This is a genomic window from Xanthomonas cassavae CFBP 4642, from assembly GCF_000454545.1.
GTDB lineage: Bacteria > Pseudomonadota > Gammaproteobacteria > Xanthomonadales > Xanthomonadaceae > Xanthomonas > Xanthomonas cassavae.
Genome location: NZ_CM002139.1, coordinates 643,048 through 688,604, shown reverse-complemented (window position 1 = coordinate 688,604; position 45,557 = coordinate 643,048). Strand labels below are relative to the sequence as shown.

39 protein-coding genes, 1 other RNA gene and 2 pseudogenes are annotated in these 45,557 nt (G+C 67.5%); 27 read left to right on the top strand and 15 right to left on the bottom strand.

The window, feature by feature from the left end:
• Positions 1-191: 191 nt before the first annotated feature.
• The 6 genes from purU to XCSCFBP4642_RS0102975 all read right to left on the bottom strand — a co-directional run bounded on the left by purU (position 192) and on the right by XCSCFBP4642_RS0102975 (position 6,697).
• Positions 192-1,043 carry a formyltetrahydrofolate deformylase gene (purU, locus tag XCSCFBP4642_RS0103000; protein WP_029218480.1) on the bottom strand — a complete coding sequence of 284 codons (852 nt, stop codon included), beginning with the start codon at positions 1,041-1,043 and terminating at the stop codon, positions 192-194.
• 214 nt (positions 1,044-1,257) lie between these two features.
• A complete protein-coding gene (locus XCSCFBP4642_RS0102995) occupies positions 1,258-1,650 on the bottom strand; it encodes an XVIPCD domain-containing protein (protein WP_029218479.1) in 393 nt (130 codons plus the stop codon).
• Between the two features lie 713 nt (positions 1,651-2,363).
• Positions 2,364-3,239, bottom strand: a complete 876-nt coding sequence (locus XCSCFBP4642_RS0102990) for an NAD(P)-dependent oxidoreductase (RefSeq protein WP_029218478.1) — start codon at positions 3,237-3,239, stop codon at positions 2,364-2,366.
• 35 nt (positions 3,240-3,274) lie between these two features.
• The gene (locus XCSCFBP4642_RS0102985) at positions 3,275-4,405 is read right to left on the bottom strand and encodes an NADH:flavin oxidoreductase/NADH oxidase (protein ID WP_029218477.1); all 1,131 of its coding nucleotides are present in this window, start codon (positions 4,403-4,405) and stop codon (positions 3,275-3,277) included.
• Between the two features lie 48 nt (positions 4,406-4,453).
• Positions 4,454-5,335 carry an NAD-dependent protein deacetylase gene (locus XCSCFBP4642_RS0102980; RefSeq protein WP_029218476.1) on the bottom strand — a complete coding sequence of 294 codons (882 nt, stop codon included), beginning with the start codon at positions 5,333-5,335 and terminating at the stop codon, positions 4,454-4,456.
• A 426-nt stretch (positions 5,336-5,761) separates the two neighbouring features.
• A complete protein-coding gene (locus XCSCFBP4642_RS0102975) occupies positions 5,762-6,697 on the bottom strand; it encodes an alpha/beta fold hydrolase (protein WP_029218475.1) in 936 nt (311 codons plus the stop codon).
• A 90-nt stretch (positions 6,698-6,787) separates the two neighbouring features.
• Between XCSCFBP4642_RS0102975 and XCSCFBP4642_RS0102970 the strand changes: the two genes are divergently transcribed.
• Positions 6,788-7,216 (top strand): MerR family transcriptional regulator, encoded by a 429-nt coding sequence (locus tag XCSCFBP4642_RS0102970; RefSeq protein ID WP_033897930.1) that lies wholly within the window; start codon positions 6,788-6,790, stop codon positions 7,214-7,216.
• A gap of 72 nt (positions 7,217-7,288) precedes the next feature.
• Here XCSCFBP4642_RS0102970 and XCSCFBP4642_RS0102965 read toward each other — a convergent pair whose 3' ends face one another.
• Entirely contained in the window at positions 7,289-8,557 is a 1,269-nt protein-coding gene (locus tag XCSCFBP4642_RS0102965) for an MFS transporter (protein WP_029218473.1), read from the bottom strand.
• A 97-nt stretch (positions 8,558-8,654) separates the two neighbouring features.
• On the opposite strand from XCSCFBP4642_RS0102965, the gene XCSCFBP4642_RS0102960 reads away from it, so the two are divergent.
• Complete coding sequence (locus tag XCSCFBP4642_RS0102960) at positions 8,655-9,542, top strand: LysR family transcriptional regulator (RefSeq protein WP_029218472.1); 888 nt, start codon at positions 8,655-8,657, stop codon at positions 9,540-9,542.
• Between the two features lie 125 nt (positions 9,543-9,667).
• On the top strand, positions 9,668-9,928 hold the full coding sequence (locus XCSCFBP4642_RS26350; protein ID WP_084624377.1) for a hypothetical protein: 261 nt from the start codon (positions 9,668-9,670) through the stop codon (positions 9,926-9,928).
• 1 nt (position 9,929) lies between these two features.
• Here the strand turns inward: XCSCFBP4642_RS26350 and XCSCFBP4642_RS0102955 are convergent, their stop codons facing one another.
• From XCSCFBP4642_RS0102955 to XCSCFBP4642_RS0102945, 3 genes and pseudogenes are all read right to left on the bottom strand, one after another.
• On the bottom strand, positions 9,930-10,736 hold the full coding sequence (locus tag XCSCFBP4642_RS0102955; protein ID WP_029218471.1) for a TatD family hydrolase: 807 nt from the start codon (positions 10,734-10,736) through the stop codon (positions 9,930-9,932).
• 323 nt (positions 10,737-11,059) lie between these two features.
• Positions 11,060-11,182: pseudogene (locus XCSCFBP4642_RS28160) on the bottom strand (LysR family transcriptional regulator); the annotation flags it as partial.
• Positions 11,183-11,254: 72 nt separating this feature from the next.
• Positions 11,255-12,172, bottom strand: coding sequence for a LysR family transcriptional regulator (locus XCSCFBP4642_RS0102945; protein WP_029218470.1), 918 nt, complete (start codon positions 12,170-12,172; stop codon positions 11,255-11,257).
• A 127-nt stretch (positions 12,173-12,299) separates the two neighbouring features.
• Between XCSCFBP4642_RS0102945 and XCSCFBP4642_RS0102940 the strand changes: the two genes are divergently transcribed.
• The 8 genes from XCSCFBP4642_RS0102940 to gvpU all read left to right on the top strand — a co-directional run bounded on the left by XCSCFBP4642_RS0102940 (position 12,300) and on the right by gvpU (position 23,166).
• Positions 12,300-13,352, top strand: a complete 1,053-nt coding sequence (locus XCSCFBP4642_RS0102940; protein ID WP_029218469.1) for an aromatic ring-hydroxylating oxygenase subunit alpha — start codon at positions 12,300-12,302, stop codon at positions 13,350-13,352.
• A 17-nt stretch (positions 13,353-13,369) separates the two neighbouring features.
• Positions 13,370-14,329: a PDR/VanB family oxidoreductase gene (locus tag XCSCFBP4642_RS0102935; RefSeq protein WP_029218468.1), complete on the top strand. Its 960-nt coding sequence runs from the start codon at positions 13,370-13,372 to the stop codon at positions 14,327-14,329.
• A gap of 258 nt (positions 14,330-14,587) precedes the next feature.
• A complete protein-coding gene (locus tag XCSCFBP4642_RS0102930; protein ID WP_029218467.1) occupies positions 14,588-15,901 on the top strand; it encodes an NCS2 family permease in 1,314 nt (437 codons plus the stop codon).
• 327 nt (positions 15,902-16,228) lie between these two features.
• Positions 16,229-17,803, top strand: coding sequence for an adenosine deaminase family protein (locus XCSCFBP4642_RS0102920; RefSeq protein ID WP_029218466.1), 1,575 nt, complete (start codon positions 16,229-16,231; stop codon positions 17,801-17,803).
• 86 nt (positions 17,804-17,889) lie between these two features.
• Complete coding sequence (locus XCSCFBP4642_RS0102915; protein ID WP_029218465.1) at positions 17,890-19,047, top strand: nucleoside hydrolase; 1,158 nt, start codon at positions 17,890-17,892, stop codon at positions 19,045-19,047.
• Positions 19,048-19,440: 393 nt separating this feature from the next.
• Positions 19,441-20,901, top strand: coding sequence for an AtzE family amidohydrolase (locus tag XCSCFBP4642_RS0102910; RefSeq protein WP_029218464.1), 1,461 nt, complete (start codon positions 19,441-19,443; stop codon positions 20,899-20,901).
• A complete protein-coding gene (locus XCSCFBP4642_RS0102905) occupies positions 20,901-22,481 on the top strand; it encodes a gamma-glutamyltransferase family protein (protein WP_029218463.1) in 1,581 nt (526 codons plus the stop codon). The genes XCSCFBP4642_RS0102910 and XCSCFBP4642_RS0102905 overlap by 1 nt, the downstream gene beginning before the upstream one ends.
• A gap of 226 nt (positions 22,482-22,707) precedes the next feature.
• Complete coding sequence (gvpU, locus tag XCSCFBP4642_RS0102900; protein ID WP_029218462.1) at positions 22,708-23,166, top strand: gas vesicle accessory protein GvpU; 459 nt, start codon at positions 22,708-22,710, stop codon at positions 23,164-23,166.
• Between the two features lie 168 nt (positions 23,167-23,334).
• Here gvpU and XCSCFBP4642_RS0102895 read toward each other — a convergent pair whose 3' ends face one another.
• On the bottom strand, positions 23,335-24,222 hold the full coding sequence (locus XCSCFBP4642_RS0102895) for an alpha/beta fold hydrolase (RefSeq protein ID WP_029218461.1): 888 nt from the start codon (positions 24,220-24,222) through the stop codon (positions 23,335-23,337).
• Between the two features lie 362 nt (positions 24,223-24,584).
• Here XCSCFBP4642_RS0102895 and XCSCFBP4642_RS0102890 point away from each other — a divergent pair, with 362 nt between their 5' ends.
• From XCSCFBP4642_RS0102890 to XCSCFBP4642_RS26340, 10 genes are all read left to right on the top strand, one after another.
• Positions 24,585-25,526, top strand: coding sequence for a LysR substrate-binding domain-containing protein (locus XCSCFBP4642_RS0102890; protein ID WP_029218460.1), 942 nt, complete (start codon positions 24,585-24,587; stop codon positions 25,524-25,526).
• 270 nt (positions 25,527-25,796) lie between these two features.
• Positions 25,797-27,017, top strand: a complete 1,221-nt coding sequence (locus tag XCSCFBP4642_RS0102885; RefSeq protein ID WP_029218459.1) for an allantoate amidohydrolase — start codon at positions 25,797-25,799, stop codon at positions 27,015-27,017.
• On the top strand, positions 27,007-28,263 hold the full coding sequence (locus XCSCFBP4642_RS0102880) for a pyridoxal-phosphate-dependent aminotransferase family protein (protein WP_029218458.1): 1,257 nt from the start codon (positions 27,007-27,009) through the stop codon (positions 28,261-28,263). Before XCSCFBP4642_RS0102885 ends, XCSCFBP4642_RS0102880 begins: the two co-directional genes overlap by 11 nt.
• Entirely contained in the window at positions 28,260-29,150 is an 891-nt protein-coding gene (gene puuE, locus XCSCFBP4642_RS0102875; RefSeq protein WP_029218457.1) for an allantoinase PuuE, read from the top strand. Before XCSCFBP4642_RS0102880 ends, puuE begins: the two co-directional genes overlap by 4 nt.
• Positions 29,147-29,542, top strand: coding sequence for an oxalurate catabolism protein HpxZ (hpxZ, locus tag XCSCFBP4642_RS0102870; RefSeq protein WP_029218456.1), 396 nt, complete (start codon positions 29,147-29,149; stop codon positions 29,540-29,542). Before puuE ends, hpxZ begins: the two co-directional genes overlap by 4 nt.
• Positions 29,539-30,030, top strand: a complete 492-nt coding sequence (gene uraD, locus XCSCFBP4642_RS0102865) for a 2-oxo-4-hydroxy-4-carboxy-5-ureidoimidazoline decarboxylase (protein ID WP_029218455.1) — start codon at positions 29,539-29,541, stop codon at positions 30,028-30,030. Before hpxZ ends, uraD begins: the two co-directional genes overlap by 4 nt.
• A complete protein-coding gene (gene hpyO / locus XCSCFBP4642_RS0102860; protein WP_029218454.1) occupies positions 30,027-31,448 on the top strand; it encodes an FAD-dependent urate hydroxylase HpyO in 1,422 nt (473 codons plus the stop codon). The genes uraD and hpyO overlap by 4 nt, the downstream gene beginning before the upstream one ends.
• The gene (gene uraH / locus XCSCFBP4642_RS0102855) at positions 31,445-31,777 is read left to right on the top strand and encodes a hydroxyisourate hydrolase (protein WP_033897928.1); all 333 of its coding nucleotides are present in this window, start codon (positions 31,445-31,447) and stop codon (positions 31,775-31,777) included. Before hpyO ends, uraH begins: the two co-directional genes overlap by 4 nt.
• A gap of 115 nt (positions 31,778-31,892) precedes the next feature.
• Entirely contained in the window at positions 31,893-32,366 is a 474-nt protein-coding gene (locus tag XCSCFBP4642_RS0102850) for a YehS family protein (protein ID WP_029218452.1), read from the top strand.
• A 520-nt stretch (positions 32,367-32,886) separates the two neighbouring features.
• A non-coding RNA gene (locus XCSCFBP4642_RS26340) (sX9 sRNA) lies at positions 32,887-32,961 on the top strand.
• 316 nt (positions 32,962-33,277) lie between these two features.
• Here the strand turns inward: XCSCFBP4642_RS26340 and XCSCFBP4642_RS0102845 are convergent.
• On the bottom strand, positions 33,278-35,395 hold the full coding sequence (locus XCSCFBP4642_RS0102845) for a methyl-accepting chemotaxis protein (RefSeq protein ID WP_029218451.1): 2,118 nt from the start codon (positions 35,393-35,395) through the stop codon (positions 33,278-33,280).
• A 182-nt stretch (positions 35,396-35,577) separates the two neighbouring features.
• On the opposite strand from XCSCFBP4642_RS0102845, the gene hrpB reads away from it, so the two are divergent.
• Complete coding sequence (gene hrpB / locus XCSCFBP4642_RS0102840) at positions 35,578-38,079, top strand: ATP-dependent helicase HrpB (protein ID WP_029218450.1); 2,502 nt, start codon at positions 35,578-35,580, stop codon at positions 38,077-38,079.
• A gap of 218 nt (positions 38,080-38,297) precedes the next feature.
• Complete coding sequence (locus XCSCFBP4642_RS0102835; protein ID WP_029218449.1) at positions 38,298-38,729, top strand: hypothetical protein; 432 nt, start codon at positions 38,298-38,300, stop codon at positions 38,727-38,729.
• A gap of 217 nt (positions 38,730-38,946) precedes the next feature.
• Here XCSCFBP4642_RS0102835 and XCSCFBP4642_RS0102830 read toward each other — a convergent pair whose 3' ends face one another.
• Positions 38,947-39,522, bottom strand: coding sequence for a pseudouridine synthase (locus tag XCSCFBP4642_RS0102830; protein WP_029218448.1), 576 nt, complete (start codon positions 39,520-39,522; stop codon positions 38,947-38,949).
• 384 nt (positions 39,523-39,906) lie between these two features.
• Positions 39,907-40,761 (bottom strand): class I SAM-dependent methyltransferase, encoded by an 855-nt coding sequence (locus XCSCFBP4642_RS0102820; RefSeq protein ID WP_029218447.1) that lies wholly within the window; start codon positions 40,759-40,761, stop codon positions 39,907-39,909.
• 232 nt (positions 40,762-40,993) lie between these two features.
• Between XCSCFBP4642_RS0102820 and XCSCFBP4642_RS0102815 the strand changes: the two genes are divergently transcribed.
• The 4 genes and pseudogenes from XCSCFBP4642_RS0102815 to XCSCFBP4642_RS23910 all read left to right on the top strand — a co-directional run bounded on the left by XCSCFBP4642_RS0102815 (position 40,994) and on the right by XCSCFBP4642_RS23910 (position 44,387).
• Positions 40,994-41,971 (top strand): aldo/keto reductase, encoded by a 978-nt coding sequence (locus XCSCFBP4642_RS0102815; protein WP_029218446.1) that lies wholly within the window; start codon positions 40,994-40,996, stop codon positions 41,969-41,971.
• 93 nt (positions 41,972-42,064) lie between these two features.
• A complete protein-coding gene (locus XCSCFBP4642_RS0102810; RefSeq protein ID WP_029218445.1) occupies positions 42,065-43,093 on the top strand; it encodes an NADP-dependent oxidoreductase in 1,029 nt (342 codons plus the stop codon).
• Between the two features lie 75 nt (positions 43,094-43,168).
• Positions 43,169-43,972: a 2,5-didehydrogluconate reductase DkgB gene (dkgB, locus tag XCSCFBP4642_RS0102805; protein ID WP_029218444.1), complete on the top strand. Its 804-nt coding sequence runs from the start codon at positions 43,169-43,171 to the stop codon at positions 43,970-43,972.
• Positions 43,973-44,118: 146 nt separating this feature from the next.
• Positions 44,119-44,387, top strand: a pseudogene (locus tag XCSCFBP4642_RS23910) (hypothetical protein).
• Between the two features lie 326 nt (positions 44,388-44,713).
• Here XCSCFBP4642_RS23910 and XCSCFBP4642_RS0102795 read toward each other — a convergent pair.
• The gene (locus tag XCSCFBP4642_RS0102795; protein WP_029218443.1) at positions 44,714-45,130 is read right to left on the bottom strand and encodes a hypothetical protein; all 417 of its coding nucleotides are present in this window, start codon (positions 45,128-45,130) and stop codon (positions 44,714-44,716) included.
• Positions 45,131-45,557: the final 427 nt, after the last annotated feature.

Below are 45,557 nucleotides of genomic sequence, written 5' to 3'. Positions count from 1 at the left end.
CGCCGAGGCCGGCGTATCAGCCGTAACCAAGGCAAGCGCCAACATCCATGCGGCAGGGAAATTCATGTGCATCTGAGCCCGTATTGATGGCGGCAATGTTCGACGCTGTGTGAGTAGGGATGCATCTCTTGGCCCGCCTTGAACATGAGGCCGAGAGGGTACCCACCCTTCTGCAGGCGGCGGGCACGTCGTCAGCGAAACACCACCGTGCGATGTCCGTTGAGCACGATGCGATGCTCGACGTGGCGGCGCACGGCACGGGCCAGCACCAGCGATTCGGTGTCGCTGCCCAGGCGTACCAGGTCGCGCGGGGTCATGGCGTGATCCACGCGGGCGACGTCCTGCTCGATGATCGGGCCTTCGTCCAGGTCCTCGGTAACGTAATGGGCGGTGGCGCCGATGATCTTGACCCCGCGCGCGTGCGCCTGGTGATACGGTTGGGCGCCCTTGAAGCTGGGCAGGAAGCTGTGGTGGATGTTGATCGCGCGCCCGGCCAATGCGCGGCACAGCGCAGGCGAGAGAATCTGCATGTAGCGCGCCAGCACCACCAGGTCGATGTGCAGCTCCTGGACCAGCGCAAGCAGCTGGGCTTCCTGCGCGGCACGCGTGTCTGCACTGACCGGCAGGTGGTGGAAATCAATCCCATAGGACGCGGCCAGCGGCGCGAAGTCGGCATGGTTGGAGACCACGGCCACGATGTCCACCGGCAGTTGCCGGCTGTGCATGCGAAACAACAGGTCGTTGAGACAATGCCCCTGCTTGCTCACCAACACCAGCAACCGCGCGCGGCGGCGCGCATCGTGCAATTGCCAGGCCATCTGGAACTCGTTGGCGAGCAGAGCGAACCGCTGTTCCAGGGTGGCGATCCCGGTGCCGGGCGGTTTGTTGAAATGCACCCGCAGGAAGAAGCGGCCGCTTTCGTCGTCGCCGAATTGCTGCGCGTCGAGGATGTTGCAGGCCAGATCGAACAGCAGACCGGTCACGCGATAGACGATACCGGTGCGGTCAGGGCAGGAGAGCGTGAGGATGTAGTCGGAGCGCATCGGGCGATGATAGCCAATGCATGCGGCCACCGGCGCAGTGTTTGCGTCGGTAACTTTTGCGGCACGCAGGTTCGCGGCGTGCTGCGAAGCCGTGCTGCAGATGGGGCACGGTCGCGATCTGCGACGATGTAGTCGACCCCGATCACGGCGGTTGGTACTCTGCAGACCGCGTGCACAACGGCTTGCGACGGGGGTCACGCGTCGGTCGGATGCGTCAGCGCGGCGGCAGGCGCAGCATCAGGCGACGATTGATTTCATCCAGCTGCGCCAGCGAATCTTCCACGGAGGTCTCCATCGCATCCTGGGTGGTGATGTGCGCACGCAGGTGCGCCGGATCGGACAGCTCGCCACGCACCAGAAACACGTTCTCGCCTACTTCGCCGACATGCCGGCTGAGCACTACATGGTCCACCTGATCGAAGCCATGCTGCTTGGCCAGCGGCAGCAGGCGTGCGGCCATGCGTTCGCTGGCCTCGTCGGTGGGCTTGTTCAATTCGGCATCGAGCACGCTCACCGCCTCGCGGATCTGCGCGAACAGGTAATGATCCGGATGCTCGGGATGGTCCGGGCCGACCTGGCCTTTGTCGATGACTGGCGGGGTGGTCATGGTGCGTCACCGGCATAGGTCGCTCCGCGCGATGGGCACGCGGAGGAACCGGGCCCGATGTGCAGGTGTCGCATCGCATTCTCCCTGAAGGCGCTGGTGATGGCTGCAACGCCGTGCGCATCGCGCAGATCGTTACCGGACCGAATCGAGCAGGCACCTTAGCCGCTTGCGGAGATTGCCTCAAGCCAACCGGGGCCTGGAGAACGACATCAAGCTGCCACGGGCCTGCGATGTGCTGTGCGGCGGCGTTCGTTTATCTACTGCGCCTTGGGTGGTGGCTTGAGTGGCTGCTCAAGGGGACGCTGCACACAGGGCTTGTGATGGGTGGCAGCAGCGGATCTCGCTCCGGTTGTGAGGCAGGCCAGCGCAGGACCGGATCGCCATATGCCTGCCAGTGACTGCGCGCGGACTGCGCGCCTGTGCCTGTGGGTTTAGCTGTGCAGAAGGCTCGCCGCGGTCTGGTTGCCTGCCGCTCAACGCAACTGGTGGGCTGCGCTTCAGTTATGTCGGTTGACGTACCCTCACCCCAACCCCTCTCCCGCGGGGAGAGGGGCCTTATTCCACCAGCCGGGGTAGTGTTCTTCAATCGCGGGAGTGGAGTGTGCTTTGAACTAAAGGCGACCGTGCAGGAGCGCCTACTCTCTTCCAGCTACCGAACTCGCACCAGCCAAGACGCTTCAACGCAAAACACGCTAGCTCAGTCGCCATGCGGCTCACGCCTGCCCCGCGCGGCGCGCTGCCACTTCGGCCAGAACGGCCCAGTCGGCATTGCCGTCGCCGTGGGTGATCGCGTCGTCCAGGCTGGCGCGCAGCAGCTCACCCAACGGCATGGGAACCTGCTTCTCGGCGCCGGCCTGGATCGCCAGATCCACATCCTTGCGGCCCTGGGTGGCGGTGAAGCCGGCGGGGCTGTACTGGCGCTGCATGATCAGCTGGCCATAGCCCTGGTACGCCGGCGCGGCGAACAAGGTGCTGGTGAGCATGCCCAGGAACTGGGTGGCGTCCACGCCATGGCCGCGGGCCAGCGCGCTGGCTTCGGCCATGGCGCCGATGGCGCTGGCCAGGCAGAAGTTGGCCGCCAGCTTCACCGCATTGACCTGCTCGGGCGCGCGACCGATGTGCCAGGTCTTCTGCCCCAGCGCATCGAACATCGGCTGCACGCGTGCCAGCGCGGCATCGTCGCCGGCGGCCAGGATGTTGAGCTTGCCCGCTTCGGCCACATCGACACGGCCGAGCACCGGTGCCGCCACGTAGGCGATACCGCGCTCGGCATGCAGGGCGGTCAATTCATGCGCCAGCGCCACCGAGATGGTGGCCATGTTGACGTGCACGCTACCGGCCGGCAGCGCATCCAGCACGCCGCCTTCCAGCACGGTCTGGCGCAGCGCGTTATCGTCGGCGAGCATCGAAAACAGCAACGGGCCATGCGCAGCGGCCTGCGCGGCCTCCGCCACCATGGCACCTGCATCGCGCAGCGGCTGCGCGCGTTCCGGCGAGCGGTTCCACACGCTCAGCTCGAAGCCGGCGCGCAGCAGGTTCTGCGCCATTGGCAGGCCCATCGTGCCCAACCCCAGAAATCCTATCGGCATGCGTGTCCTCTTCTGTATGGCCTGCGTGTTGGGCGTCAGCTGGCGAATACGCCGCGCGCCTGGCGTGGCTCGCTGCGCAGATATTGCGGTGCCGGCGTGACGCTGGCACCCAGTGCGGCCGCGGCATGCCAGGGCCAGCGGGGGTCGTACAGGATGCCGCGCGCCAGGGCGATGGCGTCGGCCTGGCCATCCTGCAAAATTGCCTCGGCATGCGCCGGCTCGGTGATCAGGCCGACACCGATCACCGGCGTGCCCACCTGCGCGCGGATCGCCTGCGCAAACGGAATCTGGTACCCGTCCTGCAGCGCGATCTGCTGGCGCGGATCCAGCCCGCCGCTGGACACGTGGATGCAGTGGGCGCCGCGTACATCCAGTGCCTCGGACAGCGCGATGCTCTGCTCCAGATCCCAGCCGCCGTCCACCCAGTCGGTGGCCGAAATACGTACGCCCACCGCCATCCGTGCCGACACCGCCGCACGCACCGCATCGAAGATGCGCAGCGTCAGCCGCATACGGTTCTCCAGCAAGCCGCCATAGGCATCGCTGCGCTGGTTGCTCAGCGGCGAGAGGAACTGATGCATCAGATAGCCATGCGCGGCGTGCAGCTCGATCAGCTGCAGGCCCAGGCGTTCTGCACGGGTGGCCGATTCGACGAATGCGGCCACCACCGCGTCGATGCCGGCCTCATCCAGCGCTTGCGGCGAGGGCTGGCCGTCGCGGAACGGCAGCGCCGAGGCGGACACGGTCTGCCAGCCATTGGCGTGGTCGGGCGCGATCGCCTCGCCGCCTTTCCACGGCAGGTCGGTGGAGGCCTTGCGCCCGGCATGTGCCAGCTGGATGCCGATCGGCATCGGCGACCAGCCGCGCACCGATTGCAGCACATCGCGCAGCGCACGCTCGCTGGCATCGTCGTACAGCCCGAGATCGGCGTAGCTGATGCGCCCTTCCGGCAGCACCGCGGCCGCTTCCAGGATCAACAGGCCCGCGCCCGATTGCGACAGCGTGCCCAGATGGATGCGATGCCAATCGGTGGCGCAGCCGTCCTGTGCGGAGTACTGGCACATCGGTGCAATGACAATGCGGTTGGCGAGCGCAAGCGGACCGAACGCGATGGGAGTGAACAACTGGCTCAAGGCAACATCCAGGCGCAACGGGGGAACGCCCATTGCACTGTGTGCCGCGCCGCCGCACAACCGCGGCAATGGATCACTGCGTCATGCAGAGCGCGCACTGCCGTATCTGGCCGCTGTGGTGTGCAGTGGATCAGGCGGTGGTTGCAGAAAGGCCAGCGCATCGGCGCACGAGCGTTCCACCTTCAGGCTCAACAGCGCATCGGCGCGCGTGCGCCCGAAATTCAACGCCGCGATCGGCACGCCATTGCGTGCCGCGGCCTGCACGAAGCGAAAGCCCGAATACACCATCAGCGACGAGCCGACCACCAGCACCGCATCGGCCGCCTGCAGATGCGCGAACGCGCGCTCCACCCGCTCGCGCGGCACGTTCTCGCCGAAGAACACCACGTCCGGCTTGAGCACAGCGCCACACGCCGGACATGGCGGCACCACGAAGCTGTCGAATGCCACATCGTCCAGATCCGCATCGCCATCGGGCGCCTGGGTGGCCTCCAGGTCGGCCCAGCCGGGATTGGCCTGCTCGAGCAGCAGCTGGAACTCGGTGCGCAGCATGCGCCGTTCGCAGCCCATGCAGCGCACCACATCCAGCCGGCCGTGCAGGTCGATCACCGCCAGGCTGCCGGCAGCCTGGTGCAGGCGGTCCACGTTCTGGGTGAGCAGCAATTCCAGTTGGCCACGTGCTTCCAGCGCGGCGAGTGCGTGATGGGTGGCATTGGGGTTGGCCAGCCCGAACCGCGGCCAGCCCACCAGGCTGCGTGCCCAGTAGCGCTGGCGCGTGGACAACTCGCCCATGAAGGCCTGAAACGTCACCGGTTGCGGGCGCTTCCAGCCGCCCTGCAGGTCGCGGTAATCGGGAATGCCCGAATCGGTGCTGCACCCGGCGCCACTGAGCACGAACAGGCGTTGGTGGCGCTCGATGAACGCCTGCAGCGCGTCGTCGGCTTGGGCTAGGACAGCGGTCATCGAACACCTCCAATTGGCATGGGATCGCCTTGCAGACACACACTGCGCGCAACGCGCTGCAAGCTCTACCGGACCGGCTGCAGCGCACGCTTGCTCGATGATGCAGTGAACCGTGTGGATTGCAGTGCACAGCGTCATCGGCACGGCTCGGCATCTAGTACGCGCTGCCGAAGGCGCCGGATGCAGGCGGATGGCCCACGCGTGCCGCTGTGAGCGAGCTCATGACATTGGGCCGGAATGGTCGATTCCAAGCAACCGCCTGGAGGGTGGCGCGCCGTCACAGGAGGGGCCGCCACCCAGGATTGCAGCAGTCGGCAAGCGGGCCTTGCGCTTACCGACACGCCGGTTGTACGAGCGCGGCGCATCATTGCTTGTCATTGCACACGCGCACCCCTCACCACGCAATCCCGCCGCTGCCCATTGCGCTCACTGCGCAACGCCAGCCTGCTCCATGAACTGCGCAAGATCCCGATTGAAGCGTGCGCTTTCTTCGAGAAACGGGGCATGGCCTGCCTGCCGATACAGGCGGATCTGCGCGCGCGGCTGCAACTGACGTGCACGCGCCAGCGTCGGCGCGCTCCGCACCAGCGCATCGCGCGCGCCGTACAGCAGCAGCACCGGCAGCCGGGTGCGCTGCAGGCCGGCGGTATCGATCGACATGCCTTGCACTGCGCGTTGCATGTCCCACGAGGCCAGGGCTGCATTGGCCAGCAGGGTGTCGAACACCGGCGCAGGCGGTTGAGTGGCAAAGCACAGCCGCAGGAAGTTCTGGACCGCCTGCAGATGGGTGCGCAGGTCGTCGGACACCAGGTCGCGATAGATCGACGGGTGTGCCCCCAGTTGCTGCGCGCGCAGTTCGATCACGCCATCGACATACACCACGCCGCCCAGGCCGTCATCGCCATACCGGCTGAGATAATTGCTGATCACCGCTCCACCCAGCGACCACCCCACCAGCACGGCATCGTGGGCATCAGCGGCCTTCAGCACTGCCGCCAGGTCGTCGGCCCAGCGCGTGCCGTCCTGATAGGCCGATGCGGCAGTGGGCTTGCCGGACAGGCCATGCCCGCGCAGGTCGTAGGTGATCAACCGGTAACGTTGCAGTTGCGGGTCGGCCAGCTGCGCATCCCAGTTGATGCGGCTGCCCAGCAGGCCGTGCACCAAGACCAGTGCCGGGCCGTCGCTGGCGCCATGCTCCTGCACGGCCAGGGCCACGCCATCGGGAGCGGTGACACTATAGCTGCGCGAGCGCGTTGTTGCAGGCGGGTGCGCTGAGGCGATACCGCAGAAACAGAACAGCAGAGCGGCGAGCGCGAGCCGCCAACAACGGATACGCATCCGCGCAACAGGATCAATCCACATCCAGATGCACTCCAGAACCCGGGAGCGCGCATCTTCGACGCCTGACACCAATGTGAGGGTCAAGCGTGGCGTGCCACGTATGCTTGGCAGATGGTGACCTCTTCCACATCCACACCCACCCTGCGGATCGGTACGCTCGCGCAGCTGAGCGGTGTCAGCGTGCGCGCGCTCCGCCACTACGATGCACAGGGCCTGCTGACCTCTTCGCGCAGCGCCAATGGGTATCGGGTGTTTCCGGCCAGCTGCGTGACCCAGGTGCGTCAGATCCAGCGCCTGATCGGGACCGGCTTCAGCCTGGAGGACATCCGCCGCTTTCCCGATTGCATGCGGCTGGTGGAAGGCGCGCAGCTCTGCCCGGAAACCCTGCCGGCACATCGCCAGCGACTGCAACTGATCGAACGCCAGTTGGCCGATCTGCAGCGCAGACGCGCGCGTCTGCTGGCCACCCTTGCGCAGCAACCATCTGCGGTTTCCGCGCCGCAACGCGCGCGCGGCAAGCGCGTCACCTCGTCCGGCTAGTGCACGCCGCCAATCGTGCCGTAGGCGTCTTTTACCGCTGCTGCGATCGCTGCACGGCCCTGTCAGCCTGGCTCATTCGCCACGCGCTGGATGCGGCGCGAAGCGGCCATAGGGACGGGCATCGTTCGCGCGTTGGCGCAAGACATGCGCCGCAGCAAACGCCAGCGCCAGCAGCGTCAGGCACATGCCGACCAGCCCGGCCCATCCGCCGTGCTGCCAGAACCAGCCGCCCAGCGCCCCGATCACGCTGGAGCCGGCGTAATAGGCCAGCAGATACAGCGATGCGGCATGGCTGCGATGGGCCCCGCCCAGCCGGCTCACCCACGCGCTGGCGGCCGAATGCGCGATGAAAAACCCGATCGTCAGCAACACGATGCCGGCCACTACCAGCGCCAGCACATGCGCCAGGGTCAGCGCTACGCCGACCACGCAGCACACGATGCCGGCGCTGACCACCGGCCCGCGACCGAAACGATCCGATGCCGCGCCGGCCACCGACGAGCTGACGATGCCGAACACATACGCGCTGAAGATCAGGCCGATCTGGCTCTGGCTCAGCGCAAATTCCGCCCCACCCAGTCGAAACCCGGCGTAGTTGTAGAGGCTGACGAACACGCCCATCAACAGGAACGGCAGCGCGAACAGCCATGGCAGGTTGCGGTCGCGCAGATGCCCGGCCCAGGCATGCAGATGGAAGCGCAGGTTGACCCCATGCCGGCGCACGAAATGACGCGAAGGCGGCAGCAGCCACAGGAAGGCAAACGCGCACAGCAGATCGAACCCGCTCAGCAGCGCCAATGCGGTGCGCCAGTCGGTCTGGTCGGTCAGCACGCTCATCATGATGCGCCCGGTCATGCCACCGAAGGCATTGCCGGCCACATACAGGCCGGTGGCCGCGCCCAGCTTGCTGGCGGGCAGTTCTTCGCCCAGGTACACCATGGCCACCGCCGGCACCCCGCCCAGCGCGATACCGGACAAGGTGCGCACCACCACCAGCGCATGCCAGTCCGGCAGGAAGGCGGCCACCAGATTGAGCACCGCGGCCACTGCGATCGAGACGAACATCAGCCCGCGCCGGCCCAGGCTTTCCGACACCGCGCCCGCACAGAAGATCGCCAGTGCCAAGCCGCCGGTGGCCAGCGATAACGGCAGCGAGGCCACCGCCGCATCCACGCCGAAACTGCGCGCAAATTCCGGCAGCACCGGCTGCACGCTGTACAGCAGCGAGAAGGTGGCAAAGCCGGCCAGGAACAAGGCCAGCCGGATGCGGCCAGTGGCCGGCGCGGCGGTATCGACACGCGCGGCAGCGCTCGGCCATGGGCGGGGATCGGAAGAAGACACGCAGACTCGGTGGAGACGTCGGATGGCGAGTATTCGCCTGCCACGACCCCCTGTCCAATATATGATGCTCGCAGTTGCCATATATGAAACAGATGCCATGGAGCTGCGTCACCTGCGCTATTTCCTGGCGGTTGCCGAAGAAGGCAACTTCACCCGCGCCGCCACGCGGGTCGGCATCGGCCAGCCGCCGCTGAGCCAGCAGATCCAGAGCCTGGAGCGCGAACTGGGCACACCGCTGTTCCGCCGCACCCACAGTGGTGCCGAACTGACCCCCGCCGGTGAGGCATTCCTGGGCGAAGTGCGCCGGGTCCTGGCCGATGTGGAACGCGCCGCCGAAACGGCCCGTCGCGTGGCGCGCGGAGAATCGGGCCGGTTGCGCATGGGCTTTACCGCCTCGGCGGCCTTCAGCCCGGTGGTGCCGCGATTGATTCGCGATTTCCGCCGACAGTGGCCGCAGGTCGAACTGCTGCTGGAAGAGACCAACACCGCCAGTCTGCTGGTGGGTCTGGCCGAAGGCCGCCTGGATGCGGCCTTCGTGCGCTATGGGCTGAGCACCCCGCCGGATCTGCACCTGCTGCGCTTTGCCGATGAGCCGATGAAGATCGCGGTGCCGGCCGCGCACCCGCTGGCCGCGCGCGCCAGCGCACCGCTGGCCGCGCTGGTCGGCGAGCCCTTCATCCTGTTTCCGCGCAGCTTCGGCTCCAGCCTCTACGACGAAATCCTGGCCGCCTGCCGCGAATCCGGCGTGACCTTGCGCATCACCCAGGAAGCACCGCAGATGTCGTCGATCATCAATCTGGTTGCTGCCGAACTCGGTGTGTCGGTGGTTCCCGCCTCCACCGCACAACTGCAACGCCCGGGTGTGCGTTACCTGGATATCGACGGGCGCATGCCGTTGGCGCGGCTGGCGCTGGCGGTGGCACCCGGCGCGCTGGAAAGCGCGCCACTGGTGCGCCATCTATGGGCGTTGGCGGAGTTGATCTGAGCGCCTGCGGCGGCAACCACCCTTGCGCCGGTCCCGGGCATCGCCATGGAACACCGCACGATGGCGCATCGCGTTGCAGGAATCGCCACGCAGCGCTTGACCTCAACTGCGATTGAGGTTGTCCAATGCAGACTCTTCCCATCGACTTGAATGCCATGCATCTTCGTCACCTCGTCCTGCCCTGCCTGGATCCCGACCTCACACTGCGCGTCTATCGCGACGTGCGAAGGTTGGGAGCTGCTGGCGGCTTAGAGCGGCGAGCAAGACGACTGCGTTATCGTCAGACGGCGAACCGATGCACCGCGCACCAGTATCTTGATGGTCAGGACATCTCGATCCCGGCATTGCACTTGCGCGGTAACGCGGCCGCGGCGTGCAACCGCTGACTCAATCGGCCACAGCAGGCACCGGCAGACGGAAGAAACTGCGCGCCGCCGCCGTGCTGTTGGCAGCCGTCGCGGCCACGGCTTCGCCACGGTCGCGTGCCAGCTCCTCGACGATATGCGACAGGAACATCGGCTCGTTGCGACGGTCCTTGGGCATGGGCTTGAGCGTGCGTGGCAGCAGGTAAGGCGCGTCGGTTTCGATCATCAGCCGGTTGGCGGGGATGCTGTGCACCAGCTCGCGCAGGTGCGCGCCGCGGCGCTCGTCGCACAGCCAGCCGGTGATGCCGATGTAGTAATCGCGATCCAGATAGGCGAACAGTTCTTCGCGCGTGCCGGTGAAGCAATGCACCACGGCCGCACCCAGCTTGCCGTCGAAACTGCGCATGATGGACAGGAAGTCCTCGTGCGCATCGCGCTGGTGCAGGAACAGCGGCTTGCCGTTGTCGGCGGCCAGTTGCAGTTGACGCTCGAAGGCCTTGCGCTGGGCCGGGCGCGGTGCGAAATCGCGAAAGTAATCCAGCCCGCATTCACCCACTGCCACCACTTGCGGATGTGCCTGCAAGGTACGCATTTCCGCTTCGCATTCGGCGGTGAATTCCACCGCATGGTGCGGATGCACGCCGGCGGTGGCGTACAGGACGCCTGGATGCTGCTGCGCCAGTTGCAGCGCCAGCGGCGAATGCTCGCGACTGGCGCCGGTGATCACCAGCTGTGACACCCCTGCGTCTTGGGCGCGTTGCAGCACCGCATCGCGATCGCGGTCGAAGGAGTCGTGGGTCAGGTTGGCGCCGATATCGATCAACTGCATGGTGCGGGTGTGGTCTGAAAGAGCAGCTGCGAGTGTACTGGGTGAGCGTTGCCCTCATCCGCCCTGCGGGCACCTTCTCCCGCAGGCGGGAGAAGGGACAGCTGCTGCAGCATCTGCATGCTGTCGGTGGTATCCGCGCGCGGCGAGCAACGTCTGCATCCTTTCGTCCGCATCTACGCGCGCTCTACGGACCCGAATACAGCTGACAGCACTAGATGCCGCCAGCGGTACCTGCATACCAGCGCCCTGCAGCGAGTGCGTTGCCGTTCCCCTCTCCCGCCTGCGGGAGAGGGGCAGGGGTGAGGGCCGCTTGCGCAAGACACTCACCCCACCTCCGGCACCGTCATCGCATCGATCTTTGCCGCCAAGGCCTGGATCGCCAGTTGCGCCGAGCGCGACAGCTGCCGCTGTGGGGCCACGCACAGCGCCAGCGTCATCGGTTCGGAGCGAGTGCGTTGCCGTTCCCCTCTCCCGCCTGCGGGAGAGGGGCAGGGGTGAGGGCCGCTTGCGCAAGACACTCACCCCACCTCCGGCACCGTCATCGCATCGATCTTTGCCGCCAAGGCCTGGATCGCCAGTTGCGCCGAGCGCGACAGCTGCCGCTGTGGGGCCACGCACAGCGCCAGCGTCATCGGCTTGGTCAGATGCTGGCGGAACGGCACGAAGGCCAGGCGTCCATCGGCCACGTCGGGTGCGGCGTCCAGCCACGACATCAGCCCCACGCCGGCACCGGCACGCACCAGGCCGCGCAGCGTGCGTACATCATTGCAGTGGGTGAGCCGCTTCACATCGATATGCTGGCGCTGGTACAGCACCTTGGCATGCTCGCCCACGATCAGCGGCGCGGCCGGCAACAGCAGACGATGTTCCAGCGTCTCGCTGAGCTGCAACTCGGTGCGGGTGCTGAGCGGGTGGCCGACCGGCATCGCAATGCCCAGCGGGATATCGGCGAACGCACGCACCTCCAGGTCCACGCTGCTCACCGGGTCCAGCAGCAGGCCGATGTCCACGTCCGCCGAGGTCACCATCTCCATCACCCGCTGGTTGCGCGCGGTGGACAGATTGAAGGTGATGCCGGGGTACTCCTGCACCAGCGCGGCCACCGCCGCCGGCACCACGCCCTCGCTGAGCGCGTCGATCATGGCGATCTCCACGTGCCCGCGGCGCAGACCCTTGAGCTCGTCGAAGCGCTCCAGCGTGCGCGCGTAGGCCTTCTCCCAGCCGCGCACGTCCACCAGCAGCAGCTCGCCGGCGGCAGTGAGCCGCAGACGCCCGGGCAGGCGCTCGAACAGCTGCGCGCCCAGTTCCTCCTCGGCCTTGAGGATCTGCCGGTCGATCGCCGAGGCCGACACGTGCAACACCTCGGAGGCCTTGCGGATGCTGCCGCAGCGGGCCACTTCGATGAAGTATCGGGTGAAACGGGAGAAGGTCAGCATGGGGCGTAGCTCGGTTGGCGTTGCATTTTTTGCAATGGCTTTGCGGAAAAACGATGTTTGATCACACACCCCCGGCTTCCTAGAGTCAATCCGGCACCGCTCCCCGCCCTACGCCAGAGACCGCCCCATGGATGTCGCCGTCCCCGCCCTGCCGCTGCACTGCACCTTCGAGGCGGCCGACTGGCAGCGCCTGGCCCAGCACTGGCACGCGGTGGCGCTGAGCAGCGAGGTGGGGCAGGCGCCATTCAAGGCCACCCTGCTGGATGAGCCGCTGGTGCTGTATCGGCTGGACGAGGAGCTGGTGGCTGCGCGCGATGTCTGCCCGCACCGCGGCGTGCCGCTGAGCATGGGCACGGCCGATGGCGGCGGCGTGGTGTGCGCGTACCACGGCCTGCGCTTCGGCGCGGGCGGGCGTTGCAATCACATTCCGGCCAGTCCCACGCAGAACATCCCGGCCAAGATGCGCCTGCACACCTATGCGGTGGCCGAGCGCTACGGCCTGATCTGGGTGTGCCTGGCCAGACCCGCCGGGGTGAGCGAGGCCGAGGTGCAGATTCCGCCGATGCCGGGTTGGGACGAGGACGGCTTTCAGCAGATCGTCTGCCCTGCCTTCGACATCGGCGGCAGCGCGGCGCGGCAACTGGAAGGCTTCATCGACGTGGCGCATTTCGCCTTCGTGCACACCGCCACCTTTGCCCAACCGGACAAGCGCGACGTGCCGGCCTACACCACCACCGAGACGCCGACCGGTTTCAACGCCGATTACCTCAGCAGCGTGGCCAATTATTCGGTGGACATGCCGCTGCCGGACGTTGACCCCAGCTTCCAGTGGCTGCGCCATTTCGAGGTGCATCTGCCGTTCACCGCCACGCTCACCATCCACTTCCCGGTGCCGGGCAAGCGGCTGGTGATCATGAATGCCGCAAGCCCGGTGTCCAAGCACAAGACGCGGCTGCTGGTGCCGATCGCGCGCAACTTCGACACCCATCTGGCGGTGGAAGACGTGCATGCCTTCAACCTGCGCGTGTTCGAGGAAGACCGCGCCATGGTGGAAGCACAGCGCCCCGAATACCTGCCGCTGGACCCGCTGCTGGAGGTGCACATCCCGGCCGATCGCAGTTCGATCGCCTACCGCCGTGGCCTGCGCAGCCAGGGCTATAGCGACTTCTTCCTGCGTTGACCGCCAAGGAGCGCGCCATGAGCCTGCATGAAGTGCGTGTGGCCGCAGTGGCCGAGCAAGGCCCCCGCCAGCGTGCGATCCGGCTGGAGTCGATCGGCAGCGAGTTGCCCGCATTCGAGGCAGGCGCGCATGTGGACCTGCACTTGCCGGATGGCATGATCCGCCAGTATTCGATCGCCAGCGCGCCGCATGTGCGCGATCACTATGTGCTGTGCGTCAAATTGGCCGATGCCTCGCGCGGTGGCTCGCGGCACCTGTGCGAGCAGCTCAGCCCCGGCGACCGCCTGCAGATCTCCAGCCCGCGCAATCTGTTTCCGCTGCATCCGGGCGAACGGCATGTACTGCTGGCCGCCGGGATCGGCATCACCCCGCTGCTGTCGATGGCCGAAGCGCTGGAAGCGCGCGGCGAGCCGTTCGTGCTGCATTACTACGTGCGCCGGCATACCGATGTGGCCTTCGGGCAGCGGCTGCAGCAAGGCTTTCTGCACGGCCAGGTGCAACTGCACCTGAGCGATGGCGGGCAGAGCCCGCGCGTGCATGTGCCCGAGGAGCTCGGCCAGGCGCGCGCACGCGATCAATTGTACCTGTGCGGGCCGGCGGCCTTCATGGATCACTTCACGCAACTGGCGCTGGCGCGTGGCTGGAGGGCGGCGCAACTGCATCGCGAGCGTTTCGCCGCGGTCGATCCCGCCCACGATCACGGTGCGGAGCGCGCTTTCGAAGTGGAACTGGCCGCCAGCGGCCGCGTGCTGCAGGTACCGGCCGATGGCAGCATTGCCAGCGCCCTGCTGGATGCCGGGATCGAGGTGCCGCTCTCGTGCGAGCAGGGCATGTGCGGGGCCTGCCTGACCGGTGTGCTCGCCGGTGTCCCCGATCACCGCGACAGCGTGCTCAGCGACGCCGAGCGGGCCAGCAATACGCAGATCACCCTGTGCTGCTCGCGCAGCCGCTCGCCGCGCCTGGTGCTGGATCTTTGAGCCGGCAGCATCGTGCGCGCACCGCAGGCGTTGCGCAGCTCCCGGCAGGCCGCGCAGCGCTCCCCGGTACCGGCCATCCCGATGCGCCACGGCGATCACGCGCTGCAATGGACCACGGCGCTGGCAAATCTGCACGCACAAGGCAAGATGAGCAGCCCGCATCCACGGGCCGCGCTCTGGATGCCCTGTGTTGAAGAGAGCCTTGCCGATGCCTGCCTGCCGTGTGATTCCCTTGTTCCGCGGTGAGGACGCACGCTGATGCGCTGGCCCGGATTCGCGCTGGCCGCCAATGGCAGCACTGCGCGCACCGAGCTGCTGGCCGGTGCCACCACCTTCCTGACGATGGCGTACATCATCTTCGTCAACCCCGACATCCTGGCCACCACCGGCATGGACCATGGCGCGGTGTTCGTGGCGACCTGCCTGGCCGCGGCGCTGGGCTCGCTGCTGATGGGCGTGCTGGCCCACTACCCGATCGGCATGGCGCCGGGCATGGGCCTGAATGCGTTCTTCGCCTTCACGGTGGTGGGCACGCTGGGTTACAGCTGGCAACAGACGCTGGGGCTGGTGTTCGTCTCCGGCTGCCTGTTCCTGCTGCTGACCGTCACCGGCGCGCGGCGCTGGCTGGTGGATGGCATTCCGGCCACATTGCGCAGCGCGATCGCGGTCGGCATCGGCCTGTTCCTGGCCCTGATCGGCCTGCAGAAGGCCGGGCTGGTGGTGGCGCATCCGCAAACGCTGCTGACCCTGGGCGACCTGCATCGGCCCGAACCGCTGCTGGCATTGGCTGGCCTGCTGTTGATCGGCGTACTGGACGTGCGCCGCGTGCGGGGGGCGATGTTGCTCGGTATCCTGGCCGTCACCACCGCGGCGCTGGCGCTGGGTCTGGTGCGCTACCAGGGCGTGCTGTCGCTGCCGCCAAGCCTGGCGCCGACGCTGTTGCAGCTAGATATTGCCGGCGCGCTGCACGGCCACGGCGGCAGCGGTGCGCTTGCGGCGGTGCTGCATGTGGTGCTGGTGTTCGTGCTGGTGGAGATGTTCGATGCCACCGGCACCTTGATGGGTGTGGCGCAGCGCGCCGGCCTGCTGCGCACGCAGGCGCAACGCCGGCAGTTCGACCGCGCCCTGCTGGCCGACAGCACCGCCATCCTGGCCGGCTCGTTGCTCGGCACCTCCAGTACCACCGCCTACGTGGAAAGCGCTGCCGGCGTGCAGGTCGGCGGGCGCACCGGCCTGACCGCACTGGTGGTCGCCGCCTTGTTCCTGCTGGCGCTGCTGTTCTCGCCGTTGGCGGCCATGGTGCCGGCCTATGCCACCGCGCCGGCACTGATCTATCTGGCCTCGGTGATGCTGCGCGAGTGCACGCAGATCCAGTGGGACGATGTCAACGAAGCGTTACCGGCGGCGATCTGCATGCTCGCCATGCCGCTCACCTATTCCATCGCCACCGGTCTGGCACTGGGCTTCATCACCTACGCGGCGCTCAAGCTCGGCAGCGGCCGCTGGCGCGGCGTGCACCCGGCCACCTGGGCGATCGCCGGCTTGTTCGTGCTGCGCTATGCGCTGGAATGAGCCGATGCTGGCATGCGCAAATGCGTGCTCGCGCAGTCGCGCCGCATGTGGTCGTCACCGGCGCAGCCTGGCACGCGCGGCGGTGATTGCCTGGCGCGCGAGCGACGCTGCCGGCTGCATGGTGCGGCCGGTCAGGCACCGCCTGCGCAGAGCCGGTGATGTGGTGTCCGCCAGTCCTCCTGCTGGCATTGCGCACGCCATCGTGCTTGTGTGGCGGCAGCCTGCATCTGCCATGCCTGCCTTGGACGCCACCGCTTTCCTGCCTGGCATCCCTGTGCAGCCGCCCGCAGCCACCAGGCCCTACTGTCTTTAGCGAGTGTTTCCTGCATGTCGAGTCTGCATCGTTATCTGATCCTGAGCGTTTGCGTGCTGTTGCCCTGCATCGCCCAGGCACGCACGGCTCCCGTTGCTCCCGCGCAGCAGCGCGAGCAACAGGTGGCGCAGCTGTTCCACGCTGCCGCCGCGCACCCTGCACAGCTGCGCGCCTGGTTGCAGGCCATGCCCAAGGGCGGCGACCTGCACAACCACCTGTCCGGTTCGGTGTATGCCGAGGACTACCTGCAGTGGGCCAGCGAAGACGGCGCCTGCGTACAACTGGACGACCTGAGCCTGCGCGCGCCGCCATGCGGCACGGGGCAGGAGCCGGCCAGCGGCCTGGCCGCACGCAATGCAGCGTTGTACGGGCGGGTGGTGGATGCCTTGTCGATGCGCAGGTTCCTGCCCACTGCCGCGCAGCCCACCGGGCACGGCCAGTTCTTCGGCAGCTTCGGCAAGTTCGATGCGGTGGTGCGCACACGCGTGGCCGATACCGTGGCCGCGGTGCTCGACCAGGCCGCGCGCGACCGCGTGCCTTACGTGGAAATCATCGCCAACCCACCGCAGATGGATCAGGCCGCGCAGCGCATGCAAGCGCTGCCCTGGCGAGGCGATGACGACAGTGCCAACCTGGCCGCCCTGCAGCAGGCGTTGCCGCCGCTGGTGCAGGCCGCACAGGCGGCGCTGGCCGACATCGATGCGCAGGTGCGCCGCGTGCTGCGCTGCGACCAGGCCGATGCGCGCCCCGGCTGCCGGGTCACCTATCGCTACGTGCCCTATGTGCTGCGCGTGCTGCCGCAGCCGGTGGTGTTCGGGCAGATGGCGCTTGCCCATGCGCTGGTGGCCGCCGGTGGCAGCCGCGCGGTGGCGGTCAACATCGTCGCGCCCGAAGACAACCCGGTGGCGCTGGCCGACTACTCGCGGCATATGGCGATGTTCCGCTTCTTCGCCACGCGCTATCCAGGCGTGCCGCTGTCCCTGCATGCAGGCGAACTGACCCTGGGCCTGGTACCGCCGGCGCAGCTGCGTTCGCATATCCGCCAGGCCGTGGATGCCGGCGCACGCCGTATCGGCCATGGTGTGGACCTGCCCTACGAGGACGATGCCAGCGGGCTGCTGGAGCGCATGCGCAAGCAGCATGTGGCGGTGGAAATCAACCTGACCAGCAACGACGTGATTCTGGGCGTCAAGGGCGCGCAACACCCGCTGGCGATGTACCTGCGCGCAGGCGTGCCGGTGGTGCTGTCCACCGACGATGCCGGCGTGTCGCGTGCCGACATGACCCACGAGTACCAACGCGCCATGCAGGAACAGGGCATCGATTACCCCACACTCAAGCAGCTGGCCCGCAATGGGCTGACGTATGGCTTCCTGCCAGGTGCCAGCCTGTGGACTGCCGATGGCACTGGCGTCCAGGCCTGCCACGACGCATTGCAACGCGAGGCAGACGATGCCCACTGCCGCGCCTTTCGCCAGGCCAGTGAGAAGGCGCAGCTGCAATGGCGGCTGGAAATCGACCTGGCGCAGTACGAGCGCATGCTGTTGCAGGTAGGAGCGCGCTTGAGCGCGAACGGGCTTTACCGGTGACTCCCCGTCGCGCGCAGGCACGCTCCTACAAACGCTCTTGATCCATCGCCGCTGCAACGCACTCGACCTTCCACGACAAAAGCGCAATGACCGACCCGAACGCCACCGCATCCAGACGCCGCGTCATCCTCGAAGACGATATCGATGGCTTCACGCCTGCGCATGTCCTGCTGTTGCAATCGCCCGAGGTCGAGGTGCTCGGCATCAGCGCGGTGAGCGGCAACATCTGGCGCGACGAAGTGCTGGCGCATACCTGCCGCCTGCTGGAACTGGCCGGCCACCCGCAGATTCCGGTGCTGCCGGGCCCGGTGCATCCGCTGCTCAACAGCGAGGCCGCCACCGAGCGCTGGGAAGCGCTGTACGGCAAGCTGGTCTGGAAAGGTGCGTGGACGCGGCAGTGGGTGGATGGCGACACCGTGCAGAGCGCGCCGCGCTATCACGCGCACGACGTAGTGCCCGACCTGGCGCTGGGCAATCCCAGTGTGGTGCGCCCGGCCGACGAGCCGGCCGCGTTGTTCATGCTGCGCATGGTGCGCCAGTACCCGGGCGAGGTGAGCATCATCGCCACCGGCCCGCTGACCAATCTGGCGCTGGCGCAATCGCTGGACCCGGCGTTCGCCACGCTGGCACGCGAACTGGTCTACATGGGCGGCAGCCTCAATCCGCGGCAGCAACGCAACAGCGTGAGCGCACAGCAATTCGCGCGCGAGTTCGTCAATTCGCCGCGGCGCGAATTCAATATCCGCTGGGATCCGGAAGCGGCCCGCATCGTCATGCATGCCCCGTGGCGCAAGATCGCCATGGTGCCGGTGGACCCTTCCACCGCCACCGAACTCACCCCTCACCTGCTCGCGCGCATGAGTGCCGCCGACACGACGATCGGGCACGCACTGCGCCGGCGCGAGCCGGGCTTTCCGATGTGGGATGAGCTGGCCACGGCACTGTGGCTGCGGCCAGAACTCGCAACCCGCACCGACACGGTGTATGTGGATACCAACACTGCCTTCGAGGCGGGCTATGGCGACATCCTGTCATGGGCACCGGGCTACCAACCCGGCCTGGGCGAGCAGGCACAGACGGTGGTGCATGCGGTGGATGTGGAGGCGTTCGAACACCTCCTGGTGGACCGCCTCACCGCACCGCAGCCGCCGGCCGTGGGCAGGCCGTTGCCTCCACTGCCACGGGACCAAGCGGCACGCGGCACAGATGAGGGAGTTGATCACGACGTGTCGCGCGTTGCGTAGGTAGAACGCGATCCAGCGCGCGCCTGATCAGTCGTCAACTGGCCGGGCACCTCGCCCTAATCCCTCTCGCGCGGGAAAGCGGCAGATCCCGGCGCTGAGACAAAACGACGCCTCACGCCGCCCCCGCATGCTTAGATCGCGCAGAGGCACCCCGACAACGCAGCTGCAACCCGCATTTCCGCGCTTCCATCGAGTCCTTCCATCCGCAGCGCAAGCCTCATCCAGCTCTCTACTTCTAATAACCAGATTACGCAGCTCATACGCTGTACTGCAGTCAATTGCCGCGCGTTCCCACGCACCACCAACAAACCCATTGACTGCAATCAGCCAGAAAAAAACCCGATTTATCCATTCCCGATTCTCGATTCCCGATTCCCAACCCCAAGGTGACCCATGCAACTCCCAGCGCAGTGGCAAGCCGGCGTCGATCGCAATTCCGACATCCTGCGCGGCCATGCGCACGTGTTGGCCAGCTTCACCCCGCCACGCGCCGCCGCCCACGACACGGCCGGCCCGCGGGGCCAGATCGCGGCCATCGTCGCCACCACGCGCAGCCAGCCCGCGCAAGCCGCGCGCCTGGCCACCCGGACCCTGGCACGCATCCACCAGGCCAACGACCGCCTGTGTGCGATCACCCGCCTGCTGCCGGCGCGCGCCGCCGCCGATGCCGCGCGCGTGCAGTCGGCGCTGACCGGTGGCAGCGATGGCGGTGCGCTGGCGGGCGTGCCGTTCGTGGTCAAGGACCTGTTCGATGTCGCCGGCCAGGTCACCACCGCCGGCGCGGCGGTACGCGCGCACTGCGCGCCGGCCCAGCGCGATGCGGCGGTGGTGCAACGCCTGAGCGATGCCGGTGCGGTACTGGTCGGCACGGCCAACATGGACGAATTCGCCTACGGGTTTGCCACCGTCAACGCGCACTACGGCACCACCGCCAACCCGCACGACCCCCAGCATCTGGCCGGCGGCTCGTCGGGCGGCTCGGCGGCAGCGGTGGCGGCGGGGCTGGTGCCGTTCGCGCTGGGCTCGGACACCAACGGCTCGATCCGCGTGCCCGCCGCGCTATGCGGCGTATATGGCCTGCGCCCGAGCCATGGCGCAATTCCGCTGGAGGGCGTGTTTCCCTTCGTCGATGCGCTGGACGTGGTGGGGCCCTTCGCGACCTCGGTGGCCGATCTGCGCCGCGTACACGAAGTGATGCTCGGGCAGCCAGTTGCCGCCTGCCCTGCCGACACGCTGCGCATCGCCCGGCTTGGCGGCTGGTTCCAGCACACTCTCGATCCCGAGCTGGAGGCCGGCCTGGGCGCGCTGATGCAAGCCTGCAACAGCACCGCGGTGATCCAGTTGCCGGACGCCGAACGTGCCCGCGCGGCGGCCTTCGTGCTGACCGCCGCCGAAGGCGGCCACCGCCATCGCGCCGCCCTGGGAACGCAGGCCGAGCAGTTCGACCCGGCCACGCGCGACCGCCTGCTGGCCGGGTTGCAGCTGCCGGCCAGCGCAGTGGCCGATGCGCAGGCGTTCGCCCGCTGGTTCGCCACCGCGATGCGGGCGCTGTGGGACGGGGTGGACGTGCTGATCGCCCCCGCCACGCCGTGCGTGGCGCCGCGCATCGATCAGGACACCATCCAGATCGATGGCCTGCCTGTCTCGGCACGCGCCAACCTGGGCATCTTCACCCAGCCGCTTGGCCTGGCCGGGTGCCCGGTGCTGGCCGCGCCGCTGCCGCGTCCGGGGCGCCTGCCGTTGGGCGTGCAGCTGATCGCCGCGCCCGGCCGCGAAGACCGCCTGTTCGCCCTCGCCGCGCAGCTCGAACGCGATGGGCACCTGGCCTTCAGCCCCCCCGCGCAGGGCCAGTGATGCTGCAGACCTTGCGCGCCTGCCGCGGGATGGTGGTGGCCCCGCATCACCTGGCCGCACAGACCGGCCGCGATGTCTTGCGCGACGGCGGCACCGCCATCGAAGCGGCCGTTGCCACCGCCGCCTGTCTGGCCGTGGTGTACCCGCACATGACCGGCATCGGCGGCGACGGCTTCTGGCTGATCCGCGAGCCGGATGGGCGCGTCCACGCCATCGATGCCTGCGGCCGCGCCGCGCGCGCAGCGACCCTGGACGTCTACGCCGGCCAGGCCGGCATCCCATGGCGCGGCCCCGGTGCGGCCAATACCGTGGCCGGAACCGTCTCCGGCTGGGCATTGGCGCTGCAACAGGCCGATAGCCGGCTACCGCTGCAGCGCCTGCTCGCCGATGCCATCCACCATGCCAGCGCCGGCGTGCCGGTCACTGCGGGCGGGGCGCAGATCGCGGCCAGCAAGGGCGACGAACTGCGCTGCCAGCCCGGCGCCTACGCACGCATCTTCGAGCCCCACGGCGTGCCCCTGCGCGAAGGCGCGCTGTTGCAGCAAGCGCAACTGGCACGCACCCTGCAGCGGCTGGCCGACGCCGGCCTGGACAGCTTCTATCGCGGTGAACTCGCCGCCGACATCGCCGCCGACCTGCATGCGCTCGGCAGCCCGCTGCATGCCGACGACCTGGCCGCGCACCGCGCCGATCGCAGCGTGCCGTTGTCGGTGGGCATTGCCGGTGCACGCGTCTACAACCACGCGCCACCCACCCAGGGCCTGGCCTCGCTGCTGATCCTGGCGTTGTTCGACCGCCTGCAGGTGACCCAGGCCGACAGCCTTGCGCATGTGCACGGCTTGATCGAAGCCACCAAACAGGCCTTCCTGATCCGCGATGCGCATGTCGGCGACCCGGCGTGGATGACGCTGGATGCACAGGCATTGCTGGACGACGGCGCCGCGCTCGACGCCCTGGCCGCACGCATCGACATGACCCGTGCCCAGCCCTGGCCGCAACCCTCGCAGGCCGGCGATACGGTCTGGTTCGGTGCCATCGACGCCGCCGGGCGGGCGGTCAGCTGCATCCAGTCCACCTACTTCGAGTTCGGCTCCGGCCTGGTGCTGCCGCGCACCGGCATCACCTGGCAGAACCGCGGCTGCAGCTTCCGCCTGGCGGCAGACGGCTGGAACGCGCTCGCCCCGGGGCGCAAACCCTTCCACACCCTCAACCCGGCACTGGCCACCTTCGACGATGGCCGCGTCATGGCCTACGGCACCATGGGCGGCGAAGGCCAGCCACAGACCCAGGCCGCGCTGTTTTCGCGTTACGCCCGCTTCGGCATGCCGCTGCAGCAGGCGATCACGGCGCCGCGCTGGCTGCTCGGCCGCACCTGGGGCGAGGACAGCACCACGCTGAAGCTGGAAGACCGCTTCGATCCAGCGCTGGTGCAGGCCTTGCGCGAGGCCGGGCATGCGGTGGAACTGCTGCCTGCCTACACGGCGGTGATGGGGCACGCCGGTGCACTGGTGCGGCAGGCCGATGGCGTGATCAGCGGCGCCAGCGACCCGCGCTCGGACGGCGTTGTTGCAGGGTGGTGAGCACCGCAGGCGGCTGCGACCACCGCGGCGGTGCCACGCCGACGCAAGGCCGCGTGCAGGCGGCACAGGCGTTCATGCATCACAACACGGTGCTTTCGACACGGCCGGAGCGAACCCGGCCGCAGTCACTGCGGGAAGACGTGTGCCATGCTTGCGCACGCATGGTCAGTGATCCAGATCCGCCATGCGCACGACGCGTCGTCGAATCCACCTAGAGGAGAGCACCATGACAGACCAGGATCAACATCAACCGTCGCTGGAAGACGTCAAGCTGGCCTTCGATGGCCAGAGCGTGGATTGGTATCTGCAGAAGCTGGTCGGCATTGCCAACGCGTCGAATACGCAGTTCGGCATTACCCTGTTTGTGGAAGGCGTGATCGTCTCGGGCCAGCTGGTGAGCGGCAAGCAGTACTTCGAAGCCTTTGCGCAGGAATTTTCTGCGGCGTTTCCCGGCAGCGACGAGGAGAAGGAAGACATTCGTCTTGCATTCGCCAGCCATGCCAGCATTTACGACGCCGATGACGAGAGCCAGCAGAGCAGCGCACCGCCGCAGTTCATCCACCTGATCGATGCGCGTTGCTTCTCACCCGGCGGCCAGCCGCTGCCAAGCAACCGCGGCGTGCTGTGGCGCGGCAAGGTCAACGCGGTGTCCAGCTTCACCCTGGGCTCGCTGTCTGCCGATTAGGTCTGGCAGGCACGCGGGTCGCCGCTGATCGCGCAGCCCGGCCGGCCGCAGATCGGCCGGCATGCGCTGTGGCCACCAGTGGCCTGGCTGGAGCCGCTTGTCATTGTCTTCCACGCACAGCACGCATGACAGCGGCTTGAATGCATCCCACAACCCGATGCCGGCGACTCAGGTCGCCGTCTGCAGCGCGCGCGGCAGGAACGCGCCGATGATCTGTGCAATCTCGGCCGCATGGGTTTCCAGCGCAAAGTGGCCGGTGTCGAGCAGGTGCACTTCAGCGTTCGGCAGATCGGTGCGATAGGCCTGCGCGCCGGCCGGGACAAACGCTGGATCGTGCTTGCCCCACACCGCCAGCAACGGCGGCTGATGGGCGCGAAAATACGCCTGGAACTCCGGGTAGGCCTGCAGGTTGCTGCGGTAGTCCAGGATCAGATCCAGCTGGATCTCTTCGGCGCCCGGGCGCGCCATGTAGGCGATATCCAGGGTGTAGCCGTCGGGCGAGAGCCTGCTCGGGTCGGCACCGGTGCCGTACTGCCACTCACGGATGGTCTGCGCCGACAATGAGGCACGGCAGGCCTGGCGATTGGCGTCCGTCGGCTCGCGCCAGTACGCCTGCCATGCATCCCACTGGTCGCTGAAGCCCTCCAGATAGGCATTGCCGTTCTGGCTGATGATGGCGCTGACCCTGTGCGGGTTTGCGGCCGCCAGGCGCAGGCCCACCGGCGCGCCGTAGTCGAAGACGTACAGCGCATAGCGGGCCAGGCCCAGCGCATCGGTGAAGCCTTCGATCACCTTGTAGAGCGCGTCGAAGGTGTACTCGAACTGCCCGCGCGGTGGCGCCTTGGTCATGCCGAAGCCAGGCAGGTCCGGCGCGATCAGGCGGTAATGGCTTGCCAGCAACGGCATCAGGTCGCGGAACATGTGGCTGGCGCTGGGAAAACCATGCAGCAGCAACACCACCGGCGCGTCCTTGCGCCCCGCTTCACGGTAGAACACCTCGACATCGCCAACCTGCTGGGTGCGATAGCGGACGCGCTGGGTGGGGTCGTGGGACATGCTGTCTCCTTCAAGGGGTGAAAAATGGTGGCCGGGTGCGTCGGCCGCTCGCAGTACGCCGGCACCCAGGGCCAGTGCAGTGCCGATCCAGGACACGCGCAGGAAACTGCGGCGCTCGCGCAGTGCCGGGACGTCGTGTGGCGTGAACGTGGTGGGTGACTCGGCATGCATGTGATCCGGCAAGGGCATGTGGAATGGCGGCCATGCTAGGTCTGCCGACGTGGCGCGAGAACCACCGTGGCGTTGAATGGAGCATTGCGTGGCGCGCAATGCCGTGCCCAGCGGTTGCGCTCGCATATATGGGCAGGCGCAGCTTGGCGGCGCGATCACTGCGGGCTGCTAGGCTTCGCGCCTTGTCGAAGGTGATGGTCGAGCGCGAGGCACCGGTGGATCGCATCCAGGAAATGACGCTATTTGCGGCGCTGACCGAGCAGGCGAGCTTTGCCGCGGTGGCGCGCAAGCTCGGCATTTCCACCGCCACGGTCACCCGCACCATTGCGCAGCTGGAGCGCCGCCTTGGCGTGCTGCTGGTGGTCCGCAGCACCCGCACCATGCGGCTCACCGAAGCCGGCCAGCAATACGCCAGCGATTGCCGGCGCCTGCTGAGCGAGCTGGACGAACTGGAAACCCGCGCGGCCGGACTGCACGCGCTGCCCGGCGGCGTGCTCACCGTGACCGCACCGCAGATGTTCGGCGCCCTGCACGTGATGCCGGTGGTGACACGCTTCCTGCAGCGCTATCCGCAGGTGCAGGTGCGCGCCATCCTGCTGGATCGGGTGATGGCACTGCTGGATGAGGGCATCGATGTCGCCGTGCGGATCGGTGCATTGCCCGATTCGTCGCTGACCGCTATCCCGGTCGGCAGCGTGCGCCGCATGGTGTGTGCCACGCCCGCTTATCTGCGCGCGCATGGTGTTCCGCCGCATCCGGATGCGCTGATGCAACACGCCACCGTGACGATCTCATCGGCCGAACGCTCACCGCGCTGGCCGTTCCGGGTGGAAGGCCGCGAGCATCTGGTGGATGTGGGCGCGCGGCTCAGCGTCAGCGCCTCCAACGCCGCCATCCACGCCGCACTGCAGGGATGGGGGCTGACCCAGGTGCCGTCCTACCAGGTGCGCGAGCACCTGCGCAGCGGGCAACTCGCCTGCGTGCTGGAAGACTTCGAAATCGCACCGGAACCGGTGCATGTGGTGCATGTGGAAGGACGTCGCGGCTCGTCCAAGGTGCGCCGCTTCGTCGACGAGTGCGTCGACGCATTACGCCAGGAGTTTGGCGAGGCGCCGCCGGCACAAGGGGCGTAACGCTGCATCGGCATGGCGGCCGCACCCGGTGTTCAGTCCCGACGTTGGATGGGCGTGCTCCCCACAAGCGCGTTGCATTTTTTGCAGCCCGAGCTGGCGAAAAAACTCTTTGATGGCGACAGGACCGGCTCCCTATAGTCGAAGCATCCTTCTTCTGCCCGCTGCCCGCCTCCTCCATCGCCCCTGCAGCCCCTGCCGGTCCCCTCCATGCCCGCTATTCCGTCCACCTCGTCCGCCGCTGACCTTGACCGCCCCGGCGGCGCAAGGGCGGTGGCGCGTTGCGACCAGCTGGGCATGGCTCCTTTCAGCGACACGCCCGGTGGCCTGTTCCGTGCCTGGCTGAGCCCGGCCCATCGCGCCGCGGTGGGGCAGGTGGGCGAGTGGATGCGCCAGGCCGGCATGCAGGTCCGCCTGGACGCGACCGCCAACCTGATCGGGCGGTACGAGGGCACACACGCCGATGCGCCGGCGCTGCTGATCGGCAGCCATCTGGACAGCGTGCGCGATGCCGGCCGCTACGACGGTCCGCTGGGCGTGCTGCTCGGCATCGAATGCGTGGCCGCACTGCAGGCGCAAGTGCGCCGGCTGCCATTCGCCATCGAAGTGATCGCATTCGGCGACGAAGAAGGCTCGCGTTTTCCCGCCTCCATGGTCTGCAGCCGCGCGGTGGCCGGCACGCTCGACCCGGCCGCGTTGGCGCTGAGCGACGCGGCCGGCATCGATGTCGCCAGCGCGTTGGCACAATGGGATCTGGACATCGCGCAGATCCACCACGCCGCACGCGCGCCCGGCAGCGTACTGGCGTATCTGGAAACGCATATCGAACAAGGCCCGGTGCTCGAAGCCGACGGCCTGCCAGTGGGCATCGTCACTGCGATCGCCGCACAACGGCGTTTTGCGCTGCGCTTCGACGGCCGCGCCGGGCATGCCGGTACCACCACGATGGCGCTGCGTCGCGATGCCTTGAGCGCCGCGGCCGACGCATTGCTGGCGATCGAACGCATCGCGCGCGAGGGCAGCAACGCGCTGGTGGCCACCGTCGGCAAACTGCAGCTCGCCCCCGGCGCGGTCAACGTGGTGCCCGGGCGGGTGGACTGCACGCTGGACGTGCGCGCCGGCGACGACGCCACCCGCGACGCCGCGGTGCGCGCGATCGAACACGCACTGGCCCGCATCGGCGGCGAACGCGGCGTTGCGATCGCCATCGACCCATTGCAGACCCTGGCCGCCAGCCCCTGCGCACCGGCGCTGATGACCCGGCTCGAACACGCCGTCGCCGCGCAGGGCATCGCCCCACGGCGGTTGGTCTCCGGCGCCGGCCACGATGCGATGACGATGGCCGCGCTCTGCCCGACGGCCATGCTGTTCGTGCGCTGCGCCGGCGGCGTCAGCCATCATCCGGACGAACACGTGGCCCCGGCCGACGCCGAGGTCGCACTGGCGGTCATGCGCCACTTCATCGATCACCTGGGAGCGCCCCTTGTCACCTGACCTGCGTCACCTGCACACCTTCGCCGAACTCGATCCGCCACAGCGGCTGCTGATGGGCCCCGGCCCGGTCAATGCGCATCCGCGTGTGCTGCGCGCGATGGCGGCCGACCTGCTGGGGCAGTTCGACCCGGAGATGACCGGCTACATGAACGAGGTGATGGCGTTATACCGGCCGTTGTTCGGCACGGACAACCGCTGGACGTTCCTGGTCGACGGCACTGCGCGCGCCGGCATCGAAGCGGCGCTGGTGTCGCTGGTGCAACCCGGCGACCGCGTGCTGGTGATCAACTTCGGCCGCTTCGGTCTGTTGCTCTCCGAGATCCTTCAGCGCCTTGGCGCGCAGGTACACAGCGTGGATGCGCCCTGGGGCGAGGTGGTGCCGCTGGCGGCCATTGCCGAGGCGATCGAACGCGTGGCGCCCAGGCTGGTGGCCACCGTGCACGGCGACACCTCCACCACCATGGCGCAGCCGCTCGACGGCCTGGGGGCGCTATGCCGCGCGGCCGGGGCGCTGAGTTACGTGGATGCAACCGCCACCCTCGGCGGCATGGAGATCGCCAGCGACCGCTGGGGCGTGGATGTGGTCACCGGCGGCCTGCAGAAATGCCTGGGCGGTCCCTCCGGCTCGGCGCCGATCACCGTCTCCGACGCGGCGGCCGAGGCGATCTTTGCGCGCCGCCATGTCGAGCGCGGCATCGTGCGCGAGGACATCGCCAACGGCAGCGGCCCGCGCATCGCCTCCAATTACTTCGACCTGGCGATGATCATGGATTACTGGTCGGATAAGCGCCTCAACCATCACACCGAAGCCACCACCATGCTGTACGGCGCCCGCGAATGCGCACGCGTGGCGTTGCAGGAAGGCCTGCCCGCACGCTTCGCGCGCCACGCGGCGGCCGGGCGTGCGGTCAGCGCCGGCATCCGCGCGCTGGGGCTGGAGGTGTTCGGCGACGATGCGCATCGCATGACCAACGTCACCGGCGTGGTGATTCCGCCGGGCATCGACAGCGATGCGGTGCGTCGGCGCATGCGCGAGGATTTCGAGATCGAGATCGGCACCGCGTTCGGGCCGCTGCAGGGGCGCGTCTGGCGCATCGGCGCGATGGGCTACAACGCGATGAAGCACAAGGTGCTGATCACCCTGGCCGCGCTGGAAGCGGTGCTGCGCGCCGAAGGCTACGCCTGCACGCAAGGCCTGGCAGTGGAAGCGGCACTGGCCGCCTGGCACGCGGAACTGAAGGCATGAGCGCCGTGCGCGACCTGGTCGGCTATGGTGCCACGCCGCCTGCGGCGCACTGGCCCGGTGGCGCGCGGATTGCCGTGCAGTTCGTCATCAATTACGAAGAAGGCGCGGAAAACTGCGTGCTCAATGGCGATGCCGGCTCGGAGGCGTTCCTGTCGGAAATGGTCGGCGCGCAAGCGCAACCCGCTGCCCGCGCCATGGCGATGGAAAGCCTGTACGAATACGGCAGCCGTGCAGGCTTCTGGCGGCTGCATCGGCTGTTCACTGCACGCGGCGTGCCGGTGACCGTGTTCGGCGTTGCAAACGCGTTGGCTGCCAATCCCGACGCCGTTGCCGCCATGCAGGCCGCCCACTGGGAGATCGCCAGCCACGGCCTGCGCTGGATCGACTACCAGCATGTCGATGCGGCCACCGAGCGCGCGCATATCGCGCAGGCCATTGCCGTGCACACCCGCGTCACCGGCAGCCGCCCGCTGGGCTGGTACCAGGGCCGCACCAGCCCCAATACCGCGGGCCTGATCGCCGAAGAAGGCGGCTTTGTCTACGACGCTGACAGCTATGCCGACGATGTGCCGTATTACGACCACCGCCACGGCCGCGCGCAGTTGATCGTGCCGTACACGCTGGATGCCAACGACATGAAGTTCGTGGCCTATAACGGGTTTGCCGATGGCGAGCCGTTCTTTCGCTATCTGCGCGATGGCTTCGAGCAATTGCGCAGCGAAGGCGGGCGGATGCTCTCGATCGGCCTGCACGGACGCATCGCCGGCAAGCCGGCGCGTGCCGCGGCGCTGTCTCGCTTCGTCGATCACGTGCTGGCCAGCGGCGATGCGTGGGTGGCGCGCCGTCTGGATATCGCACGCCATTGGCTGCAGGTGCATCCGGCATGAGCATCGATGCAGCGCAGATCGATCTGCCCGAGGTGATCGCACAGGTGAGCGCCGCCTTCCACGCCTACGAGGACGCCTTGATGCGCGACGACATCGCCGCAATGGATGCGCTGTTTCATGCCGCGCCCAGCACCGTGCGTTATGGCGTGGGCGAGGTGCTGTACGGCATCGAGGCGATCCGCGCCTTCCGCATCGGCCGCGGCGGCTCGCCGCAGCGCAGGCTCACCCATGTCGAGGTGCATAGCTTCGGCCAGGATCTGGCCACCACGCATGCCGAATTCCTGCGCGAAGGCAGCAGCGCGCGCGGCCGCCAGAGCCAGAGCTGGGTGCGCTTTGCCGACGGCTGGAAAGTGGTGGCCGCGCATGTCTCGCTGCAGGGGAGCCACGCATGAGCGTGAGCGACGATCCCGTGCTGGACGATGCGGCATTCGTCGCGTGCTATCGCGAGGTGTTCGAGCATTCGCCGTGGGTGGTGGAGCGCGCCGCGCGGCGTCGCCCGTTCGATGATGTGTATCGCGGCTTGATGCAGGTGGTGCATGACGCTTCGCCGGACGATCAGGTCGCGTTGATCCGCGCGCATCCGGCGCTGGCCGGCAAGGCGGCGATCGACCGCACGCTCACTGCCGCCTCGGCCGCCGAGCAGGCCTCGGCCGGGTTGGACCGGCTCAGCGAGGCCGAATTCAAGCGCTTCCACGCGCTCAACCAAGCCTATCGGCATCGCTTCGGATTTCCGTTCGTGATCTGCGTGCGGCTGCACGACAAGGCCGGCATCCTGGCCGAGCTGGAACGCCGCCTGGAGGCGACGCGCCGCGACGAGATCGCCACCGCCCTCGCCGAGATCGGCAAGATCGTGCACCTGCGCCTGGAGGCACTGCCATGAGCCTGGCCCACCTCGAACGCGACCTCGCCCGCGACCTGCAACGCCTGGCCCACGGCGGCGATGCCTGGGTGCAACCGCGCGTGCATCCGGCCGGGCATGTCTATGACGCCATCATCGTCGGCGCCGGCCAGAGCGGCCTGGGCGCGGCTTTCGCGCTGCAGCGCGAGCGCGTGCACAACGTGCTGGTCATCGACGAAAACCCGGCCGGCCAGGAAGGCCCCTGGGTGACCTACGCGCGCATGCAGACGCTGCGCACGCCCAAGCAGATCACCTCGATCGACCTGGGCGTGCCGTCGCTGACCTTCCGCGCCTGGTGGGAGGCGCAACACGGCGCCGCCGCCTGGGACGCGCTGGACAAGATTCCGCGCGGCAGCTGGATGGACTACCTGCGCTGGTACCGCGCGGTGCTGCGGCTGCCGGTGCGCAATGCCACCCGGCTGGTGCGGGTGGAGCCGGACATCGCGCCCGGCATCCATCGCCTGCATCTGGCGATGGGGGCACCGCTGCTGGCCCGCAAGCTGATCCTGGCCACCGGCATCCAGGGCGGCGGACAGTGGGTGGTCCCGGACTGGATCGGCCGCGCGCTGCCCGCGCATCGCTACGCGCATACTTCCGGCCACATCGACTTTGCCGCATTGGCCGGCAAGCGCGTGGGCATCCTCGGCGGCGGCGCCTCCGCATTCGACAACGCCTGTTTTGCACTGGACCACGGCGTCGCCAGTGCCGAGGTGTTCGTGCGCCGCAGTGCGCTGCCGCGCATCAATCCGTTCCGCCATATGGAGCAGGCCGGCATCATTCCGCGGTTCCTGACGCTGCCCGATGCGGACAAGTACCGCATGATGGCCAGCTTCTTCGCACACAACCAACCGCCCACCAACGACACCTTCCAGCGCGCCTGCGGGCACACCGGCTTTGCGCTGCATCTGGGCGCGCCGTGGATCGAGGTGGCCGAGCGCGATGGCGCCGTGGTGGTACGCACCCCGCAGGGCGAACACCGTTTCGATTTCCTCGCCATCGCCACCGGCCTGGTCACCGACCCGCAGCTGCGCCCGGAGCTGGCCGCGCTGTCCGGGCGCATCGCCTGCTGGGCCGACCGCTACCAGCCGCCGCCGGGCCAGGCCGATCCGGTGCTGGATGCGCATCCCTATCTGGGGCCGGGCTTCGAGCTGCTGCCGCGCACGCCGGAGGATGCCGCGCTGCTGCACGGCCTGTTCGCCTTCAACTATTCGGCGCTGATCAACCACGGCCCCTCGGCCGCGGCGCTGTCCGGGCTGAAGGTGGCACTGCCGCGGCTGGCCCGCGCGGTGGCCGACCAGCTGTTCCTGGACGATCGCCAGGCCATCGTCGACGGCTACCTGGCCTACGACCAGCCGGAATTCGTCGGCCGGTGGCCGCAACCGACCCAGGCGGTGGCATGAGCACGCTGTCCACCCATGTCCTGGATACCGCGCTGGGCCGTCCCGCCGCCGGCGTGCCGCTGCGCCTGTTCGCCGGCGACACGCTGCGGCTGGAAGCAGTCACCAATCCCGATGGACGCTGCCCGGCGCTGGCGGCGCTGGCGTTGTCGCCAGGCCGCTATCGGCTCGAGTTCGATGTGGCCGCCTATTGGCGCACCGTCGGCACCCCGCTGGCCGACCCGCCGTTCCTGGAGCAGGTACCGATCGCCTTCGGCATCGCCGACGACGGCCATTATCACGTGCCGCTGTTGCTCTCGCCGTACGGCTACTCTACCTATCGCGGCAGTTGAGCGCGCGGCGCGCGGCCGGCCGGGTGCTGCACCCGCGCCGGCGTGTAAGGCTTGTTTCACTCCGGCCCCGTAGACTATGCGCTTTCCGGCTACAGGCCGGGGCTCCGGAATGGTCATGATCCACAACGATGTACTGCGCAGCATCCGCTACATGCTCGACCTTAGCGACGACAAGGTGGTGGAGATCACCCACCTGGCCGACCCCGAGTTCGCGCTCGACAAGCCGCAGGTACAGGCCTGGCTGAAAAAGGAAGACGAGCCCGGTTTCGAGCCCTGCACCGATGCGATGCTGGCGCGCTTCCTCGACGGCCTGGTGCTGCGTTTCCGCGGCCGCGACGAGAGCCAGCCGCCACGCCCGCTGGAAACCCGCGTCGGCAACAACCTGGTGCTGAAGAAGCTGCGCGTGGCCTTCGAACTGAAGGACGTGGACATGCACGCCCTCTTCGCCAGCGCCGGCTTCCCGCTGTCCAAGCCGGAACTGTCGGCGCTGTTCCGCCAGCCCGGCCACAAGAACTTCCGCCCCTGCGGCGACCAGCTGCTGCGCGCCTTCCTCAAGGGCCTGACCTCGCGGATGCGCGAAGCGGGCTGAGATGTGCGTATGGAGATTGGCCTGACTCGGCGGGTCTGACGGCACTGCGGTGTGGTGTCCTCGTTCTTCAATACACCACCAGCCAATTATCTGGTGCGGTGTTCTCGCCGATTACGGGCTCGATGGCGGCATGGAGACCGCCATCGAGCCGCCACGGATGGGTTTACGGCGTGTCGCCCAGGCGGTGAGGGCACTGCGTCCTCGCCGCTGCGCGTTTGCTGCAGGGCCCTTGCCCGCCCACCATCGCAGGACACGCTGCAAGTATGTCCATGTAAGCTCTCTGGCGGCATCCATGCCGCCAAAGGCCCGCGACGGTGCGCGGGCAAGGACCAATGGAGAGTGTCGGTGTGCGGGTGGCAAGCACTGCATGACGTGCTTCTGATTAGCCAGCCATCGTGTCGTTTTGCGACCCGCACCCGCAAGGACACCCAACCTGCGAACCGCTCAGCTTTTTACTAAGAGCGGCTAATAAAACTACTGCGCAGCCGTCAGACGGGCGCGGTCGGTGCTCGGAATCCTCATTACCGCTCGTACACTCCGGTTCCTGCGCGCCGCCCACACCCACCTGACGACTGCTCGCTACGTTCTGTTAGCCGCTCTAAGGAAACTCTGAACAACTCCCCCTGATCCTGCGACAATCGCACAGAGGCACCAGGACGATGACGATGCAACTGACCTTCGGCGACGCGGAGTACAACAGCAAGCGCAANCCGAAAACGGCAAAAAACCGGGGGGTTGAGCGCCCTCAGCGCGGCGGATGTGGCGTGTTTCGTTTTCCGGCTGCGTTGATCAGACCATCCCTAAAGCGACCGGCCAACATTCTGGTGCGTTGCCCTCGACCAACCAGGCGTTGGACCTGGCTGTTGGCTGCATCTACAGGCATGGCGGGCAGCGTTACTCGTGGTCCTGCGTCATGCCGCAGCTGCCAAGCGCGGTTTGCGTGCATCCAGACGGAACACCGACACCGCTTCGCTCAGCTCCACCGCCTGTTCTTCCATCGCACGCGCGGCGGCGGAGGCTTCTTCCACGAGCGCGGCATTGCGTTGAGTGGTCTCGTCCATGTCGTTGACGGTGCGTGCCACCTGTTCGATGCCGGCCGACTGCTCGCGCGACGCGGCGGAGATCTCCGCGATCAGCGTAGTGACCTGCTGCACCGACTGCACGATGTCCTGCATCGTGCGCCCGGCCTGATCCACGCGTGCGCTGCCGCGCGCCACGCTATCCACCGACGCATCGATCAACTGCTTGACCTCCTTGGCAGCGCCGGCCGAACGCTGCGCCAGCGCGCGCACTTCGGAGGCCACCACGGCAAAGCCGCGGCCCTGTTCGCCAGCGCGCGCGGCTTCCACCGCCGCATTCAGCGCCAGGATATTGGTCTGGAACGCGATGCCGTCGATGACGCTGATGATCTCGGCGATCTTCCTGGACGAGCCTTCGATCTCGCCCATGGTGTCGACCACGCTGGCCACCATTTCACCGCCGCGGCTGGCGATCTCCGCCGCCGCCTGCGCGCCGCGGCTGGCCTGCTGCGCGGTCTCGGCGTTCTGCCGCACGGTGGAGGTCAGCTCTTCCATCGAGGCGGCGGTTTCTTCCAGGTTCGCGGCCTGCTGTTCGGTGCGCTGGGCCAGGTCGTTGTTGCCGGCGGCGATCTCCGCCGAGGCGGTGCGGATGGTCTGCGCCGCCAGCGTGATATCGCCCACGATATCGGTCAGGCGCTGCACGGTGGCGTTGGCATCGTCGCGCATCCGCGCAAACACGCCCTGCTGGTTGCCGTGCATGCGCGCGGTCAGGTCGCCATCGGCAATCGCCTTGAGCAACTGCGACAGGTCGGCCAGATTGCGGTCCACGTTCTGCATCAAGCCATTGAGGCCGTCGACCATGCCGCGGAATTCGAACTGATACGCGTCGGCATTGCCGCGGGTGGCAAAATCGCCAGCGGCGGCGGCATCCACCAGGCCACGGATTTCGCCATTGATCGCGGCCAGATTGCGCTTGGTGGTGTCCATGGCCTCGGTGATCTGGGCCTTTTCGCCGGGCAGGCGCGGCATGTCCACCGACATGTCGCCCACCGCGTAATGCTGCATCACCTGCAGCATGGTGCCGATCAGGCCGACCTGCGCACCGATCAGGCTGTTGGTGTCGTCCACCATGCGGCCGTAGGCACCAGGAAATGCCTGTGCATCCATGCGGTAGCTCATCTGCCCGGCGTCATGGCGCTGGGCCATGTCCGCCTGCGCGCTCGACACATCGGACAGCGTGGTGACCACCTGCCCCATTGCCTGCCCAAGCAGGCCGATCTCGTCGCGCGTGTCCACCGCCGCACGCGCCGACAGGTCGCCGGCCGCCACCAGGCGGGCCGCCTGTGCAACGGTTTCGATCGGACGCACGATCGAGCGGCGTATCCACCACCCCAGCACCACGACAAGGCACAGCGCTGCGGCGATGGTGGCAACGGCCGAATACACCAGCTTGCGCTGCGCCGACTGCGAACCGGCCAGCACCGCCGCATCGGCCAGCATCTTGCTGCGCTGGACCAGCGCTTCAAGCGTGTGGCTGGGCGCGCGGTCCTGACCTTTGACCAGTTGGTCGCCCACCTGGGTGTCGTAACCGGCGGCGGCGAACTTGCCCAGCGCCGCTTCGTAATTGGCCTGCAGGCCCAGGTGCGCGGTGGCGAAGTCCTGCGCCAGCACGCGAACCTGAGGGTCCTGCGCCGCCTTGGTCAGCGCCTCGGTGCTGGCCTGCACTTTCTGGCCCTGCTCGCGGAAGGCTGTCAGATGCTTGTCCAGCTGCGCCGGGTCGCGCCCGCGGATCAGCACATTCTTCCACTCCTGCACCTGCAGGCGGAAATTGCGGGTGATCTCTTCGCTGCTGGAGGCTTGCGCGACCTCTGGCGGCACCTTGCCCGACAGGCTCAGCCAGGCCGTTCCCAGGCCGCCGAGCGCGCACAGCAGGATGACAGCGAGGCCCAACGCAAGCGCGCCCAGCAGTTTGCTCTGCAGGCTGACGAACTTCGGCACGGAGGCAGACATGGTGAATCCGGTAACAGGGGTTATAGGAGTTATCGACGGCCCACCCGGGCCTGAAGCTTCAGCATGGCGTGCAGGTCCGCATTTCCGACAGGCCAGCTGCCGCCCCTTCCGTATTCCCCGACAACCTTCACCGCCGGGCCTGACCATCGTGCCGGCGCCACACAGGCCGTATCCTGCCGCGCATGAATACCCCCGCATTTCCCATTTCCGGGTTGCTGCCGCAGCTATGCGACAGCCTTGCCGGCCATCCCCGGCTGGTGCTCGAAGCCCCGCCCGGCGCCGGCAAGACCACCCAGGTGCCGCTGGCGCTGCTGGAGGCACCGTGGCTGGCCGGGCGCAGCATCGTGATGCTGGAACCGCGCCGGGTGGCCGCGCGCAGCGCCGCGCTGTTCATGGCGCGCCAGCTGGGCGAGCCGGTCGGCGAGACGGTGGGCTACCGCATCCGCTTCGAGAACAAGACCTCCGCGCGCACCCGCATAGAGGTCGTCACCGAAGGCATCCTGACCCGGATGATCCAGGACGACCCCATGCTGGAGCGCGTGGGGGCGCTGCTGTTCGACGAATTCCACGAACGCCATCTGGCCGGCGACCTGGGCCTGGCGCTGGCGCTGGATGTGCAGGCGCAGGTGCGCGATGACCTGCGCATCGTGGCGATGTCGGCCACGCTGGATGGCGAGCGCCTGGCCGGCTTCCTGGACGCGCCACGGCTCAGCAGCGCCGGGCGCAGCTTTCCGGTGGAGATCGCGCATTTCCCGGCACGCCGCGACGAGGCCATGGAGCCGCAGACGCGCCGTGCGGTGGAACATGCGGTGGCCACCCATCCCGGCGATGTGCTGGTGTTCCTGCCCGGCCAGCGCGAGATCGCGCGGGTGCACGCCGCGCTGGACGATGTCCTGGATCCGGCCATCCAGGTGCTGCCCCTGCACGGCGAGCTCTCGGTGGAGGCGCAAAGCCAGGTGCTGCAGCCGGACCCGCAGGGCCGTCGCCGCGTGGTGCTGGCCACCAACGTCGCCGAGTCGTCGGTGACGCTGCCAGGCGTGCGCGTGGTGATCGACAGCGGCCAGGCACGCGAGCCGCACTACGATCCCAATAGCGGGTTCTCGCGGCTGGATGTGACCACCATCGCGCAGGCCTCGGCCGACCAGCGCGCCGGCCGTGCCGGCCGCGTGGCCAGCGGCTGGGCCTACCGGCTGTGGCCGCAATCGCAGCGGCTGGAACCGCAGCGGCGTGCCGAGATCACCCAGGTGGAGCTGGCCGGGCTGGCGCTGGAACTGGCCGCCTGGGGCAGCGATGCGCTGCGCTTTGTCGATGCGCCGCCTGCCGGCGCGCTGGCCGCCGCACGCGAACTGCTGCAACGGCTGGGCGCGCTCAGCGACAGCGGCGGCATCACCGCGCTGGGCCGCCGCATGCTGGCGCTGGGCACGCATCCGCGTCTGGCGGCGATGCTCGCGCAGGCCGACGAACCACCGCGCCTGGCCCTGGCCTGCGATCTGGCGGCCCTGCTGGAGGCGCGCGATCCGCTGCGCCAGGGCGGCGATGGCCTGGCCGCGCGCTGGCGTGCCCTGGCCGCGTTCCGCCAGGGCCGCAGCGCGCCCGATGCCAACCGCGGTGGCCTGGCCGCCATCGACAGCGCTGCCAAACAATGGCGACGCCGGCTGCGCTGCGACACCGCCCCGCCGGCCAGCGTGGAAGCGCATGCGCTGGGCGACCTGCTCTCACATGCCTTCCCCGACCGCATCGCCGCCCGCCACCCGGCCGACCCGCTGCGCTACCTGCTGGCCAACGGCCGCAGCGCGCGCCTGTTCGACCACAGCGACTTACGCGGCGAACCCTGGCTGGTGGCCAGCGAACTGCGTTACGAAGCCAGGGACGCATTGCTGCTGCGGGCCGCACCGGTGGACGAGGACTACCTGCGCCGCAGCCTGCCCGAGCGCTTCGTGCAGCAGGACGTGGTGCAGTGGGACGCCGACAAACGCGCCCTCATCGCGCGCCGGCAATCCAGCTTCGACCGCATCGTGCTCGACAGCCGCCCCGCAGGCCGTGTCGACCCGGCGCAGGCCGCCGGCGCACTGACCGAGGCGGTGCGCCAACTCGGCCTGGACGCCCTGCCCTGGACCGAAAACCTGCAGCAATGGCGCGCCCGCGTGCTGTCGCTGCGGGCATGGATGCCCGAGCTGGCGCTACCCGATCTCTCCGATGCGGCGCTGCTGGCCACGCTCGACAGCTGGCTGCGCCCGGCCTTCGACGGCAAGACCCGGCTCGACGCGCTGGATGAAGCCAGTCTGGGCGAAGCGCTCAAGGGTGCCTTGCCCTGGGAGCGCCGCCAGGCCATCGACCGCCATGCCCCCACCCGCATCCCGGTGCCGTCGGGCATGGAGCGGCAGATCCACTATGCGCTCGACCATGCGCAGCACCCACTGCCACCGGTGCTGGCGGTCAAGTTGCAGGAACTGTTCGGCCTGGCCGACACCCCGCGCATCGCCGACGGCCGCATCCCGCTGACGCTGCACCTGCTCTCGCCCGGCGGCCGCCCGCTGCAGGTGACCCAGGATCTGAAGAGTTTCTGGGCCACCACGTATCCGGATGTCAGGAAGGAGATGAAGGGGCGGTATCCGAGGCATCCGTGGCCGGATGATCCGTGGACAGCGGCTGCAACGCATAGAGCGAAACCGCGCGGCACTTAGCCCCTCTCCCCCGGGGCGAGAAGGCACGGCACACGCGCCGCACGCGGGGGTTGGGGCGCGGAGCGGGGGTTGGGGGTGAGCGGACGGGGCGAAGCAGTCGCAGCGGTGCGTAGCGTTCTTCCTAACCGCAAGCCAAACAGCGCCCGGTCCCGCTAACATCGTCTATACGCACCAGCCCACAGACTGCACCTCACGTACTCAGAAAGGAAACGCCTCCAATGAGCAAGCTGACTGTGATCACCGAACGCGCCCTGGAGCGTGCCCTGGAACTGGCAGGCAACGCTGGCGACCATCTGCGTCATGCCGCCTCCAACGCGGGCGACCAGGCCCGCCATGCGGGCAGCAGCCTGCGTCACTTCGGGCCCGGTGCCAGCGAATGGCTGAAGACCGGCGCGGCCCTGGGCGCAGTACGCACCGGCGGCAAGGTCGCCAGCAAGCTGGTCAAGCGCAACCCGGCGGTCACCGTGGCTGCCGCAGTCGCCGGCCTGGGCCTGATCGGCTACGCGGTCTATCGCAAGCGTCAGCGCGACCAGCAGACCCTCGGTGGCAACGTGCACCGTCTGGACCGCGAACACGCCAGCAACGCCAGTGCTCGTCGTGCGGCTTATCAGCGCCGTGCTGCGGTCACGCCGAGCGACGGCATCGAGTAAGCCATCGCCTGCGTCGGATCGACGCGGGGAGCGTTAGCGCCCAACGCCACGGCCACGCGCCGTGGCGTTGTCGTTTGTGGCAGGCAATCCGGTACGGCTGGTCGCTTCCCGCTGGCGCCAGGCGCTGCGTGTTGTCACTTCTGAAGACAGGGCCGACGCTGTGCGTTGCGGTGACGCGGATCGCAAGGCATCCGTCTCGCGAAGCAATAAGCCCGCGCTAGCGTTGGCGTGCGCGCGACGGCCGCCGGTGCGTTGTTGGGTCCGTTGCCCATTGGCCGGGTGCGAGCGTGCCCAGCGTCCAGTCACCGATCCCCACCCGCACCAGGCGCAGCGTGGGCAGGCCCACCGAGGCGGTCATCCGCCGCACCTGGCGGTTGCGGCCTTCGCTGATCCGCATTTCCAGCCACGCATCCGGCACGGTCTTGCGCACCCGCACGGGTGGATCACGCGGCCAGAGCACGGGCGCGGGATCAAGCAGGCACACCTTGGCCGGGCGAGTCGGGCCATCGTTGAGGACCACGCCATCGCGCAATGCCTGCAACTGTGCCTGCTGCGGGTCGCCTTCCACCTGTACCCAATAGGTCTTGGGCTGCTTGTGGCGCGGGTCGGTCAGCCGATGCGCCAGTGCGCCATCGTCGGTGAGCAACAACAGTCCTTCGCTATCGTGATCCAGACGGCCTGCCGCATAGACGTCGGCCGGCAGCCCGAATTCGGCCAGCGTGCGCTTGGGCGGGTGCGAGCGGTCGCTGAACTGCGATAGCACGCCATAGGGTTTGTTCAACAGCACCAACATGGAGATTCCGTTTCGAAAGCACCGCAGGCGGCGGTGAAGCACTCGCGTGTGGATCGATCGCCAGTTCCTGCACCGCCTGGCGCAGCCGCGACATACCCAGATGACTGGCTGCGAGTGCCGGCCCTGCAGCGTCCAAGCGCCCATGCGGGCGGCGCGGCGGCGCGCACGACGCTCAAGCAGATACCTGCACCCTGCCGAACGCCATCATCCCCTCATTACTATGCCCACCACGCCGCCATGGGCGGACGCTTGAGCGAAACGCGATGAACGTCCTCTGTTTTCGGTCGCTACCTCAGGGTCTACAGCGACAGCACAACGACCAAGACGCCACTGCGCCAAAACCTGCATGCCATCGCAACCTGCGCCGGCATGCAGGCTGGGCGATCACTGCTTGACGAACTTCAATGTCATGCGGTCGCTTTCGCCGATCGCCTTGTACTTGGCATCGTCGGCGGCATCGTGGCTGTTGCTCGGCGGCAGCGTCCACACGCCACCGGGATAATCCTTGGTGTCGCGCGGATTGGCGTTAAGCTCGCTCTTGCCGGCCAGCTTGAAGCCGGCCGCTTCGGCCATCGCAATCACCTGCGCCTGGCCCACGTAACCGCTCTTGTCATCGGCCGGCACATCGGCCTTGGCGCGATGCTCGACCACGCCCAGCACGCCGCCGGGCTTGAGCACCTTGTAGAAGCCGGCAAACATCGCCTCGGCAGTGCCGGCCATGCGCCAGTTATGCACATTGCGGAAGGTCAGTACCAGGTCGGCCGAGTTGTCCACGCCGAACGACGGCGACTTGGGTGCATACAACACGAACGCCGGCTTGCCATAGATGTCGGGCTTGGCCTGGAACTTCTTTTCCAGCTCGTCGCGGGCACGCTGAGCATAGTCGCGCGCGCGGCCTTCGGCAGCGGATGCCGGATCGACCACCGCTGCCACGTACTTGCCCTTCTCGCGCAGGTAAGGCGCCAGGATTTCCGAGTACCAGCCGCCGCCGGGGGTGATCTCGATAACGGTCTGGGTGGGCTTGATGCCGAATAACGCCAGGGTCTGACCGGGGTGGCGATACTGGTCGCGCTGCACGTACACGCGGTCGCGCCAGTTGCCGTTGATGGCGGCCTGCAGCGCGATATCCGGCGCCGGCAGGCTGGCGCTGTCGGCCGGCTTCATCGCCATCGCCACTGGCGCACTCATCGCCACCACGACACTCATCACACACGCACAGGCCAGCTTGTTGCGGATCATCGCAGCGCCCTCTTCCGGGTAAAAGTAGCGCGAGCCTAGCATGCGGCCCAGGGCCTGCCATGTGCCCGAATCGCAGCGCTCGTCACCCATGCTTGCTGCCGCAATCGCCGAGTTGTTCAAATCCTGTGAGCCGGCCGGTGCGATCGGCGGAACGCTGAATCCACATCGATGTCACACGCATCATCGGTACGCATGACTATCCTGTCGGCAGTTCGAATCAGGAGCATCCGTGATGACTCACCCCCGCGCACTGGGCCGCTCCGGCCTGCAGGTTCACCCCATCGTCTTGGGTGGCAATGTGTTCGGCTGGAGCGCCGATGAGGCGACCTCGTTCGCGTTGCTGGACGCCTTCGTCGATGCCGGCTTCAATCTGATCGACACTGCCGATGCCTACTCCGGTTGGGTGCCCGGCAACCGCGGTGGCGAGTCGGAAACCATCATCGGGCGCTGGCTCGCACGCAGCGGCAAGCGCGACAAGGTGCTGATCGCCACCAAGGTGGCCAAATGGAGCGAACACCCCGGGCTGTCGCCAGACAACATCGCCGCCGCCGTGGAGGATTCGCTGACGCGCCTGCAGACCGATGTGATCGATCTGTACCAGGCCCACGAGGACGACGAATCGATTCCGCTGGAAGCCACGCTGGCCGCATTCGGACGCCTGATCGAACAAGGCAAGGTGCGCGCGATCGGCGCATCCAATTACAGTGCCGCACGCCTGCGCGATGCGCTGGACATCTCCGAACAGTACACGCTGCCGCGCTACGAAAGCCTGCAGCCGGAATACAACCTCTACGACCGCGCCAGCTTTGAGGCCGAGCTGGAACCGCTGGTACGCGAACGCGAGCTGGGCGTGATCAGTTACTACTCGCTGGCCAGCGGCTTTCTGACCGGCAAGTACCGCAGCGCCGACGACGCCGGCAAGAGCAGTGCGCGCGGTGCGTCGGTGGTCAGGCAATACGTCAACCCGCGCGGCCTGCGCATCCTGCAGGCACTGGACGACCTGGCGGCCAGCCACCGCGCAACGCCGGCGCAGATCGCGCTGGCCTGGCTAATCGCACGCCCGGGGCTGACTGCACCGATCGTCAGCGCCACCAGCGTGGACCAGCTGCACGACGTGCTGGCGGCCGCGCAGCTGGCGCTCAGCGCCGAGCAGATCGCACAGCTGGACAGCGCCAGCGCGCCGGAACCGGAACCGGAACCGGCGGCATAACGCACCGCGTTATCACGTACTCCCTCGCGCAGTCGCCCCGCGGCTGTGCTCCCATGGCCGCGCTCGCGCGGCCCCGTTGCGAGGAACTCCCCCATGTCATCGATCACCAATCGCCGCGTCGTGCTGGCCTCGCGCCCGCAGGGCGAACCCGACGCAGACAACTTCCGCATCGAAGAGATCAGCCTGCCGCCCACCGGGCACGACCAGGTCCTGGTCCGCAACCGCTTTCTGTCGCTGGATCCGTACATGCGCGGGCGCATGGATGACGGCCCGTCCTACGCTGCACCGGTGGCCATCGATGCAGTGATGGAAGGCGGCACCATTGGCGAAGTCATTCAATCGCATCACGCCGAGTATCAGCCCGGCGATCTGCTGGTACTGCCGGGCGGCTGGCAGACCCATACGCTGCTTTCCCCCACCACACCGCTGCGCAAGCTGCCCAAGGACGACAGCCTTCCGTTGAGCACCGCGCTCGGCGTGTACGGCATGCCCGGCTTCACCGCGTATGCCGGCCTGCACGAGATCGGCAGGCCACAGGCCGGCGAAACGCTGGTGGTGGCCGCAGCCAGCGGGCCGGTCGGCGCAACGGTGACACAGCTGGCACGGCTGCAAGGCCTGCGCGTGGTGGCCATTGCCGGTGGCCAGGACAAGGTGCGTTATCTGCGCGAATCGCTGAAGGTGGATGTGGCGCTGGATCACCGCGCAAACGACTTCGCCGAGCAGCTGCGCGCGGCCACGCCTGACGGCATCGACATCTACTTCGAGAATGTCGGCGGCAAGGTGTTCGATGCGGTGCTGCCGCAACTCAACGACTTCGCACGCCTGCCGATCTGCGGCATGGTCGCCACCTACAACAGCCGTGGCCAGATACTGCCGGGCCCGGATCGCCTGCCGGAGTTCATGGGCCTGATCCTGCGCAAGCGCCTGACCGTGCGCGGCTTCATCCAGCACGATTTCATCCGCCTGATGCCGGCCTTCCTGCACGAGGTGGGCCAGTGGCTACGCGAGGGCAAGATCCAGCACCGCGAGCACGTGCTGCATGGCCTGGACAGCGCTCCGCAAGGCCTGATCGACGTATTGCGCGGCAAGAACTTCGGCAAGGCCGTCGTCGCTCTGGACTGATCGACCCCCACAACACTTCGCACACTGTCGCTTTTGCGATTCCCCTTCCCGATTCTCCATTCCCAAAGGAACACAATGACTGTCCCCGCATTCGGCCTCGGTACCTTTCGTCTCAAGGATCAGGTTGTCATCGACTCGGTGCGCAACGCACTGGAGCTGGGCTATCGCGCAGTCGATACAGCGCAGATTTACGACAACGAAGCGCAGGTTGGCGAAGCGATCGCAGCCGCCGACATCGCGCGCGATCAGCTGTATCTGACCACCAAGATCTGGGTGGACAAGTTCGGCGATGGCGCCTTGCTGCCCAGCCTGCACGAAAGCCTGCGCAAACTCGGCACCGAGTATGTCGATCTCACCTTGATCCATTGGCCTTCGCCAAAGGACCAGGTGCCCATGCGCGAGTATCTGGAAGCGCTGGCGCAGGCCAAGCAACAGGGCCTGACCCGCGCGATCGGTCTGTCCAACTTCACCATCGCCCTGACCAGGCAGGCGATCGAGATCCTGGGCGCGGACGCCATTGCCACCAACCAGATCGAGGTGCATCCCTATCTGCAAAATCGTGCCTTGACCGACTTCCTGCGCGAGCAAGGCATCCATGTCACCTCGTACATGACATTGGCGGTCGGCGAAGTGCTCAAGGATCCGGTGATCCAGGCGATCGCCCAACGTCACGCGGCGACCCCGGCCCAGGTCACGCTGGCCTGGGCACTGCAGCAGGGGTACTCGGTGATTCCCTCCTCGACCAAGCGCGAGAATCTGGAGAGCAACCTGAAGGCGCAGACGCTACAGCTGACCGAGCAGGATATGGGCGAGATTGCCGCACTCGACCGCGGGCACCGCCTGGCCAACCCGAAGGCGATTGCGCCCGACTGGGATTGAGGTTCTGGTTTCTGCCGCGCATCGGCATCGCCCGATGCATCGCAGCCAGCGCCGCGACGACCGCTCGTCGTCGTGCGCTGGTTGCAGGCGACAACCGCTGCTACGGTGGCCCAACAGGGGGTAGTCTCGGTCACGGAATTCTCCCTATGCACAGCGCATCCGTCTTGACCCGCCGCAGCGTCCATCTCGACGCTGAAATCGCCTATTGGCGCGACGTCTACGCGAGGGGCATCTGGACGGCTACGCATTCGCCGACTACGCCCGGCTGCTCACCCCCGGCTACGACATTTACCTGGCCTACCCACGGGCAACCGAAGCACAGCTCTACCGTGTGCTGCGGGACAGCTACTACCACTGTCTGCCGCTGCTGTCGGTGCCCTGGGATCAGGCGCGTTGGATCGTGCGGCATGCGTGACGGCATCTGGAAGATGCGGCGGTTCGGCATTGAACCGCCCGCAAAGCAGTCGCTGACCGATCAGCGTGGACCTCGCTTAGAACAGCGTTGCCATGCGGAAACGGTCATTGGTTCGAATAGGCAACAAGAACCTAAGGTGATGTACTTGCCGCTTGCTGTGGGCAAAGCAACCAGGCCCCGGCAAAGCGCATCAAGTCGCGGCGCAGGATTTGCGCCTGTATCGCGTGCTCAACTCACGTGGCGCTGAGTTGGATAGAAACGCCTCCACCACGTCACCGCGCTAGGGCCAGCAGTCGACACTGCGAGCAGCAGCAACCAAATATCGGCTAGTTCAACGGCCCGATCGCCATCGCCTGGCGGTCGATGCGGTGCTTTTCGGCTAGCGCCTGCATGCCTTGCAGGGTCGAGGCGATCAGGCTCGCGTAACGCAACCGCCACAGGGTGGCGCGGTCGTTGTCGTCGTGCGTGCTGCCCAGGCCGTCGAGCACTTGCGGCAAACGGCGGTCGGCAAGTGCCGACGCGGCCAGGTAGGGCTTAGCAGGAGCGATGACATCCACCGGCTCGCGCCAGTCATTGGCCACCTGCCGGTCGATGCCGGCCAGATGCGACAGCTGGTGCATGCCGATCAGCGTCTCGTGCAGCATCTCGCGGCATGCCCATTGCCACAGCGCCACCTTTTCCGATGGCTCCTGGGCAATCTCGGTAAGCGCCAGGTCTACCTTTTCGATGCGTGGGTCGAGCATTGCGTGGCTCCGATGCTGCCGTGCAACATAATTGGGTTCAGCCGACATACGTGTAAAAATAGCTCACAAGATCGGATTTCATCTATTGCATCAGTGAGTTAGCGGATATTTTGGCATGGCCGGCGCGCGGTTGCGCGTGGTAGTCTTGCGGCTCGTCGTCATTGCCCGTCCCTCTAAGTGGTAGTGATGGCAAGCCGGCAGATTGCCCGATCTGCCGGCTTTTTTTTATCGCTCGCGATCTGGTGTTGATCGCGGCGGCTGTTTGGTCTTTTCGCTCTTGGAGGGTTGGCAGGGATTCGTGTAAAACACAGCCAAAAGTGAGCTAACTTGTTGTCAGTAAAGGTTTCTTACACGAATCCCTGCCAACCCTCAGATAGTCCCCCCGACTGAGCCTCACTGAGGCAATAGCTCCATCAACCATGCGAGC

Coding starts and splice junctions, on each gene's coding strand:
- XCSCFBP4642_RS0102980 (WP_029218476.1), bottom strand. CDS start 5,335: ATGACCGCTGTCCTAGCCCAAGCCGACGACGCGCTGCAGGCGTTCATC.
- uraH (WP_033897928.1), top strand. CDS start 31,445: ATGAGCACGCTGTCCACCCATGTCCTGGATACCGCGCTGGGCCGTCCC.
- XCSCFBP4642_RS0102990 (WP_029218478.1), bottom strand. CDS start 3,239: ATGCCGATAGGATTTCTGGGGTTGGGCACGATGGGCCTGCCAATGGCG.
- XCSCFBP4642_RS0102955 (WP_029218471.1), bottom strand. CDS start 10,736: ATGCAGTTGATCGATATCGGCGCCAACCTGACCCACGACTCCTTCGAC.
- XCSCFBP4642_RS0102795 (WP_029218443.1), bottom strand. CDS start 45,130: ATGCTCGACCCACGCATCGAAAAGGTAGACCTGGCGCTTACCGAGATT.
- XCSCFBP4642_RS0102850 (WP_029218452.1), top strand. CDS start 31,893: ATGATCCACAACGATGTACTGCGCAGCATCCGCTACATGCTCGACCTT.
- XCSCFBP4642_RS0102830 (WP_029218448.1), bottom strand. CDS start 39,522: ATGTTGGTGCTGTTGAACAAACCCTATGGCGTGCTATCGCAGTTCAGC.
- dkgB (WP_029218444.1), top strand. CDS start 43,169: ATGACTGTCCCCGCATTCGGCCTCGGTACCTTTCGTCTCAAGGATCAG.
- gvpU (WP_029218462.1), top strand. CDS start 22,708: ATGACAGACCAGGATCAACATCAACCGTCGCTGGAAGACGTCAAGCTG.
- XCSCFBP4642_RS0102995 (WP_029218479.1), bottom strand. CDS start 1,650: ATGACCACCCCGCCAGTCATCGACAAAGGCCAGGTCGGCCCGGACCAT.
- XCSCFBP4642_RS0102895 (WP_029218461.1), bottom strand. CDS start 24,222: ATGTCCCACGACCCCACCCAGCGCGTCCGCTATCGCACCCAGCAGGTT.
- XCSCFBP4642_RS0102975 (WP_029218475.1), bottom strand. CDS start 6,697: ATGTGGATTGATCCTGTTGCGCGGATGCGTATCCGTTGTTGGCGGCTC.
- XCSCFBP4642_RS0102940 (WP_029218469.1), top strand. CDS start 12,300: ATGGATGTCGCCGTCCCCGCCCTGCCGCTGCACTGCACCTTCGAGGCG.
- XCSCFBP4642_RS0102945 (WP_029218470.1), bottom strand. CDS start 12,172: ATGCTGACCTTCTCCCGTTTCACCCGATACTTCATCGAAGTGGCCCGC.
- hpyO (WP_029218454.1), top strand. CDS start 30,027: ATGAGCCTGGCCCACCTCGAACGCGACCTCGCCCGCGACCTGCAACGC.
- XCSCFBP4642_RS0102915 (WP_029218465.1), top strand. CDS start 17,890: ATGACCGACCCGAACGCCACCGCATCCAGACGCCGCGTCATCCTCGAA.
- XCSCFBP4642_RS0102815 (WP_029218446.1), top strand. CDS start 40,994: ATGACTCACCCCCGCGCACTGGGCCGCTCCGGCCTGCAGGTTCACCCC.
- purU (WP_029218480.1), bottom strand. CDS start 1,043: ATGCGCTCCGACTACATCCTCACGCTCTCCTGCCCTGACCGCACCGGT.
- uraD (WP_029218455.1), top strand. CDS start 29,539: ATGAGCGTGAGCGACGATCCCGTGCTGGACGATGCGGCATTCGTCGCG.
- XCSCFBP4642_RS0102820 (WP_029218447.1), bottom strand. CDS start 40,761: ATGATCCGCAACAAGCTGGCCTGTGCGTGTGTGATGAGTGTCGTGGTG.
- XCSCFBP4642_RS0102960 (WP_029218472.1), top strand. CDS start 8,655: ATGGAGCTGCGTCACCTGCGCTATTTCCTGGCGGTTGCCGAAGAAGGC.
- XCSCFBP4642_RS0102835 (WP_029218449.1), top strand. CDS start 38,298: ATGAGCAAGCTGACTGTGATCACCGAACGCGCCCTGGAGCGTGCCCTG.
- puuE (WP_029218457.1), top strand. CDS start 28,260: ATGAGCGCCGTGCGCGACCTGGTCGGCTATGGTGCCACGCCGCCTGCG.
- XCSCFBP4642_RS0102845 (WP_029218451.1), bottom strand. CDS start 35,395: ATGTCTGCCTCCGTGCCGAAGTTCGTCAGCCTGCAGAGCAAACTGCTG.
- XCSCFBP4642_RS0102905 (WP_029218463.1), top strand. CDS start 20,901: ATGCTGCAGACCTTGCGCGCCTGCCGCGGGATGGTGGTGGCCCCGCAT.
- XCSCFBP4642_RS0102930 (WP_029218467.1), top strand. CDS start 14,588: ATGCGCTGGCCCGGATTCGCGCTGGCCGCCAATGGCAGCACTGCGCGC.
- XCSCFBP4642_RS0102985 (WP_029218477.1), bottom strand. CDS start 4,405: ATGGGCGTTCCCCCGTTGCGCCTGGATGTTGCCTTGAGCCAGTTGTTC.
- XCSCFBP4642_RS0102910 (WP_029218464.1), top strand. CDS start 19,441: ATGCAACTCCCAGCGCAGTGGCAAGCCGGCGTCGATCGCAATTCCGAC.
- XCSCFBP4642_RS0102970 (WP_033897930.1), top strand. CDS start 6,788: ATGGTGACCTCTTCCACATCCACACCCACCCTGCGGATCGGTACGCTC.
- XCSCFBP4642_RS0102810 (WP_029218445.1), top strand. CDS start 42,065: ATGTCATCGATCACCAATCGCCGCGTCGTGCTGGCCTCGCGCCCGCAG.
- XCSCFBP4642_RS0102920 (WP_029218466.1), top strand. CDS start 16,229: ATGTCGAGTCTGCATCGTTATCTGATCCTGAGCGTTTGCGTGCTGTTG.
- XCSCFBP4642_RS26350 (WP_084624377.1), top strand. CDS start 9,668: ATGCAGACTCTTCCCATCGACTTGAATGCCATGCATCTTCGTCACCTC.
- hpxZ (WP_029218456.1), top strand. CDS start 29,147: ATGAGCATCGATGCAGCGCAGATCGATCTGCCCGAGGTGATCGCACAG.
- hrpB (WP_029218450.1), top strand. CDS start 35,578: ATGAATACCCCCGCATTTCCCATTTCCGGGTTGCTGCCGCAGCTATGC.
- XCSCFBP4642_RS0102935 (WP_029218468.1), top strand. CDS start 13,370: ATGAGCCTGCATGAAGTGCGTGTGGCCGCAGTGGCCGAGCAAGGCCCC.